Below are 44,193 nucleotides of genomic sequence, written 5' to 3'. Positions count from 1 at the left end.
GCCGCCATGATCGATCCGCTCAACTAAAGATTGTTGGCCATTGCGTTTAATTAATTTGCACGTGCAAAACGGTCGCATTATCCTGACCGCAACTGAACAAGCGCATTTTGTGATTGCACGGGGCGATGGTGGTTCCCCTCCATTGAATCGGTTAGGGTTGTTGGATTATGAACCGCAGGGTTCGCGGTGCCGCCACCGCAGCCATGCTTCCGATGGTAGCCAAGAATGAAATTTTCGACCCGCATTGACACCAACATTCCCGCAAGCGATCTGTTCGACATCGCCGGTGACTTTTCCCGAAGCGAGCGCGCCCTGGTGGCGCGCGGCGTTGCTGTTCGCCGCGTCGATCCTGCGCAGGAACCGGGCACGGGACTGGGCTGGGTCGTCGATTTCAACTGGCGCGGGCAGCGGCGGTCGGTCCGCCTGGATGTGACGCGCTTCGACCGGCCGTCCCACATCACCCTTGAAGGCCATTCCGACCAGTTCGACCTGTCGATCAACATGACGGTTGTGGCGCTGAGCCGCGTCAAGTCACGCCTTCTGTTCGAAACCGAGGTCCGCCCCCGCAGCATGCGCGCGCGGCTTCTGTTGCAGACGGCCAAGCTGGGCAAGTCGCAGCTGGACCGCAAATACGACCAGCGGATCACGGATTTCGTGACCCATCTGCGCGCGGCCTAGGCGGCGCGCAACTGCGCCTCGCGCAGGGGATCGGCGGGATAGACGCCCAGCATGTCCAGCGACGACGTAAAATAGCGCAGCTCCTCAAGCGCGCGCTGCAGGGCCGGATCCTCGGGGTGGCCTTCGACATCGGCATAGAACTGCGTCGCGGTGAAGACGCCGTCCACCATGTAGCTTTCCAGCTTGGTCATGTTGACGCCATTCGTGGCGAAGCCGCCCATGGCCTTGTAGAGCGCGGCGGGAATGTTGCGGACCCGGAAGACGAAGGAGGTCAGCATCCGTTCGGCCCGGCGGCTGTAATCGGGCTCGCGCGCCATGATCAGGAAACGGGTGGTGTTGTTCTGCCGGTCCTCGATCTGGTCGGCCAGCCGTTCCAGGCCGTAGATCTCGCCCGCAAGGGGCGCGGCCAGGGCGGCCAGCGAGGGCTCGCCGCGCAGCGCCACCTCTTTCGCGGAGCCCGCCGTATCGGCGCCGGTGATGGCGCGGATGCCGTGCTTGCGCATGAAGCCCCGGCACTGGCCCAGAAGGACCGTGTGGCTCATCGCCTCGCGCACCTGGGACAGCGGCGTGCCGGGAACGGCCAGCAGGCTGATATGGACGCGCACGAAGGCCTCGTCGATGATGTGCAGGCCGGATTCGGGCAGCAGGTGGTGGATGTCGGCCACCCGGCCATAGGTCGAGTTTTCGACCGGCAGCATGGCCAGATCCGCCTGGTGGCTGCGCACGGCCTCGATCACGTCCTCGAAGGTGTGGCAGGGCAGGGCCTCCATGCCGGGGCGCGCATTGTGGCAGGCCTGGTGGCTGTAGGCGCCGGGTTCGCCCTGGAACGCGATGCGGTTGGTCGTGGTCGTCATGGCCGCTGTCCGAATTTTGAGTGGTCCTGCGGTCAACTATACCTTGATCCTTCAAAGCGAAAGCGGATAGATACCCGACGAATTGACGAGCTTACCAAAGCGGGGATCGCACGCGATGTTCAACACCATGACCGTGACCAAGGCCGCAGGCGCGCTGATCGGCGCGCTGCTGTTTCTGATGCTGGCCAACTGGGCGGCGGGATCGCTGTATCACGTGGGCGCGGCCCATCATGGCGAGGGCGAGGAGGTCGCGCAGGCCTATACCATCCCGGTCGAGGAAGCGGCCGGCGGCGGCGAGGAAGCGGCCGAGGAACAGATCGACTTCGCGGCCCTGCTGGCATCCGCCGATGCCGCCGCGGGCGAAAAGGACTTCGGCAAGTGCAAGGCCTGCCACAAGCTGGACGGCACCGATGGCGTCGGCCCGCACCTGAACGGCGTCGTGGGCCGCGAGGTCGCATCCGTCGCGGGCTTCAGCTATTCGCCCGCCATGGTCGAGCACAAGGCCGATGCGCCGCAGTGGACGCCCGAGGCGCTGCAGGAGTTCCTGGCCAACCCCAAGGGCGTCGTGTCGGGCACCAAGATGTCCTTCGCGGGCCTGAAGGATCCGCAGGACCGCGCCGACATCATCGCCTATCTGCAAAGCCAGCAGTAAGGCCTGCACCGGAACCGACAGGAAGGCGCATCCCCGGATGCGCCTTTTTTCGTGACGGGGCGCGCCGTCTCCTCACGAAATCGCGGCTTGATCGTGTCCCCGGCGCTGCCTAGCGTGCAGCAGACACCATTGCCGGAGTTTGCCGATGCACCGCCTTGCCCTGATCGCCGCCCTGGCCCTTGCCCCGGCATCCGCCGCCCTGTCGCAAGAGGCACCGGCGACTGACGGGGCCGAGAAGATCATCAAGACCCATGCCATCGCCCTGTTCGGCGAACCGGCGCTGCCCGCCGATTTCCCGCACTATCGCTATGTGAACCCCGATGCGCCGAAGGGCGGCGAGATTTCCTTCGGCGCGGTCGGGGGCTTTGACAGCTACAACCCCTTCACCCATCGGGGCCGCGCCATCGCCCTGTCGGTGATCCAGCTTGAACGGCTGATGGACAGCCCGGCGGACGAATTGGGCGTCGATTACTGCCTTCTGTGCGAAACGCTGGAATATCCCGAAAGCAAGGACTGGGTGATCTTCAACCTGCGCCCCGAGGCGAAGTTCAGCGACGGTACGCCGCTGACCGCCCATGACGTGCTGTTCAGCTTCGAAACGCTGCGCGACAAGGGCCTGTCGTCCTTCCGCATGGCGATGCAGCAGATGATCGCCAAGGCCGAGGTTCTGGACGACCACCGCATCAAGTTCACCTTTGCCGAAGGATATCCCCGCCGCGACGTGATTTCGCAGATGGGCAACCAGATCGTCTTCTCGAAAAAGGACTTCGAGGACAACAAGCGCGACCTGGAGCAGAGCACCACGATCCCTTACATCGGATCCGGTCCCTACATGTTCGACCGCGCCGATATGGGCCGCACCATGGTCGTGAAGCGCAACCCCGATTACTGGGGCAAGGATCTGCCGATCAACCGGGGCCGCTTCAACTATGACCGCATCCGGTACGAGATGTTCGGCGACTTCGACAGCGCTTTCGAGGCCTTCAAGGCGGGCGAATACACCTTCCGCAACGAGACATCCTCGATGCACTGGTCCACGCGCTATGACTTTCCGGCGCTGGCTTCCGGCGCGGTGGTGCGCGAAACGCTGCCCGACGGGACCATCGCCACCGGCGACGGCTGGGTCTTCAACCTGCGGCGCCCGAAGTTCCAGGACATCCGCGTGCGCGAGGCGATCGGGCTGATGTTCAACTTCGAATGGACGAACCAGACGCTGCTGTATGGCCTGGAAACGCGGGTCAATTCCTTCTGGGACAACAGCGAATTCCGCGCCGACGGCCCCCCGTCGCCCGAGGAACTCGCGCTGCTGGAACCCGTCGCAGGCGACCTGCCTGCGGGCATCCTGACCGAACCCGCGGTGGTCCAGCCCACGTCCGGCGAACGCCAGCTTGATCGCAAGAACATGCGCCGCGCCGTGGCCCTGCTGGACGAGGCAGGCTGGACCGTCGGTAGCGACGGGATGCGCCGCAACGCCGCCGGAGAGGTTCTGAGCATCGAGATCCTGAACGACGACGTGGGCAACGACCGCATCATCAACCCCTTCGTCCAGAACCTGCGCGCCATCGGCATTGACGCCACAAACCGCCGCGTGGACAATGCCGAGATGCAGCTTCGTACCCGGTCCAAGAACTTCGACATGGTCGAGGACAGCTTGGGCCAGTCCTATGCCATCGGCGGCTATGCCGGCCAGGTCTTCGGGTCCGAGGACAAGGACGACGTGTTCAACCCGATGGGCCTTGCGAACCCCGCCATCGACAAGCTGCTTGAACTGGGCCAGCAGGCGGAAACGCAGGAAGACAACATCGTCGCCATCCACGCGCTTGACCGCGCGCTGCGCAGCCTGCGCTTCTGGGTGCCCAAGTGGTTCAAGGCCGAATACACGCTGGCCTATTACGACATGTATCGCCATCCCGAACAGATGCCGCCCTATGCGCTTGGTACGCTGGATTTCTGGTGGGCCGATACCGCCCGCGAGGCGGAACTGAAGGCCAGCCGCGCGATCCGCTGAGGGTTGATTTCTCGGCAGTCCGGCCCGACAAGGGCGGAACAGAAGAAACGGGCCGCCAAGGCCTGCAAGGGGCAAGGGCAATCCGATGGGCGCCTATATCCTGCGGCGGTTGCTGCTGATCATCCCGACGCTGATCGGGATCATGGTGGTGAACTTCACCTTGACGCAATTCGTACCCGGCGGCCCCATCGAACAGATCGCGGCCCAGGTGCAGGGGTCGGGCGACGCCTTCAGCAACATCTCGGGCGCAGGGGCCGGAGCCGATACCGGCGTGGTCGAGGGCTATGAGGGCGCGCGCGGCCTGCCGCCCGAATTCATCGCCCAGCTTGAAAAGGAATTCGGCTTCGACAAGCCGCCTTTGCAGCGATTCCTGACGATGATGGGCAACTATCTGACCTTCGATTTCGGGACCAGTTGGTTCCGGTCGATCAGTGTCATCGACCTTGTGGTGGAAAAGATGCCGGTGTCGATCACGCTGGGCCTGTGGTCCACGCTGCTGGCCTATTTGATCTCGATCCCGCTGGGCATCCGCAAGGCGGTGCGCGACGGCACACGGTTCGACACATGGACCTCGGGCGTGATCATCATGGCCTATGCGATCCCGGCCTTCCTGTTCGCGGTCCTGCTGATGGTGCTGTTCGCCGGCGGCAGCTATTGGCAGATCTTTCCGCTGCGGGGGCTGACCAGCGACAACTTCGCGGACCTGAGCCTGTGGGGAAAGATCAAGGACTATGCCTGGCACGCGACGCTGCCGGTCGTGGCCTCGACGATTTCCAGCTTTGCCACGCTAACCCTGTTGACCAAGAACAGTTTTCTGGACGAGATCAACAAGCAATATGTGATGACCGCCCGCGCCAAGGGCCTTACCGAGGGGCGCGTCCTTTACGGCCATGTCTTCCGTAACGCCATGCTGATCGTGATCGCGGGCTTTCCGGCGGTGTTCCTGGGGGTGTTCTTCGGCGCATCCATCCTGATCGAGACGGTCTTTTCGCTGGACGGCCTCGGCCGCCTGGGGTTCGAGGCTGCCGTGCAGCGCGACTATCCGGTGATCTTCGGCACGCTTTATGTCTTCGGCCTGCTGAGCCTGGTCGTGGGGATCCTGTCGGACATGATGTATGTCTTCGTCGATCCGCGCATCGACTTTGAATCGAGGGCCGGTTGATGGCGCTGAGCGAACTCAACCGCCGCCGCTGGCGCAATTTCCGCCGCAATGGCCGGGCCTTCTGGTCGCTGGTGATCTTCTCGGTGCTGTTCGTCGTCGCCATGTGCGCCGAGATCGTGGCCAACGACAAGCCGATCGTCGCCAGCTACAAGGGCGAGCTTTATTTCCCCGCCTATCGCTTCTATCCCGAAACGGCCTTCGGCGGCGATTTCGGGACCGAGGCGATCTATACCGACCCCGCCGTGCAATGCCTGATCGTTACCGGCGGCAGTCAAGACTGCTGGGACACGCCCGAGGATCTGATCGCCGCCGTCAAGGCCGGGACCAGCGACATTCCCAAGGAAGACCAGGGCTGGATGATCTGGCCGCCGATCCCTTTCCATTATTCGACCATCAACAATGTCGGCAGCGCCCCGAGTGCGCCGGACGGCACGCATTGGCTGGGCACCGACGATACGGCGCGCGATGTGCTGGCGCGGGTGATCTATGGCTTCCGCATCTCGATCCTGTTCACGCTGATCGTGACGGTGGTGGCGTCCACCGTCGGCATCGCGGCGGGCGCGATCCAGGGATATTTCGGCGGACGCACGGACCTTGTGTTCCAACGGGTGCTGGAGATCTGGGCCTCCACGCCGTCGCTTTACGTCATCATCATCCTGTTCGCCATTCTGGGGCGCAGCTTCTGGCTCTTGGTCTTCGTCACCATCCTGTTCGGCTGGCCCGCGCTTGTGGGGGTGGTCCGGGCGGAATTCCTGCGGGCGCGCAACTTCGAATATGTCCGCGCCGCCCGTGCGCTTGGCGTGGGCGACCGCACCATCATGTTCCGCCACATCCTGCCCAATGCCATGGTCGCCACGCTGACCATGCTGCCCTTTGTCGTGACCGGCACGATCAGCGGACTGGCCGCGCTTGACTATCTGGGCTACGGGCTGCCCGCTTCCGCGCCCTCGCTGGGCGAACTGGCGCTTCAGGCCAAGCAGAACCTGCAGGCGCCCTGGCTGGCCTTCACGGCCTTCTTCACCTTCGCGATCATGCTGTCGCTCCTGGTCTTCATCTTCGAAGGGGTGCGCGACGCCTTCGATCCGCGAAAGACGTTCAAATGACCGACGACCTGCATCCCGTCATTCCCGCCCCCGGCGCAGCCGCCGCCGTGGCCGAGGATAATGGCGCGCAGATGCCGGGGGAAGGGCAGGGCCACCCCGTCCCGTCGCCCGCCAGCGACGCCGTTCTGGCGGTGCGCGACCTTCGCATCAGCTTTCGCCAGGAAGGCCGCATCGTCCCGGCTGTCAAGGGCGTCAGCTTCCATATCGGCAAGGGTGAGACGGTCGCGCTTGTGGGCGAATCCGGTTCGGGAAAGTCGGTCACGGCGCTGTCCACCGTCCAGCTTCTGGGCGAATCCGCCCTGGTCGAAGGCTCGGTCAAATACGAAGGCCGGGAAATGGTCGGCGCCCCCGACCGCGTGCTGCGCGACATCCGGGGCGATGACATCAGCTTCATCTTCCAGGAACCGATGACCTCGCTGAACCCGCTGCACACGCTGGAACGGCAGTTGGGCGAAAGCCTTGCGCTGCACCAGGGGCTGACGGGGGCAAGGGCGCGCGCGCGGATCGTGGACCTGCTGACCCGCGTGGGCATCCGCGACCCGGAAAGCCGGCTGGCCGATTATCCGCACCAGTTGTCCGGCGGGCAGCGCCAGCGGGTGATGATCGCGATGGCGCTGGCGAACGGGCCGGCTCTGCTGATCGCGGACGAACCGACGACGGCGCTGGATGTGACGATCCAGGCGCAGATCTTGGACCTGCTGGCGGAACTCAAGGCGGCCGAGGGCCTGTCGATGCTGTTCATCAGCCACGACCTGGGCATCGTCCGCCGCATTGCCGACCGCGTCTGCGTGATGAAGGATGGCGAGATCGTCGAGCAAGGCCCGGTCGAGGCGATCTTTGCCGATCCCCAGCATGACTACACCCGCAAGCTGCTGGCGGCCGAGCCCACCGGCACCGTCGATCCCGTTCCCGAAGGCGCGGCAACGATGGTCGAGACACAGGATCTGAAGGTCTGGTTTCCGATCCAGCGGGGCCTGCTGCGCAAGACCGTGGGCCATGTGAAGGCCGTGAACGGCGCCACCCTGACCGTGCGCGCGGGCGAGACGCTGGGCATCGTGGGTGAATCCGGATCCGGCAAGACCACGCTGGCCTTGGCGATCATGCGGTTGATCGACAGCGACGGGCCGATCCTGTTCATGGGGCAGGACATCTCGGCCTGGCAGTCGCGGCAGTTGCGGAAACTGCGCCGCGACATGCAGATCGTCTTCCAGGATCCCTTCGGCAGCCTGTCCCCGCGCATGACCGTGGAACAGATCATCGCCGAGGGCCTGACCGTCCACGGCGTCGAAAAGGGCCGCGACCGCCGCCAGATGGTCGCGGACATCATGGCCGAGGTGGGGCTGCGGCCCGAAACGATGCACCGCTATCCCCACGAATTCTCCGGCGGCCAGCGCCAGCGCATCGCCATCGCCCGAGCGATGATCCTGCGCCCGAAGGTTGTCGTCCTGGACGAACCGACAAGCGCCCTGGACATGACGGTGCAGGTGCAGATCGTCCAGCTTCTGCGCGGCTTGCAGCAGAAATACGGGCTGGCCTTCCTGTTCATCAGCCACGACCTGCGCGTGGTCCGCGCCATGTCGCACAAGATCATGGTCATGCGCGCGGGCGAGGTGGTGGAGCAGGGCAGCACCGCCCAGATCTTTGACGACCCGCAGCAGGACTACACGCGCGCGCTGCTGGCGGCGGCGTTCCGCGACCATCACCGATGAAGATCCTGTTCGTCCACCAGAACTTTCCCGGACAGTTCCCGCATCTGGCCCCCGCCTTGGCCGCGCGCGGGCATCAGGTGCTGGCGCTTACGGATGAGAAGAACCAGCGGCCAAGCCCGGTCGCGACCATGCGCTACAAGGCGCCCGATCCGGTCGAAACGAACAGCGCCTTCGGCCGCAGCTATGCGGGACACGCCGAACGCGGCTATCTGGCGGCGCGGGCGGCGCGGGCGCTGCGGGACCGGCACGGCTTCACGCCCGACATCATCATCGGCCATACCGGCTGGGGCGAGACGCTGTTCCTGCAGGAAATCTGGCCCAAGGCGAAGCTTCTGGTCTATGCCGAGCTTCTCTATCGCACGCGCGGCCATGACGTGGGCTTCGACCCCGAGTTCCAGGCCGACACCGACGAAGCCCGGATGATGGCCCTGGCCCGCAGCGCCCATCTGATCCAAGGGATCTTTCAGGCGGACGCGGCGATCTCTCCCACCCGCTACCAGGCCGACAGCTTCCCGCCCGAACTGCGCGCCAGGATCACGGTCATTCATGACGGCATCGACACGGCCCGCGTCTGTCCGAACCCGGCAGCCCACCTGACCCTGCCGGGCGGGCAGGTGCTGCGCGCGGGGGATGAGGTGCTGTCCTATGTCAGTCGCTCGCTGGAACCCTATCGCGGCTTTCACGTCTTCATGCGCGCGCTGCCCGAGGTTCTGGCGGCCCGACCTCAGGCGCAGGTGGTTGTCGTCGGGGCCGAGGGCGTCAGCTATGGCAATGCGCCGAAAGATGGCGGCAGCTGGAAGGCCAGGATGCTCGCCGAACTGGGCGACCGGCTGGATCTGTCGCGCGTCCATTTCCTGGGACGCGTGGCCTATCCCGACTACCTGTCGCTGATCCAGCTAGCCAAGGTCCACTGCTACCTGACCTATCCCTTCGTGCTGTCCTGGTCGCTGACCGAGGCGTTGTCGGCGGGCGGCTATGTCGTGGCCTCCGACACCGAACCCGTGCGCGAGTTGATCCGGGACGGCGAAAACAGCCGGCTGGTGTCCTTCTTCGACGTGCCCGCGCTATCTGCCGCGCTGATCCGGGGGCTGGCGGGCGATCCCGACGCCGACCGGCTGCGGGCCGCGGCGCGCCGGACGATCCTTGACGGCTATGACCTTCACCGCCACAGCCTGCCGCGCCAGATCGCATGGGTGGAAAGCCATGCGCCGATGGGCTAGACCCGCGGTGACAAGGAAAGGCGCATCATGGTCGAGATCCGGCTGACGAATACCCGCACGCGAACCAAGCAGACGTTCCAGCCGCTGGACCCCCGGAACGTGCGTCTCTATCTGTGCGGGCCGACAGTCTATGACCGCGCGCATCTGGGCAATGCCCGCCCCGTGCTGGTCTTCGACGTGCTGGTGCGTCTGCTGCGCCATGTCTATGGCGCGGATCACGTCACCTATGTCCGCAACTTCACCGACGTGGACGACAAGATCAACGCCCGCGCCGCTGCCACCGGCCGCGACATCCGCGAGATCACCGAGGAAACCGTCGCCTGGTATCACGACGACATGGACGCCCTTGGCGCCGACCGCCCCGACCACGAGCCCCGCGCGACCGAATACATCGTGCAGATGGTGGCGATGATCGAGACCCTGATCGCCCGCGGCAACGCCTATGAGGTCGAGGGGCATGTGCTGTTCGACGTGCGCTCCTTCCCCGAATACGGCCGCCTGTCGGGCCGGTCCGTCGATGACATGATCGCCGGCGCGCGGGTCGAGGTCGCGCCCTTCAAGCGCGATCCGATGGATTTCGTGTTGTGGAAACCCTCCGATGCCGATCAACCCGGCTGGGACAGCCCTTGGGGCCGGGGGCGCCCCGGCTGGCATATCGAATGCTCGGCCATGTCGGCCGCGCTGCTGGGGCCAAGCTTCGACATCCACGGCGGCGGCATCGACCTTCAATTCCCGCATCACGAAAACGAGGTCGCGCAAAGCTGCTGCGCGCATCCCGAGGCGTCCTTCGCCAATGTCTGGCTGCATAACGAGATGCTGCAGGTCGAAGGCAAGAAGATGTCCAAGTCGCTTGGCAACTTCTTCACCGTGCGCGACCTGCTGGACCGGCGCATCGCGGGCGAGGTGATCCGCTATGTGCTGCTGTCCACCCATTACCGCAAGCCGATGGACTGGACCCAGGCCAAGGCGGACGAGGCGCGCGACATCCTGTGGCAATGGCGTCTGCTGACCAAGGACGTGGAGCCCGCCGCCGCGCCGCATCCCGAGGTGGTCGAGGCCATCGCCAATGACCTGAACACGCCGGGCGCGATTGCCGTGCTGCACCGGCTGAGGGACGATCCGGCGCTGCTGCTGGCCTCGGCCCGCTTCATCGGGTTGCTGCAGGCGGGCGGTGACGACTGGATGCGGGCCGATTACCAGGCACTGGACAGCCAGTCGGCCTTCAAGGACTTTGACCAGATCCTCGTCGCTTTGCAGGATCGGCTGGCGGATCTTCGGGCGCAGGCGATGGTCTCCAAGGACTTCTCGCGCCTTGACCAGGCAAAGGCCGACCTGACCGGCGCGGGACTGGAGGTGCGCATGTCCAAGGCCGGGATCGAGTTGTTGGTCCGCCCGACCACGGTGCAAAGGGACGTGGCCCGCATTGCCGAGGATCTGCTGGCGTGACGCTGGAGGCCTGCACCGAACTGGTGCGCAGCGGGGATCCCGACCGCTTCGGCGCAGTATTGGTTGCAAGGCCGGAGGATCGTCCTTCACTGATAACGCTTTACGCGCTGAACCTCGAAATCGCCCGCGCGCCCTTCCAGTCGTCCGAGCCGATGCTGGCCGAGATGCGGCTGCAATGGTGGATCGACCGGCTGGCCGAGATGGGGATGGGCAAGCCGCCCCCCCTGCATGATGTTCTGACACCCCTGTGGGAGGTTTGGGGCAAGGACGCGGGCTTCGCCGTTCCCTTGGCCGAGGCTCGCCGCCGCGACTGCGAAAGGGAACCGCTGGCCGGTCCTGACGCGGTGGTGGATTACGTGAACGACACGGCGGGCCAGCTGATGGGACTGGCGGCGGAACGGCTTGGCACCCCTGCCGAGGCGCGGGGCGTGGTCGCCGACCAGGCGCTTGGCGCCGGACTGGCTGCCTGGCTGCGCGCGCTGCCGCGCCTGCAACCCTGGGGGCTTGGCCTGGCTCACGCCCGGCCCGAGGATGCGATTGCCCTGGCCGGGATCGCGCAAGACACGCTGCATCGCGCCGCCCGGTCCCGCCGCCTGCTGCCCAGGCGGGCGACCGGCGCGCTGTATCCCGGCCCGAACGTGCCGCAGTTCCTGAATGGCGTGTTGAAGGGCAACATCAACTGCTTTGCGCAAGTGCCTGATATCACGCCTTTTCAGCGACAGGCATCGCTGGCTTGGCTGGCCTTGACGGGGCGGTGGTGGCGCTAGGACCGGGCGGATGCGATACGCATAAACCCTCTTTTCACCCTTTCCCTGATATGAAAGGAATTGAGGCCAAGGCGCAGCGGGAAGGATCGAATGGCTAGAGGCGGGTTGGATGCACAGGCGAGGCAGGGCTATGCCCTGATCGCGCCGCCGTTCCTGTATGCGCTGCTGATCCTGGCCGCGCCCCTTCTGACCATCCTGACCTACAGCTTCCTGACCGACGGCTATCTGGAGGTCGTGCGCGACTTCACCTGGGCCAACTATGTCCAGGTCTGGACCGATCCCATCGTGCGCACGGTCATGCTGCGGTCGCTGATGGTTTCGGCCCTGGTGACGCTGGTCACGGTGCTTCTCGCCTTTCCGGTGGCCTATTACGTCAGCTTCATGGTCCGCCCGGAAAAGAAGTCCTTATGGCTGTTCCTCATCACCATTCCCTTCTGGACCAGTTATCTGATCCGGGTGTTCCTGTGGAAGGTGATCCTGGGCTATAACGGCGTCATAAACTCGACCCTGACCGGGCTTGGCATCATCGACCAGCCGCTGAGCTTCATCCTCTACAACGTCAATTCCATCGTGATCACGCTGGCCCATGCCTATGCGCCCTTCGCCATCCTGCCGATCTTCGTGGCCCTGGAAAAGATCGACCGTTCCCTGCTGGAAGCCGGGCGCGATCTGGGCGAAAGCCGCGCCATGACCTTCTGGCGGGTGACGCTGCCCCTGGCGATGCCCGGCGTGCTGGCGGCGGTGCTGATCGTCTTCATCCCGACCATCGGCGATTACGTCACACCCGAACTGATCGGCGGCGGCAAGATCCCGATGATCGCCAACCTGATCCAGGTGCAGATGCTGGCGCTGGACAACCGCCCGCTGGGATCGGCTCTGGCGGTCACGGCCATGGCGATTGTGGCCTTGGTCAGCGTGGCCTTTCTGCTCATCAACCGCCGCTTCCTCAAGGTGCGGTCATGAGCGGGAAGGGGCGCGGCCTGCAGGCCTATGCGCTGCTCTATCTGCTGTTTCTCTATGCGCCGATCATCCTGCTGCCGCTGTTCGCCTTCAATTCCGGCACGATCATCGCCTTCCCGTTGCAGGGCTTCACGACCAACTGGTTCGCGCAGATGTGGGCCAATGCCACGCTGCGCACGGCGCTGACCAATTCGCTGATCGTCGCGGTTTCGGCCTCGATCCTGGCGACATGCCTCGGCATCTTCGCCGCCCGCGCCTCCACACGGTTCGAGTTTCCGGGAAAGGGCGGCATGATGGGCTTCATCCTGCTGCCCATGGTGCTGCCCGAAATCATCATCGCGATGTCGCTGCTGGTGGTGCTGCTGGGCGCCGGCGTGCAACTGTCGATCCTCACCGTGATCCTGGGCCATGTGCTGATCTGCATGCCCTATGCCATCGCGATCCTGTCCACGGCCTTCTCGTCGCTCGACAAGTCGCTGGAGGAAGCGGCCTATGATTTGGGCGAGACGCGGTGGAGCGCGTTTCGACTGGTCACCCTGCCGCTGGTCATGCCGGGCATCATCAGTTCGCTGCTGATCTCCTTCACGATCAGCTTGGACGAGTTCATCATCGCCTTCTTCCTGGCGGGCAACCAGCCCACGCTGCCCACCTATATCTTCAGCCAGCTTCGCTTTCCCAAGCAGATCCCCATGATCATGGCGCTTGGCACCGTCCTTGTGGCGCTGTCCATCGTGCTGCTGACACTGGGCGAATACTTCCGCCGCCGCGGCAATGCCCGCATGGGCGGCAATCCGACCGGAGGGTTCCTGTGACCGACGACCGCAAGCCGATGATCGAATGTCGCGGCGTCCACAAGCATTACGGCGATTACCACGCGCTGCGCGGCATCGACCTGACGATCCGGGCGGGCGAGTTCTTCTCGCTTCTGGGGCCGTCGGGCTGCGGCAAGACCACGCTTCTTCGCACGATTGCCGGCTTCGAGGATATCTCCGAAGGCGCCATCCTGATAGACCAGAAGCGCATGGACGAGGTGCCGGCTAACAAGCGCCCTACCAACATGGTGTTCCAATCCTATGCCATCTTCCCGCATCTGACGGTCGCGCAAAACGTGGCCTTCGGGCTGCGCCGCGATCCGCGAAGCAAGGCGGAAAAGGCGGCCCTGGTCGAGGAAGCTTTGGCCATGGTTGGGTTGCGCGGATACGGCAACCGCGCCGCGCACGCGCTGTCGGGCGGGCAGCGCCAGCGGGTGGCGCTTGCCCGCGCGCTGATCCTGAAGCCCAAGGTGCTGCTGCTGGACGAGCCCCTGTCCGCGCTTGACCGCAAGATGCGCGAACAGATGCAGGTCGAACTGATCAAGCTGCAGCGCCAGGTCGGCATCACCTTCGTCCTGGTGACGCATGACCAGGAGGAAGCCTTGGTCATGTCCGACCGCATCGCCGTGATGTTCGAGGGTGAGATTGCCCAGCTTGACGGCCCCGAGGCGCTTTATGCCCGGCCCGCCAACCGCCGCGTGGCGGATTTCATCGGCGTGATGAACTTCCTGCCCGCGCGGATCCTGGGCGAAAGCGACGGCACGGTGACGGTCGAGGCTCCGGGCCTTGGCGTGGTCGATCTGCCCGCCCGTCAGGTCAGCCGCGCGAACCCGGACGACGAGGGCCCGACCATCGGCTTCCGGCCCGAGACCATGACCCTGGTCGGCCCGAACCAGACCCATACCCAGCCGCGCGAAACGAACGCCACCATCGACGAGGTCGTCTATTACGGCGACATGACCTATTACGATCTGCGGCTGGACGGTGCGGCGGCCCTGGACGGCAAGGCGCGGCCCGTGCGGATTTCCATGCGCAACGTCTTTGGCCGTGACGTGCAGGAGGTGGGAACGCGGACCCGGCTGGCCTGGTCGCCGGGATCGCTGGTGCTGTTCCGGTAAAGCGAGTTCAGATCCGCGACTCGGCTATCGTCTAACTGGCGAAGGCCATTGTCTTTGCCACGCGCTGCGGGTGCCACAAATGCCGCCGGGCCTCAAAAGGCCTTGCCAGCGCCCGACCCGCCCCCAGGCGGGCGCTTACACGCCCCCTCGGGTCGGACGCTGGCCTCTCGGGGTGGGGATCGCACCGTCTCTGGTGGCAACGTCCCACGCGGGTAGGGAAACGCAGTGCGTTTCCTTGTCCCGCCCGTGCCGCCGCTTGGAAGGGGTGCTTGCAGAACCCGTGCCGCTTGCCTAGAACGCGCCCTGACTTGAGCAAAAGGGGCGCGTCATGGGCTTTCGCATGGGAATTGTCGGCTTGCCGAACGTGGGCAAATCGACGCTGTTCAACGCGCTGACAAAGACCGCCGCCGCGCAGGCCGCGAACTTTCCCTTCTGCACCATCGAGCCGAACGTGGGCGACGTCGCCGTCCCCGATCCGCGGCTTGACACGCTGGCCCAGATCGCGGGCAGCAAGCAGATCATCCCGACGCGCATCACCTTCGTGGACATCGCGGGACTTGTGAAAGGCGCCAGCAAGGGCGAGGGCCTGGGGAACCAGTTCCTGGCCAATATCCGCGAGGTGGACGCCATCGCCCATGTCCTGCGCTGCTTCGAGGATGGCGATGTCACCCATGTCGAGGGCCGCGTCGATCCCATCGCCGATGCCGAGACCATCGAGACCGAGTTGATGATCGCCGACCTGGAATCGGTCGAACGCCGCCTTGCCAATATCGCCCGCAAGCTGAAGGGCGGCGACAAGGAGGCCGTGGCCCAGGAAAAGCTGCTGAAGGCCGCGCAGGCCGCGCTTGAATCCGGCAAGCCTGCACGCACCGTGCAGGTGGCGGACGAAGACCGGAAAGCCTGGGCCATGCTGCAACTGCTGACCGCCAAGCCGGTTCTGTTCGTCTGCAATGTCGAGGAGGACAAGGCCGCGACCGGCAACGCGCAGTCCGACCGCGTGGCCGAGATGGCGCACGCGCAGGGCGCCGGCCATGTGGTGATTTCCGCCAGGATCGAGGAGGAGATCAGTCAGCTTCCGCCCGAGGAGGCCACGATGTTCCTGGAGGAGATGGGCCTGCACGAGGCGGGCCTCGACCGCCTGATCCGCGAGGGCTACAAGCTGCTGGGCCTGGACACCTATTTCACCGTCGGTCCCAAGGAGGCCCGCGCCTGGACCATCCACAGGGGCACGCTGGCCCCGCAGGCGGCGGGCGTGATCCACGGCGATTTCGAGCGCGGCTTCATCCGGGCCGAAACCATCGCCTATGACGACTACGTCACCTACAAGGGCGAGGCGGGCGCACGCGAAGCGGGCAAGTTCCGGGTCGAAGGAAAGACCTACGAGGTGAAGGACGGCGATGTCCTGCACTTCCTGTTCAACGCCTGACGGCTCAGGTCATCCACAGATACAATCCTGCGGCGGCGATCAGCCCCGCAACCAGGGTGGCGCCCCAACCGCGCCACCAGGGGGTCTTTTCCAGCGGATCGACCGACAGCGGCGCCACACCATGCCCCAGGCTTTCGCGGATCCGCTGGCGGGCACGGGCAGGGGCCATCACCGGGGTCAGGTCGTCCATCAGCACGGCCAGCCGTTCCTGCCAGTCACGCAGCCGTTGCGCGAAGGCAGGGTCGGCGGAAAGCCGCGCCGCGTCGCCCTTCGAATCGGTCAGGCCCAGCGCCAGTTCGGCGGCCAGGGCATCGTCCGGTCCGTCGAATTCCGCCGCCATTCCGGCCAACCCTTCATGCAGCCGCTGCCGGGCAGTCTCGACGGACAGGCCCGTGCGCTGCGCGAACCCGGCTGCGTCCAGACCCTGCAGATAGGCATGGCGCACCGCCGCGACCGGATCGGACGGCGCCCTGGTCAGGACGGTATCGACCGGCGGGGCCGGCGCTTCGCCATGGCGCAGCCTGCCGATGGCAAGGTCGCGCGCCGTGATGAAAAGCCAGGCTTTCGGCGACAGCCCACTGTCGGCAAAGCCCTTGGCGGTCTTCCAGATCTGGATATAGACCTGCTCCAGCACCTCCTCGGCCTCGCGGCGGTCCCTCAGCACGGACAGGCAGATGGCGTTCAACTGGGCCGAGGTCGCCTGGTACAGCCCATCGAAGGCAAGGCGATCACCCTGCGCGACCCGTGCGATCAGGTTCTGCAGATGCGTGGAGCGGGTATCCGGCAACGGCAATCCTCTCTCGGTTGCAGGGGCCAACTTAGCAGCCAGCCATGTCCCGTCAACGCAAGCCCGCTTGCACGCGGCGGACTTATGCGCAATCAAGGCGGACGATGCGAGGAAAGGGCCGGACGATGCTGGACATGAACGCCAAACCGACTGAGGAGATCGACCTGCGAGAGGCGTTCGGTCTGGACAGCGACATGAAGGTCAAGGGTTTCGCCGAACGGTCGGACCGCGTGCCGGAAATCGACACGACCTACAAGTTCGATCCCGACACGACCATGGCGATTCTGGCGGGATTCGCCTATAACCGCCGGGTGATGATCCAGGGCTATCACGGCACCGGGAAATCGACGCATATCGAACAGGTGGCGGCGCGGCTGAACTGGCCCTGCGTGCGCGTGAACCTGGACAGCCATGTCAGCCGGATCGACCTGATCGGCAAGGACGCGATCAAGCTGGTGGACGGCAAGCAGGTCACGGTCTTCCACGAAGGCATCCTGCCCTGGGCCCTGCGCAACCCGACTGCCATCGTCTTTGACGAATATGATGCGGGCCGCGCCGACGTGATGTTCGTGATCCAGCGCGTGCTGGAAACCGACGGCAAGCTGACTTTGCTGGACCAGAACGAGGTCATCACCCCGAACCCCTATTTCCGACTGTTCGCGACGGCCAACACCGTGGGCCTGGGCGACACGACGGGCCTGTATCACGGCACCCAGCAGATCAACCAGGGCCAGATGGACCGCTGGTCGCTGGTCAGCACGCTGAACTATCTGTCCCACGATGCCGAGGCCGCGATCGTGCTGGCCAAGAACCCGACCTACAACACCGAGAAGGGCCGCAAGATCATCGGCCAGATGGTGACGCTGGCCGACCTGACGCGCACGGCCTTCATGCAGGGGGATCTGTCTACCGTCATGTCGCCGCGCACGGTGATCGCCTGGGCGCAGAACGCCCGCATCTTCGGCAACAATATCGGCTATGCCTTCCGGCTGACCTTCCTGAACAAATGCGACGAGCTGGAGCGCCAGACCGTGGCCGAGTTCTATCAGCGCCTGTTCGACGAGGAGCTGCCGGAAAGCGCAGCCTCGAAGGCCAAGTAGGGGGGCGGGCCGGATGGCCCGCCGCAGGGATCAGACCTCTTCCGCGACCGGATAGTCGATGTAACCCGCAGGCCCGCTGCCATAGAAGGTAGAACGGTCCTGTTCGTTCAGGTCCAGCCCTTCGCGGAAGCGGCGGGGCAGGTCGGGCGTGGCGATGAAGTCCTTGCCGAAGGCCGCCGCATCGGCGGGGCCCGTGCGGATCAGGTCTTCGGCGCTGTCGCGGGTCAGCGCCTCGTTGGCGATCACGATGCCGCCGAATGCCGCCTTGATGTCGTCCAGCAGGCTGTCATCGGCCAGCCGTTCGCGCAGGCAGATGAAGGCAAGGCCCCGGTCGCGCATCCGGCGCGCGACATGCGTGAACAGCGCGCGGGGATCGCTGTCGCCCATGTCGTGATCGTCGCCGCGCGGCGACAGATGCAGGCCCACACAATCCGCGCCCCAGACGCCGATGACGGCATCCGCGATTTCTTCCAGGAACCGCGCGCGGTTTTCGATGGATCCGCCATAACGGTCGGTGCGGCGGTTCGTCTTGTCCTGCAGGAACTGGTCGATCAGATAGCCGTTGGCGCCATGGATTTCGACCCCGTCGAAGCCCGCGCGTTTGGCGTTCTCGGCGGCCTTGCGATAGGCTTGGACGATGCCAGGGATTTCCTCGGTTTCAAGGGCGCGGGGCGTCTCGTATTCCTTCTTCGGGCGCACCAGGCTAACGGTGCCTGCGGGCTTGATCGCGCTTGGGGCGACCGGCAGGTTGCCGTCCAGGAACATCGGGTCGGAAATGCGGCCCACATGCCACAGTTGCAGCATGATCAGCCCGCCCGCGTCATGGACGGCCTTTGTCACCAGCTTCCAGCCCTCGACCTGCGCGTCGTTCCAGATGCCCGGCGTGTCGGCATAACCCACGCCCATCGGCGTCACGCTGGTCGCTTCCGACAGGATCAGCCCGGCGCCGGCGCGCTGCGCGTAATATTCGGCCATCATCGTGTTCGGCACACGCTCGGCCCCGGCGCGGGAACGGGTCAGGGGCGCCATGACGATGCGGTTCTTCAGGGTCAGGGGTCCAATCTGAAGGGGGTCGAAAAGGGTCGGCATCAATCGTCCTTTCATTCTTGCATTCCCTGCACCTGTGCATGGGGGCCAGCGCTGTCAACAGGCAGCGCGCGCATGACGGACTTGGCCTGCGCGCCGCGCCCGGCTAGAACCGCCTTCCGTTTTCGGAGGATCCCATGGACACAGCCGCCCGCATCGCCCGCATCATTGCAGCCGAGATCAACGCCACTCCCGCCCAGGTCACGGCGGCGGCCGAATTGCTGGACGGCGGGGCCACGGTGCCCTTCGTCGCGCGCTATCGGAAAGAGGTGACGGGCGGGTTGGACGACACGCAGTTGCGGACGCTGGCCGACCGGCTGGCTTACCTGCGCGACATGGAGGCGCGGCGGGCGGCGATCCTGAATTCGATCAAGGACCAGGGCAAGCTGACCGACGACCTGGCCCGCGCCATCGCCGGGGCCGAGACCAAGGCCGCGCTTGAGGACATCTATCTGCCCTTCAAGCCCAAGCGGCGCACCAAAGCGATGATCGCCCGCGAGAACGGGCTGGAGCCGCTGCTGCGTGCGATCCAAGGGGACCGCGCGGCGGATCCGTCCAAGCAGGCAGCAGGGTTCATCACGGAGGCTGTGCCGGACACGAAAGCTGCCCTTGATGGCGCGCGTGACATCCTGGTCGAGGAGCTTTCGGAAAACGCCACGCTGCTGGGAGCCTTGCGCGATTTCATGCGGGCGGAGGCCTTCATCGCCGCCAAGCTGATCGCGGGCAAGGAAACTGCCGGGGCCAAGTTCAGCGACTATTTCGACCATCGGGAAAAGTGGTCCGCCATTCCCGCGCACCGCGCGCTTGCCATCCTGCGCGCCGCGAAGGAAGAGATCGTGACCATCGACATCTCGCCCGACCCGGACACCGGCGCGCAGCGGGCCGAAGGGATCGTGGTCCGTGCCATCGGCACCTTGGGCAACGGTCCGGGCGATCAATGGCTGCGGCAGGTCGCGGGCTGGACATGGCGGGTGCGCCTGTCGAACACGATGTATATCGACCTGCTGACCGAATTGCGAAAGCGCGCCCATGACGAAGCGATCCGCGTCTTTGGCCGCAACCTGAAGGATCTGCTGCTGGCGGCGCCCGCAGGCGCGCGGGTGACGCTGGGCATCGACCCCGGCATCCGTACCGGCTGCAAGATCGCGGTGGTCGATTCGACCGGCAAGCTGCTGGACACGGCCACGATCTATCCATTCCAGCCCAAGAACGACCTGCGCGGGGCCGAGGCGACGCTGCTGGCGCTGATTGCGAAGCACGGCGCGGACCTGATCGCCATCGGCAACGGCACCGCCAGCCGCGAAACCGAACGGCTGGTGGCGGATGTGCTGAAGCGCCTGCCCAAGCGCGCGAAGGCCCCGACCAAGGTGATCGTGTCCGAAGCCGGGGCCTCGGTCTATTCGGCGTCCGAACTGGCCGCGAAGGAGTTTCCGCAGCTTGACGTGTCGCTGCGTGGCGCGGTGTCCATCGCCCGCCGCGTGCAGGATCCGTTGGCGGAACTGGTCAAGGTGCCGCCCGAGTCGATTGGCGTGGGCCAGTACCAGCATGACGTGGACCAGCGGCAACTGGCGAAGACGCTGGAGGCCGTGGTCGAGGATGCCGTGAACGCAGTCGGCGTGGACCTGAACACCGCCTCGGCCCCGTTGTTGGCCCATGTCGCGGGGCTTGGGCCGTCGCTCGCGCAGAACATCGTGGCCTGGCGCGACGAGAACGGCGCCTTCCCGTCGCGTGCGGCGCTGAAGAAGGTCGCGGGCCTCGGCCCCCGCGCCTTTGAGCAATGTGCGGGCTTCCTGCGCATCCGCGACGGCAAGGAACCGCTGGACGCCTCGGCCGTCCACCCCGAGGCCTACGGGGTCGCCCGCAAGATCGTTGCCGCCTGCGGGCGCGACATCCGCGCGATCATGGGCGACGGCGCCGCGCTGAAGGGCATCCGGGCCGAACAGTTCGTGGACGATCATTTCGGCCTGCCCACCATCCGCGACATCCTGTCGGAACTGGAAAAGCCTGGCCGCGACCCGCGCCCCAGTTTCGTCACCGCCAGCTTTGCGGATGGGGTCGAGGAGATCACCGACCTGAAGCCCGGCATGACTCTGGAGGGCACCGTCACCAATGTCGCGGCTTTCGGCGCCTTCGTGGACATTGGCGTCCATCAGGACGGACTGGTCCATGTCAGCCAGCTTGCCAACCGCTTCGTCAAGGATCCGAACGAAGTGGTGAAGGTCGGCGACGTGGTTCGTGTCCGCGTGACCGAGGTGGACGTGCCCCGCAAGCGAATCGGCCTGACCATGCGCACCGATGCCGAGGCCGCGAAATCCGCCCCGAAAGCGCAGGCCAAGCCGGGGCCGCGAATGGCTACGGCTTCCCCGAAATCCGGCGGGCAGGGCGGTTTCGGCGCAGCCCTGGCCGAAGCGATGCGGAAGAAATAGGCCTTTCCACCGGAGGCCGATCCGCACCGCGACCGTTCCCGAGGCCGGGGGATCGGCACCTGCAGCGCCGGATGTTGACCGGTTCTGCGTTCCGGCGCAGGCTTGACGGGAATACGATCTGCACCGTATAGCGTAAATGAACGGTTGTTCAATAAAGGGGAAGGGCGCGCATGTTCACACGCGGGATGGAGTTCGACCTGGGCGAGGATGTGAACGCCCTGCGCGACATGGTGCATCGCTGGGCGCAGGACCGCGTCAAGCCCATCGCCGCCGATGTTGACCGCACCAACGCCTTCCCGAACGAATTGTGGACCGAGATGGGCGATCTGGGCCTTCTGGGTATCACCGTCCCCGAACAGTGGGGCGGCGCGGGCATGGGCTATCTGGCCCATGTCGTCGCGACCGAGGAGATCGCGCGGGCATCTGCCAGCGTCAGCCTGTCATACGGCGCGCATTCGAACCTTTGCGTGAACCAGATCAAGCTGAACGGCACCGACGAACAGCGCGCGAAATACCTGCCAGACCTGTGTTCCGGCAAGGCCGTTGGCGCCCTTGCCATGTCCGAGGAAGGCGCAGGCAGCGACGTGGTCGGCATGAAGCTGCGGGCGGAAAAGAAGAACGACCGCTATGTCCTGAACGGCAACAAGTACTGGATCACCAACGCGCCCGACGCGCAGACTTTGGTCGTCTATGCCAAGACCGACCCGGATGCGGGCAGCAAGGGCATCACCGCCTTCATCGTCGAGCGCGGCATGGCCGGTTTCTCGACCTCTCCGCATTTCGACAAGCTGGGGATGCGCGGGTCCAACACGGGCGAACTGATCTTCGAGAATTGCGAAATCCCGTTCGAGAATGTCCTGGGCGAGGAAGGCCGGGGCGTCCGCGTCCTGATGTCGGGGCTGGACTATGAACGGCTGGTCCTGTCGGGCATCGGCACCGGCATCATGGCCGCTTGCCTGGACGAGGTGATGCCCTATGTCCGCGACCGCAAGCAGTTCGGCCAGCCGATCGGGTCGTTCCAGTTGATGCAGGGCAAGATCGCCGACATGTATGTCGCGCTGAACACCGCCCGCGCCTATGTCTATGAGGTGGCAAAAGCCTGCGACGCGGGCAAGGTCACGCGGCAGGATGCGGCGGGCGCGGTGCTTTACGCCAGCGAACAGGCGATGGTGCAGGCCCATCAGGCCGTTCAGGCGCTTGGCGGGGCGGGTTTCCTGAACGACAGCGTGGTCAGCCGCCTGTTCCGCGACGCCAAGCTGATGGAGATCGGCGCGGGCACCAGCGAAATCCGCCGGATGCTGATCGGCCGCGAGTTGATGAGCCTGATGTGATGCGGGGGCTTGTCGCGGCGCTGCTGCTGGCCAGCCCGGCTTTGGCGCAGGATCCCCCCATGCCGCCCTTCGATGCGTCGCTGGTCGATGCCTGCCTTGCGGATGCCGCGCAGAAGGCGCCGGATCGGCGCGACCTGGATTACGTCGCCTGCATCGGTGCCGCCTCGGGGCCCTGCATCGAATCCCCCGGCGGCTATAGCACCTATGCCATGTCCTGGTGCCTGGGCCAGGAATTCGATGTCTGGGACAGGAAGCTGAACGACAGCTATGCCCGCGTCCTGGCGTCGGCCAAGGCCGCCGATGCCGAGATGGCGGAACTGGGATCGGCGGCCGAAAAGCAGGAACCCCTGCTGCGGCAGATGCAGCGCGACTGGATCGCCTTCCGTGACGCGGCCTGCGCCTATGAACGCAGCCGCTGGGGCGGCGGCACCGGGGGCGGGCCGGCCAGCGTCGATTGCAGCCTGCAACTGACGGCGCATCAATACCTGCGCCTGCGCGCCTGGGAACCGCAGGATGAATAACGGGTGCCTCTGGTCCGTCGCGCTGGCGCTTCCGGTCGCGGCGTGGTTCGCCGTTCCGGCGCTGGCGGGCGACAGTTCCGGGCTTGATCCCGCGCTGATCGACCAATGCCTGGCCGATGCCGGGTCCGATGGCGCGCGGCTGGATTGCGCGGGGGTCGGGCAGGAAAGCTGCCTCGCCTATGCCGAGGCGGAGCATGGCGAGATTGCGCTGGTGGACCGCCGGTTGAACTGCCTGGATGCGGAGTGGCAGGCCTGGGAAACCAAGCTGACCGAAACCTATGACGCGCTGAAGGCGACCGAGGAGGCGCGCGGCGCCGACCGCGCCGAAGCCCTGGTGGCGATGGAGCGCGACTGGATCGCCTTTCGCGACGCGCGCTGCGCCTATGACAGGATCACCAATGGCGGCGGGACCGGAGGCGCGCTAGCGGAACCGACCTGCAAGCTGAACGAGACCGCCCGGCAGGTCATCCTGCTGATGGCCTATCAGCGGGACCGGACGTGAGGGGCGGCCCGATCCCGGTGCGGCGCGGGCGCACCCCTGCAGGGATGCGCCAGCGACCGTCAGAACTTCATCACATAGCTGACGCCTGCGACGACCGGGTCGATCTCGACCTGGCCGATGTCGGCGCCGTTCAGGGTCACGTCGGCGTCGATGTCGATCCAGCGCAGGTCCGCGCGCAGGGCCGAGCGGTCGTTGATCCAGTAGTCGGTCCCCAGATGCGCGGCCAGGCCCCAGCTGTTCTTGACGCGCAGGTCATTGCCCGCCAGCGAGCCCTTGGCTTCGTCGTCATAAAAGCCGGTGAAGTTCACGCCTACGCCCACAAAGGGCTTCAATTGCGGCGTGGCGTCGAAATGGTATTGCAGCGACACGACCGGGGGCAGGTGCTTGACGGTGCCGATCTCGGTCCCGTTCGACTTGATCGAATGCTTGAAGGGCAGGGCGCCCAGAAGCTCGACCCCGATATTGTCGCGGATGAAATATTCGACGGTGATCTGCGGGCGGGTGTTGTCGCCGATGCTGACCGGAACGGTGCCGCCAGCCAGCGCGCCGTTGTCCGACTTGGGATTCACATTGGCGATGCCCAGACCGACGGTCAGGTCGCCCGCCTGCTGCGCGGCCACCGGGGAAACGACAGCCAAGGCGGCTGCGGCGGCAAGGCACAGGGTTTTCATCATGAAGCTCCTTCAAAGATTGCAAGGCGCGGCATGAACCCGGCAGGCGGCGAAAAACATGATCTGGATCAAACCGCTGTGACGAAAACCTCGGCTGCGGCATTGCGCCGCGCCCCCACTTGGGACCGCTGCCCATGCAATTGAAGTCCGCTGCCCTGTCCACATCCGACACCTTCCGCACCAACCGCGAGGCGCATCTGGCGCTGATCCAGGTCGCGCGCGATGCCGCCCTTGCCGCAGCCGCCGGAGGAGGCACCAAGGCGATGGAGCGTCACACCAGCCGCGGCAAGATGCCCCCGCGCGAACGGGTGGCGAACCTGCTGGACCCCGGCAGTCCGTTCCTGGAAATCGGCGCGACGGCGGCGCATGGCATGTATGACGGCGCGGCCCCCGGCGCGGGCGTGATCGCGGGCATCGGGCGCGTGCATGGCCAGGACGTGATGGTGGTGGCCAACGACGCGACGGTGAAGGGCGGCACCTATTACCCGATGTCGGTCAAGAAGCACCTGCGCGCCCAGGAAATCGCCGAACAGTGCCATCTGCCCTGCGTCTACCTGGTGGATTCGGGCGGCGCGAACCTGCCCAACCAGGACGAGGTCTTTCCCGACCGCGACCATTTCGGGCGCATCTTCTTCAACCAGGCGCAGATGAGCGCGAAGGGCATCCCGCAGATCGCCGTGGTGATGGGATCCTGCACCGCCGGCGGCGCCTATGTCCCCGCCATGTCCGACGTGACCATCATCGTGCGCAACCAGGGCACGATCTTCCTGGCCGGTCCCCCCTTGGTAAAGGCCGCGACCGGAGAGGTCGTGACGGCCGAGGATCTGGGCGGCGGCGATGTCCACACCCGCCTGTCCGGCGTGGCCGACTATCTGGCGGAAGACGACGCCCATGCCCTTGCCATGGCGCGTCGTGCCATCGCCAACCTGAACCGCCGGATGCCCGATACGGTCGTCTGGCAGTCCCCCGAACCCCCCGCCCATGACCCCGAGGAGATCCTGGGCGTCGTTCCCGCCGACCTGCGCACCCCCTACGACATCCGCGAGGTGATCGCCCGCGTCGTTGACGGCAGCCGCTTCGACGAGTTCAAGGCCCGCTTCGGCGAGACGCTGGTCACGGGCTTCGCCCATGTCGAGGGTTGCCCCATAGGCATCGTCGCCAACAATGGCGTCCTATTCTCCGAGGCCGCGCAGAAAGGCGCGCATTTCATCGAACTCTGTTCGCAGCGGTCGATCCCGCTGGTCTTCCTGCAAAACATCACCGGCTTCATGGTCGGCCGCAAATACGAAAACGAAGGCATCGCCCGCCACGGCGCCAAGATGGTGACGGCGGTGGCGACGACCAACGTCCCCAAGATCACCATGTTGGTCGGCGGATCGTTCGGCGCGGGCAACTATGGCATGGCGGGCCGCGCCTATTCGCCGCGCTTCCTCTGGACCTGGCCCAACAGCCGCATCAGCGTCATGGGCGGCGAACAGGCGGCGGGAGTCCTTGCCACCGTCCGTCGCGACGGGATCGAACGCACGGGCGGCACCTGGACGCCCGAGGAGGAGGCCGAGTTCAAGCGCCCCACCATCGAGATGTTCGACCGGCAAAGCCACCCGCTCTACGCCTCGGCCCGGCTCTGGGACGACGGCATCATCGACCCGCGCAAGACCCGCGACGTGCTGGCCCTGTCGCTGCGCGCCAGCCTGAACGCGCCCGTCGAGCCCACGCGCTTCGGCGTCTTCAGGATGTAGGCCGATGCGTCGTTCATCTTCTGTGTCCAAATATCCCGCGGGGGTCCGGGGGCGCGAAGCCCCCGGCTTGGCCCGCCACACGCAGGTGCCGCCATGTTCCAGAAAATCCTGATCGCGAACCGGGGCGAGATCGCCTGCCGCGTCATCGACACCGCCCGCAAGCTGGGCGTGCGCACCGTGGCCGTGTTTTCCGACGCCGACCGCGCCGCCCGCCATGTCGCCATGGCCGACGAGGCGGTCCATATTGGCGGACCGGCGCCCAAGGACAGCTACCTGCGCGGCGACGCGATCATCCGGGCGGCGCTGGATACCGGCGCGCAGGCGATCCATCCGGGCTATGGCTTCCTGTCCGAAAACCCCGATTTCGTCGATGCGGTCACGGCGGCGGGGCTGGTCTTCATCGGGCCGTCCGCCAGCGCCATCCGCAAGATGGGCCTGAAGGACGCCGCCAAGGCGCTGATGGCGGAGGCGGGCGTGCCGGTCGTTCCCGGCTATCACGGTGAAAACCAGGATCCCTCGCATCTGGAGGCGCAAGCGGGCCAAGTCGGCTATCCGGTTCTCATCAAGGCCGTGGCGGGCGGCGGCGGCAAGGGGATGCGCCTTGTCGAACGCCCGCAGGACTTCGCGACGGCCCTGCAATCCGCGCAGGGCGAGGCTGCGACCGCTTTCGGCAACCCCGCCGTGCTGATCGAGAAATACATCCAGCAGCCCCGCCATATCGAGGTGCAGGTCTTCGGCGACGGCACCCGCGCTGTGCATCTGTTCGAACGCGACTGTTCACTGCAACGCCGCCACCAGAAGGTGATCGAGGAAGCCCCGGCCCCCGGCATGACACCCGAGATGCGTCAGGCCATGGGCAATGCGGCGGTCCGGGCCACCGAGGCCATCGGCTATGCCGGGGCGGGCACGATCGAATTCATCGTGGACGGCAGCCAGGGCCTGCGGCCGGACGGCTTCTGGTTCATGGAGATGAACACCCGGTTGCAGGTCGAGCATCCCGTGACCGAGGCGATCACCGGCGTCGATCTGGTCGAATGGCAGTTGCGGGTGGCTTCGGGCGAACCCCTTCCTGCGCGTCAGGAGGATCTGACCATCCGCGGCCATGCCTTCGAGGCGCGACTTTACGCCGAGGATGTCCCCGCTGGCTTCCTGCCGGCCACCGGTCGCTTGGCGCATCTGCGCTTTCCCGATGGCGCGCGGATCGAAACCGGCGTCCGGCAGGGCGACACGATCAGCCCCTGGTACGACCCGATGATCGCCAAGGTCGTGACCTGGGGCCCAACGCGCGCCATCGCCTTGCGCGCTCTGGAGGCGGCCTTGGTGGATACCGAGGTCGCGGGATCGGTCACGAACCTGGACTTCCTGATCGCCCTGACCCGGCACGACGGGTTTCGCGCGGGGGAGGTCGATACGGGCCTGATCGCCCGCGACCTGGACGCGCTTGTCGCGGCATCCGAAGCCCAGCCTGCGGCCCGCGCCTTGGCGGTGTTCGGCCTGGCAGGTTTGGCCGACCCGCAGGTCAAGGGCGGCATGACCCTGTGGCAGCCCCTGCGGCGCACGATCCACTGGCAGGACGGGCAAGCCGTGCTGGAGGTGCTCGGTCCCGGCGCCGCCCGCGTCACGCTGGACGGCCAGCCGCACGAGGTCCGCTGGCAGGGCGACCGCTGGTGGGTGGACGGCAGTCTCTGCCGTCACCGCATCACTGCCCATGACAGCGGCGTCAGCGTCTTCGGCGCGGGCAGCCTGCATCTGGTGCCGCTCGATCCACTGGACCGGCAGGCGGACGCTGGGGCAGGGGCGGCACTGACGCTGTCACCCATGCCGGGGCTGGTGAAGTCGGTTCATGTCGCCGCTGGCCAGACGGTCAAGGCGGGCGATCGGCTGGCCGTGCTGGAGGCGATGAAGATGGAGCACAGCCTGACCGCCGCCCGTGATGGGGTGGTGGCCGAAGTGCTGGCCCAGGCGGGCGACCAGGTCGAGGCCGGCGCCCCCCTGATCCGGCTGGAGGACGAGGATGCCTGATCCCGCCCCCACCGATGCCTCGCCCCCTGCCCAGGGCGGCCCCGTCAAGGACGGTGGCGAGGAGATCATCCTCTGGCATGTCCCCCTGTCGCGGTCGATGCGCATCCTGTGGCTGCTGAACGAGCTTGAGCTGCCCTTCGCCCTGCGCGTCATGGACCTGCGCAGCAAGGACATGCGCGCCGCCGAATACGAGGCCATCCACCCGGTCGGGCGCGCCCCCGCGCTGCAGATCGACGGCAACGTGATCCACGAATCCGGGGCCATGGTCGAATACCTGTGCGAAACGCGCGGACCCCATCTGTGGCGCGCGCCGGGCGAGGATGGTCGCCTGGGCTGGCTCGACTGGCTGCATTTCGCGGAAACCATCGGCCAGCACATCGCCAACCTGACGCAAAGTCACCTGATGCTGCGCGATCCTGCCACGCGCTCGCTGACCGTAATGAAGCTGGAAACCGCGCGGCTGGGCCGTGCGCTGCGGCTGGTCGAACAGACGGTTCAGGGGCAGGACTGGCTGATGGCCAGCGGCTTTTCGGGCGTGGATTGCGCCGTCGGCTGGTCGGTCTGGACGGCGGGCCGCTTTGTCCGCCTGACGCCCGCGTTGCAGGCTTATGCCGACCGCTGCACCGCGCGTCCCGCTTTTCAACGCGCGCTGCCGCAAGAAGGCGAGCCGCAGCTTTACGAACGCGATTTCTATGAGCTTCCCGATGCCTGAGACGGTTGAAATCTTCGAAATGGGCCCGCGCGACGGGTTGCAGAACGAAAAGCGCCTGATCCCGGCGGCGGATAAGATCGCCCTGGTGGATCTGCTGTCGCAAGCGGGTTTCCGGCGCATCGAAGTGACCAGTTTTGTCAGTCCGAAATGGGTGCCGCAGATGGGGGACGCCGCGCAGGTCATGGCGGGCATCCGGCGCGCGCCCGGCATCAGCTATGCCGTTCTGACGCCCAACATGAAGGGCTATGAGGGCGCGAAGGCCGCGCAGGCCAGCGAGATCGCGATCTTCGCCAGTGCCTCGGAAGGCTTCAGCCGCGCCAACCTTAACGCGACCATCGCCGAAAGCCTGGAACGGGCAGCGCCTGTCGCGCAGGCTGCGCAGGCAGACGGCATTCCGGTTCGCGGCTATGTCAGCGTGGTGACGGACTGCCCCTTCGACGGCCCGACCTCGCCCGCCAATGTCGCCCGCGTGGCGGCGGCGCTGCGCGACATGGGTTGCTATGAAATCAGCCTGGGCGACACCATCGGGCAGGGACGTCCCGAGACCATCGACGCCATGCTGGCGGCGGTGCTGGAGGAACTGCCCGCCGACCGGCTGGCCGGGCATTACCACGACACGGCGGGTCGGGCGCTTCAGAATATCGACGCCAGTCTTGCGCGCGGCCTGCGGGTCTTTGACGCGGCGGTCGGCGGTCTGGGCGGCTGCCCCTATGCGCCGGGCGCGGCGGGCAACGTGGCCACGGAAAAGGTCGCCGCGCATCTGGCGGCGCAGGGATTCGCGCATGGCCTGGACATGGCGGTGATCGAGCAGGCCGCCGCCTTCGCACGCAGCCTGAGGGGAGCGACTCATGTTTGAAACGATCCGCATCGACACCGACCCGCGCGGCGTGGCGACCCTGTGGCTGGCCCGTCCCGACAAGCACAACGCCTTGTCCCAGCGGATGATGGAGGAGTTGACCCAGGCCGCCGCCCGGCTTGGCGCCGACCCCGCCGTGCGCGTGGTCGTTCTGGCGGGCGAGGGCGCAAGCTTCTGCGCAGGCGGCGACCTGGGCTGGATGCGCGCGCAGATGGATGCCGATGCGGAAACGCGCCGCGCCGGAGCGCGAACCCTTGCCGGAATGTTGTCCGCGTTGAACCTGCTGCCGAAACCGCTGATCGCGCGTGTCCATGGCAACGCCTTCGGCGGCGGCGTGGGCATGATGGCCGTGGCCGACATCGCCATCGCCGCCGACACGGCGCGCTTCGGGTTGACCGAGGTGAAGCTGGGCCTGATCCCCGCCACCATCGGTCCCTATGTTCTGGCGCGGATGGGCGAGGACAAGGCGCGCCGCGTCTTCTTCTCGGCCCGCCTGTTCGGCGCGGATGAGGCGGTGACACTGAACCTTGCCGCGCGCGCCGTCGCCTCCGACGCATTGGACGCGGCGGTCGAATCCGAGGTCGCGCCCTTCCTGCTGGCCGCCCCCGGCGCCGTCGCCGCCGCCAAGGCGCAATGCCGCGCCCTTGGCCCGCGCATAGACCAGACGGTGATCGAGGACAGCATCGACCGCCTTGTCGCCGTCTGGGAAGGATCCGAGGCGCCTGAAGGCATCGCCGCCTTTTTCGACAAGCGCAAGCCGCGCTGGCAGGTCTAACCGGCTTCCGCTATCCACGGCGCAGGATAGCAGGGACGGCAGGCATGGAAGTCAGGATATTGGATCCGCGTATTCGCGACTGGGGATTGCCCGCCTATCAGACGGCGGGATCGGCGGCGGTCGATCTGTTCGCCTGCATCGACGCGCCGCTTGCCATCGCGCCACAGGCCCCGGCGGTGCTGATCAGCGCCGGAATCGCGCTGTCCTTCGACGATTTTTCCTTTGCCGGGCTGGTGCTGCCCCGGTCGGGGCAGGGCCACAAGCGCGGCCTGGTGCTGGGCAATTCGACCGGGCTGATCGACCCTGATTACACGGGTGAAATCCTGATCAGCACCTGGAACCGCAACCCCGCGGGCTCTCCGCCAATCATCATCCAACCGGGCGAGCGGATCGCGCAAATGATCTTCGTGCCGGTTCTGCGGCCCCGCTTTGCCGTGGTGGAAGCCTTCAGTCGGGAAACGGCGCGGGCTGCGGGCGGCTTCGGCTCGACCGGGGCGTGAGGCGATGACGGGGCTGTGGCTGCTGATCGGGATTGCGGTGGCGGGATGGGTCTTCGGGCTGCCCCGTCGCGTGACGCTGGCAGTTCTGGCCCTGATCTGGGCCGCCATCGTTCTTGCGCATCTGGTCGCACCCGGCATCGGGGCGACGCTTGGCGGATCGGCGCGCGGCTGGCTGGTGGCGGGCGGATTGGCGGCACTGGTGCTGGCCTATCGCGCGGCGCTGGGGCGGCTTCGCGCGCGGGCGATGCCGGTCGAAGCGCCCGCCCTTCCGCAGACGGGGATGTCCGACGCCGAACTGGACCGCTATGCCCGCCATTTGGTCCTGCGAGAGATCGGCGGCCCCGGCCAGATGCGCCTGCGCGACGCGCGCGTGCTGGTGGTCGGCGCGGGCGGGTTGGGGGCGCCGGTCTGCCTTTACCTGGCGGCGGCGGGCGTGGGGCGCATCACGGTCGCGGATGATGATCGCGTCAGCCTGTCGAACCTGCAACGACAGGTGATCTTTCGCGGCGACAATCGCGGGGAACTCAAGGCCGAAGCTGCAGGCAATGCGATGCGCGCGCTGAACCCGCATGTCACTGTCACGGCCCTGCCGCGCCGCATCACCGAGGCTGACGCCGATCTGGTCGCGCAGCACGATCTTGTCCTTGACGGCACCGACAGCTTTGCCGTCCGGCAGGCGGTCAACCTCGCCTGCGTCGCGGCCCGCGTCCCGTTGATCGCCGGGGCGATTGCGCAATGGGAAGGGCAGGTCACGATGTACGATCCCGCGCGGGGCGGGCCGTGCCTCGCCTGCCTGTTCCCCACGGCCCCGGCACCGGGCCTTGCGCCGCCTTGTGCCGAGGCAGGCGTGATCGGCCCCTTGCCCGGCGTCGTCGGCAGCCTGATGGCGCTTGAGGCGATCAAGCACCTGACCGGCGCGGGGCAGGGATTGCGCGGGCGGATGCTGATTTTCGACGGGCTTTACGGCGAAAGCCGTATGATCGGCACGGCACGGCGCCCGGATTGCCCGGTCTGCGGATCGGGTCTGGAAGGCGGCGCGCCCGCCCCTTAGGTTCATGGCAACAAGGAGGCGCCATGAACTCTGACCTGACCCGCTGGACCGGCCCCGAGGGGCTGCCCCGCTTCGACCTGATCGCCGACACTGATTTCGCCCCCGCCTTCGACCGCGAACTGGCCGCCGCCGAGGCCGCGATGGAGGCGATCGCGGCCAATCCCGACGCGCCGACCTTCGCCAACACGGTCGCCGCGATGGAAACAGCCGAGGATGGGCTGAACCGCGTGTTGTCGATCTTCTACACGCTGGCCAGCACCGATTCGAACCCCGCGCGAGAGGCGCTGCAACGCGACTTCGCCCCCCGGCTTGCGGCCTATAACAGCAAGACAGGCATGGACCCGCGCCTTTATGCCCGCGTGAAGGCGGTTATGGCCATGGCAGGCGACCTGCCGCCCGAAGACCGCCGTATTACCGAACTGGCCTTGCGTGGGCTGACCCGATCAGGTGCCGGGCTGAAGGGCGCGGCGCGCGACCGCATGGCCGAGATCCGCGCCCGCATGGCCGTGCTGACCACACAGTTTTCGCAGAACGTGCTGGCGGACGAACGCGATTACGTCCTGCAAATCCCCGATGACCGGCTGGCGGGCCTGCCCGACTGGCTGCTGCAATCCATGCGCGCGGCGGCAGTGGCGCGGGGGACAGGGGGGCAGGTCGTCACCCTGTCCCGGTCGCTGATCGTGCCCTTCCTGGAATATGCCAGCGACCGCGCGCTGCGCGAGGTGGCTTTCCGCGCTTGGACCGCACGGGGCACCGGGCAGGGTGCCGGGGGCGAGGGGACGGACAACCTGCCGCTGGTCACGGAAATCCTGGCCCTGCGGAACGAACGCGCGCGCCTGCTGGGCTATGCCGACTTCGCCGCCTTCAAGCTGGAGCCCGAGATGGCGGGCAGCGCCGACCGCGTGGCCGACCTGCTGGGGCAGGTCTGGCAGCCTGCCCGCCAGCGCGCCGCCAGCGACGGGGCCAAGCTGGCCGCCATGCTGCGCGAGGACGGCGTGAACGGCGCCCTGGAACCCTGGGACTGGCGGTTCTATGCGGAACGCCTGCGGCGGCAGGAGCATGACTTCGACGCGGATCAGGTAAAGCCCTACCTGACGTTGGACGCGATGCTGGCGGCCATGATGGATGTGGCGCACCGCCTGTTCCGGTTGGAGTTCCAGCCCTTCGATGAGCCCCTGTGGTCGCCCGATGCCCGCGCCTGGCGGATCACGCGGGACGGGCAACTGATGGCGATCTTCGTGGGCGATTACTTCGCGCGGCCCTCGAAACGGTCGGGCGCCTGGTGTTCGTCCCTGCAGGTCCAGCACAAGATCGCCGCAGGCCAGCGGCCCATCGTAGTGAATGTCTGCAACTTTACTCCACCCGAACAGCCCGGCGCGCCCGCCTTCCTGTCCTGGGACGATGCGCGCACGCTGTTCCACGAATTCGGCCATGCGACGCATCACATCCTGTCGGACGTGACCTGGCCCTCGATCTCGGGCACGGCGGTCGCACAGGATTTCGTGGAGCTGCCCAGCCAGCTTTACGAACACTGGCTTGAACAGCCCGCCGTTCTGGATGCCCATGCGCGGCATTACCAGACGGGTCAGCCGCTGCCTGCCGATCTGCGCGACCGGCTGCTGGCGGCAGGCAAGGCGGATGCGGGGTTCTCGACGACCGAATACCTGGAAAGCGCGCTTGTCGATCTGGCCTTCCACCGGGGCGATCCGCCCGCCGATCCCATGGCCGAACAGGCGCAGGTGCTGGCGGGTCTGGACGCGCCAGCGGCCATCCCCATGCGCCATGCCACGCCGCATTTCAGCCATGTCTTCAGCGGAGACAGCTATGCCAGCGGCTATTACAGCTACATGTGGTCCGAGGTGATGGACGCCGACGCCTTCGCCGCCTTCGAGGAGACGGGCGACATCTTCGACCCGGCCACCGCGCGGCGGCTGGAGGAGACGATCCTGTCGCGCGGTGGATCCGCCCCGGCGGACCAGTTGTGGCTGGCCTTCAGGCAGCGGATGCCGGGGGTGGATGCGTTGCTGCGAGGGCGGGGGCTGGCGTAAAAGGCTTTACAACACCCGACTGGCGAAGGCCATCGCCTTCGCCACGTGATGGCCTATCCACCCGTGCCGCCGGGTTTCAAAAGCCCGCCCCGCCCCTAGGCGGGCGCTTCTCGCCCACCGGGTCGGGCGTCGGCCTACGGGGTTCAGGGTGGCGACGTTTCTGGCGGAACCAGCTCACGCCGGCGGGGAAACGCATGCGTTTCCTTGTCCCGCCGGGTTTCTCTCAGTCCCGCACCTCATCGGGATCCACGCCCCAGATCGCGGATTTCGGCACCCAGCCCCGCTGGCCGCCGCCCGACACGCGGCACCAGCCGGGGTTGCATTCGCCCAGGCGGACGATGGCGCCCATTTCGGCGCGTGCCACGATGTCGGCGTCCTGGTGCGGACGGCTCCGCAACTCGACCATGTCCTGCGTCACCAGAGCGGTGCGCACGCCCGACAGGAGGGCATAGTGGATCCAGCCCCCGGCGCCGTCCTTGTCCTCGACCCGGCGCCAGTGCCCGAATTCGGCGACCACGCGCAGCGGCATCCCGGCGTGGCGGAACACCCAGTCGATGCGGTGCGACAGGCTGGGGCCGCGCCGCGCGTTGCCTTCCGATCCCTTCAGGCTGACATAGCGCGGCACCGGAAGGTTGGTGACGGGACCACGCGCCACTCCGGCGCCTTCGTCCTGCACACGGACGATCCGGGCGTCCGCCGATTGCGGCACGCCGTCCGCCTGCGCCAGAGCCAGCCCCACCGATGCCGCCACAATCGCTGCCCCGCCACCCAATAGCGTCCGTATCCGCATGTTCCGTCCGTTCCTGCCGACCACTCTTGGCGATCCGTTCTGCCCCTTTTGCCGGGGCCGCAAGGCGCCCCGATGGGGTCTTGTGCCTGCCCCATATCGCGGGCAGTTTGCCAAAATCGGCGTCCTTTTGAAAGGCCGCCCCGACATGACATCGAGAAAGTGAGGCCATCATGCACAGCCCTCAACCCTCGCGCCAGAAACTGCGCGTCGCCGTGACGCGCCGCCTGCCCGAGGCGGTCGAGACGCGCATGAAGGAACTGTTCGACGTGGTGCTGCGCGATGACGACGCCCGGATGTCGCGCGACGATCTGGCGGCCGCGATGCGCGGGGTGGATGTGCTGGTGCCCACCGTGACCGACCATATCGACGCCAACATGCTGGCCCAGGCGGGCGAGCGGCTGAAGCTGATCGCCAATTACGGCGCGGGGGTGGACCACATCGACGTTCATTCCGCCCGGCAGCGCGGCATCCTGGTCACCAACACCCCCGGCGTCGTGACCGAGGACACGGCCGACATGGTCATGGCCCTGATCCTGGGCGTCACCCGCCGCATCCCCGAAGGCATGGCGGAAATGCAGGCGGGCCGCTGGGGCGGCTGGGCGCCCACCGCGCATCTGGGCGGCCGCGTCGGCGGGCGCCGCCTGGGCATCCTGGGCATGGGCCGGATCGGACAGGCGGTGGCGCGGCGGGCCAATGTCTTCGGGATGCAGGTCCATTACCACAACCGCAAGCGCTTGCGCCCCGAGATCGAGCAGGAATTGCAGGCGACCTATTGGGAAAGCCTGGACCAGATGCTGGCGCGGATGGACATCATCAGCGTGAACGCGCCGCATACGCCATCCACCTTCCATCTGCTGAACGCGCGGCGGCTGAAGCTGCTGAAGCCCACGGCGGTGGTGGTCAACACCTCGCGCGGCGAGGTGATCGACGAAAACGCCCTGACCCGGATGCTGCGCGCGGGGGAAATCGCAGGCGCGGGCCTTGACGTGTTCGAGCATGGGCACGAGATCAACCCCCGCCTGCGCGAATTGCCAAACGTGGTCCTGCTGCCGCATATGGGTAGCGCCACGGTCGAGGGCCGTGCTGAGATGGGCGAAAAGGTCATCATCAACATCAAGACCTTCGCTGACGGGCATCGGCCGCCGGACTTGGTCGTGCCGTCGATGCTGTAAGGCGGGGGCGCTGCCCCCGTCCCCGTGCCGGGGACTCCCCCCGGGATATTCTTGCACAGAAGATGAGGCGGAACATGGCCCGCACGGCCCTTGTGGGAAGCCAGGCACGGTGGGCGGTGTCGGCGCTGTTCTTTGCAAACGGCCTTGTGGTCGGAAGCTGGGCGCCGAAGCTGCCCGCCATGATGGCGCGGCTGGGGATCGGCGAATCCGTGGCCGGGCTGCTTGTCCTGGCGCTTGGGATTGGATCGGTCTGCCTGATGCCGGTGTTCGGCGGTCTTGTCGCGCGGCGCGGGTCGGCCCATGCGGTCAAGCTGGCGGCCGCCCTGTTCACGCCCAGCCTGATCTGGATCTCGCTTGCCCCCACTGCCTGGGCCGCCGCCATGACGGTGCTGGCCTTCGGCGGCTTGATCGGGGGCATGGACGTGGCGATGAACGCCAATGCGATCGCGGTGGAACGCGCCCGGCGGCGGGCCATCATGTCGTCCTGCCACGGCTTCTGGTCCCTTGGCGGACTGACCGGGGCCGGACTGGGGGGAATGGCGATCCAGACCCTGGGCGAGCTGACCCATGCGGTCATCGTGACGCTGGCCGTCGCTATTGTCCTGACCCTGGCGTTCCCCCACCTGCTGCACGACAATCCGGCGGGGGAACACAGGCACCAGCCGCTGCGCCTGCCGCGCACGCCGCTCCCCTATCTGATCGGGGTGATGGCGCTGGCCTGCATGATCCCGGAAGGGGCGATCCTGGACTGGGCGGCGGTCTATCTGCAGCGGGAAATGGGAGCCTCGCTGGCGGTGGCGGGATGGGGCTTTGCCGCCTGCGCGGGCACGATGGCCGTCATGCGCTTTCTGGGAGACGGGATCAGGGGGCGCTTTGGTGCCGTCAGGACGCTGTGCACCAGTGCGCTGATCGCCATGGCGGGGCTGGCGCTGGCGGCGCTGGCGCCCGTGCCCTGGGCTGCCATCGCGGGCTTCGGTCTGGCGGGCATCGGCATTGCCAACATGGTGCCGATCGCCTTTTCGGCGGCGGGCAACGTGCCGGGACTGGCGCATGGCATCGGGCTGTCGGTCGTCACCACCATGGGCTATTCCGGGATCCTGCTGGCGCCCGGCAGCATCGGCTTCCTGGCGGAACATGCCAGCTTTTCCGTCATCTATCTGGGCCTGTCGCTGCTGTTGCTGGTGCCGCTGACGCTGTCGCGCCTGGCGCGGACCGCCGATTTCACCGAGGCAGGCTAGGCTTCACCGATAGACGTTCTCATCGCCGGGAAAGCTCCGCTCGCGCACCGCTGCCGCATAGGCCACGATGGCCTGATCCGCCTGCGCGCCTAGGTCGGCGAACCGGCGCACGAAGCGCGGCACGCGGTCGCTCAGGCCCAGCATGTCGTCGAGGACCAGGATCTGCCCGTCGCAGCGGGCGGATGCGCCGATGCCGATTGTGGGCACCGGCACGGCCTCGGTGATGCGGTCGGCCAAGGGTTCGACCACGCCTTCGACCACGATGGCGAAGGCGCCCGCCTGCGCGACATCGGCGGCATCCTGGATATGCTGCGGCCAACTGGCCGGATCGCGTCCCTGCGTCTTGAAACCGCCGAGGGTATGCGTGGTTTGCGGCAGCAGCCCCACATGGCCCATCACCGGGATGCCGCGTTCGGTCAGGAACCGGACGGTGGGGGCCATGCGGCTGCCGCCTTCCAGCTTCACCGCACCGCAGCCCGTCTCTCCCATGATACGCGCGGCGTTTCGGAAGGCCTGCTGGGGGCTTTCCTCGTAGCTGCCGAAGGGCATGTCGACCACCACCATGGCCCGGCGGCTGCCCCGGACCACCGCCTGGCCGTGCAGGATCATCATCTCCATCGTCACCCCCACGGTCGAGGGCAAGCCGTGGATCACCATGCCCAAGCTGTCGCCGACCAGGATCAGGTCGGCATGGACATCGACGACGGCCGCCATCGGCGCGGTATAGGCGGTCAGCGCGACGACGGGCATGGCGCCCTTGCGGGACGCGAGTTCTGGCGCGGTGACGCGCTTGATGCGGGTTTCAACGGACATGGGGGGCGCCTTTCGGAAGGGCGACACGCTGGTCGATCAGCAGCACCTCGCCAAAGCGGACGGCCAGCAGGATCACCACGGGCGCCTGGATGGTGGCGATGCGCGACAGGGTGGCGGCGTCGCGGATGTCGATGGAACGGATCTGGGCCAGGGGTTCCGCCCCGATGATGCGGCGCAGCTCGGCGCGGACGGCGGACAGGCCCGCGCCATCGGCCACCATCTGCGCGGCCCGGTCCAAAGCGCGGTTCAGCACCGGCGCGGCGGCGCGTTCGGCGGGCGACAGGCGGCGGTTGCGCGACGACATGGCAAGCCCGTCGGATTCGCGTACGGTGGGGACGGGCAGGATCTCGACCGGCACGTCCAGGTCCGCGACCATCTGCCGGATCACGGCAAGCTGCTGGTAGTCTTTTTCCCTAAAGGCCGCAGCGTCGGGCTGCACGATGTTGAAAAGTTTTGTCACGACCGTCGCCACACCCCGGAAATGGCCGGGACGCAAGCGGCCCATCAGCATCCGCGACAGGTCTGTCACCTCGACCACCGTCTGCGCGCCGGGGCGGTAGATCTCGGCAACCGAGGGCAGGAACACCGCGTCGCAACCCGCCTGTTCCAGCAGGGCGATGTCGTTTTCCTCATCCCGTGGATAGGTCGCCAGATCCTCGTTCGGACCGAATTGCGTGGGGTTCACGAAGATCGACGTGACCACGCGCCCGCCGCCCTGCGCGTCCAGCCAGGCGCGGGCATGGGCTACCAGCGACAGGTGCCCGTCATGCAGCGCGCCCATCGTCGGCACCAAGGCCACGCGGCCCGCCTGCCCACGCCAGTTGCGCATCGCCCCCTTGTCGCGGCAGATCTGCATCCCGTCCCCCCTTTGGTGGCGCGCACCCTAATGGACGGTGACGGATTCGCACAAGTGCTGCGTTGCAGCATGTCGTTTTTGGCCATTATAGGTCGGGCCTATCGGAACGGCGGGCGGCGTCCGTGGCAGTAACGACCCAACAACACACCAAGGAGTCGCGCGAATGAAGTCGCATGTGAAGGTTCTTGTCGTCGGAGGCGGCGCGGTCGGCTGCGGCATCGCGCTCCATCTGGCCCGCGCCGGGTGGGAGGTGATGCTGGTCGAGCGCGACGAGCTGACGGCCGGATCCACCTGGCACGCGGCAGGCCTGCTGCCGCTGTTCAACATGGGCTATGCGACGACCCATATTCACGACTATTCGGTCAAGCTTTATGCGGAACTGGAAGCGCAGACCGGGCTGAACGCGGGCTTCACCCGCTGCGGCAACCTGCGCATGGCGCAGACCCAAGGTCGGATGGACGAATACATGCTGTATTCCGCCACCGCCGAGACGGTCGGGATCGAGCATGAGTTCCTGACGCCGCAGCAGATCAAGGACCGCTGGCCGCTGGTGCGCACCGAGGATCTGAAGGGCGCGCTGTTCCACCCGACCGACGGCTATATCAACCCCGCCGACGTGACGCAGGCCATGGCCAAGGGCGCGCGCATGGCCGGCGCCACCATCGAGCGCAAGATTCAGGTCAACGGCTACAAATGGACCGGGTCCGAATGGATCGTCACCTGCGAGAAGCTGGTGGAAAAGGGCGGCAACCTCGTCGGATCGGGCGAAACCTTCGAGATCCGGGCCGAGCATGTCGTGACCGCCACCGGCAACCACGCGCAGCGCACCGCGCGCCTGCTGGGCATCAAGATCCCTGCGATCCCGGTCGAGCACCAGTATATCGTCACCGAGCCCGATCCGGCCCTGGTGAAGTGGCGCGCCGAGGGCAACCCCGAGCACCCTGTCCTGCGGGATGCCGACGCGAAATGGTATGTGCGCGAGGAACGCGGCGGCTGGATCCTTGGGCCGTATGAGCGCAACGCCCCGGCGCGGTTCCTGTATGACGTGCCCGAATCCTTCCGCGCCGACCTGTTCCCGCTGGATCTGGAACGGATCGAGGAAGAATACATGTCGATGATCCACCGTCTGCCGACCTCGGAAACCGTGGGGCTGAAGGACGACTACAACGGCCCGATCTGCTATACGCCCGACGGCAATCCGCTGGTCGGCCCCGCGCCCGGGTTGCGCAACATGTGGCTGGCCGAAGGCTTCAGCTTCGGGATCACGGCGGCGGGCGGCGTCGGCCATTACCTGACCCAGATGATGGTCGAGGGCGAGGCCGAGATCGACATGGCATCGCTGGATCCGCGCCGCTATGGCGGCTGGATGACGACCGAATACGCGGCTCGCAAGAACGAGGAAGCCTATGAACACGTCTTCATCCTGCACCACCCGGATGAGGAACGCGAAGCCTGCCGCCCGCTGCGCACCTCGCCCGCCTATGACCGGCAGAAGGCGCGCGGCGCGCAGTTCGGTCATGTAAATGGCTGGGAGCGTCCAAACTACTACGGTCCGCAGAACTTCGACGACCACGCATCGCGCAGCTTCCGCCGGGGCGGCTGGTGGCAATATGCCAAGGCCGAGGCCGAGGCGATCCGCAATGCGGCGGGCCTGATCGACGCGACCGCCTTTGCCAAGCACATGGTCAAGGGGCCGGGTGCGACGGCCTTCCTCGACTGGCTGACCACCAACAAGCTGCCCAAGGTCGGCCGCATCAACCTGACCTATGCGCTGACCGAGGCGGGCACGACGCGGACCGAATACACCATCGTCCGCCTGGCCGAGGACAGCTATTACCTTGTGTCGGCAGGAGCCTGGGCGGCCTATGACGGCGATCACCTGGTCAAGTCGGCCGAGGACTTCATGGCTGCGGGCGGCGAATACGTCAGCATCCAGGATGTGACGACGCAGTGGGGCGTCTTTGCCCTGGCGGGTCCGGCGTCCCGCGACATCCTGGCCAAGCTGATCCGCGACGCGCAGCCGGAAACCGCGCTGTCGAACAAGCGCTTCCCCTGGCTGTCGGCGAAACAGATCGAGCTGGGCATGGTGCCTGTCAACGCCATCCGCGTCGCCTATACGGGCGAGCTTGGCTGGGAACTGCACCACCCGATCGAGATGCAGAACCACCTGTTCGACCAGTTGATGGAGGCGGGCGAGCCGCTGGGCATGACGCTGGTGGGCGCACGGGCGCAGAACTGGCTGCGGCAGGAAAAATCCTATCGCGCCTTCGGGACGGAACTGGGCCGCGACGCGACCCCGCTGGAGGCCGGGCTGGACCGCTTCGTGGACCTGTCCAAGGACTTCCGTGGCAAGGCCGCGATGGAGGCCAAGGGCATCCGGTCGATGTGCGTCACGCTGCTGATCGACGGGCCGCAGGACGCCGATCCTTGGGGGCGCGAGGGGATCTTCCTCGACGGCGCGAGGGTCGGGCGCCTGACCTCGGGCGGCTATTCGGTGGCCTTCGGCAAGCAGATCGGCATGGGCTATGTCCGCCCCGACCTGGCGGCGCCCGGCACGAAGCTGAAGGTCCGCATGTTCCGCGAGTTGTGGGACGCCGAAGTGACCGAGGACAGCCCCTACGACCCCACAAACGCCCGCATCCGCGTGGACGGCTGAACGATAGCCTGCGCCTGCCGGTCAGCCGACCAGCAGGCGCAGGGCGTCTTCATATGTCGAAAGCTGGACCGGCGATCCGGGTGGATAGGCGCTGTCCATGTTCAGCGCCGCATAGCCATGGGTCAGGGCCCAGACTGCGGTGAGAAGCGGGACCGCCGGGCGGTCCGTCACAAGGGCCGCGCAGAGATCCTTCAGCAGGAAATAGCTGGCCAAGACGCTCTTGTGCAGGTCAGGATCCTGCGTGGGCAGTTGGTCGAACATCAGCCGGAACAGCGCCCTGCGCGATTCTGCAAAGCGGATATAGGCCAGGTTCACCGTCAGCAGCACCTGGAAGGGGTCGGTGCCTTGGGGAAGACTGTCGCGGGCCGCGGCCAGATCACCCAGAAAGGTCTGGAAACCATGTGTCGCGATGGCGACCTTCAACCCCGGCAGGCCGCCGAAATGATGGGCGGGGGCGGCATGGGACACGCCCGCGCGTGCGGCAATCCGGCGCAGCGTAAGACCTTCGGCACCTTCCTCGTCCAGAAGGGACAGGCCGGCCTGGATCAAGAGTTGGGGCAATTCGCCACGGGTCGGCATCTTACCCTCTTACCTTCTTGCCCCCAACTTGACAGTGTAAAGACAATGTTGAATGGTCGGGCGTCCCGGTATGTTAATGGCATGCGTGTGAGGAAGACAAGCACGCCTTCACTGTTTGCGTAGTTGGTTCTGGGTCGCTCGTCCAAGACTCTGGTCTGGATCTTGTTCATCGTCTTGTTTTTGCACGTAGCAGGCCAGAGTCCGCTGGGACGTATATGTCACGACCATTGCAGAACATGCAACTGCATAACATGCTGTCCCTGCTTCCTGAATTTCGCGCAGTGCCAAAACAAAAAGGCCGGACCCGAAGGTCCGGCCTTTTTGTTTTTGGAGCGGGCGATGAGATTCGAACTCACGACCCTAACCTTGGCAAGGTTATGCTCTACCCCTGAGCTACGCCCGCATCCTGTTCCCTCGGGCGCTTCGTCTTACTGTCTCGCCTTCGGTGAGCGGTGATTTATGGGACTGCGGCGGGGGGTGCAAGAGGAAAAATCATCTTTGTGACGAAATTTTTGCGGGCGTTGACAGAGGCCTGCAAGGCACGTGAACCTGCGGGCCATAAGCAGGGGAAAAACCCATGGCCGCAGCCGAGCAGTTATCAGACTTCGTGCGCGATGCCCTGGCAGCGGGGCATGAGGGCACGCGCATCCGTGCCGCGCTGCAACAGGCCGGCTGGACGGCACCGGAAATCGAGGGCGCGATGTCAGCCTGGCAGGACGGGGGCGGCCTGCCGCCGGTGCCGCGTCCGCGCCCCTATGTCTCGGCGCGCGAGGCGATGCTTTACGCGCTGCTGATGATCGCCCTGGTGCTGGTCTGCTTCCATGTCCTGAGCCTTGGGTTCCAGGTCATCGACCGGGCCATCCCCGACCTTGCCGAAAGCGCCGCGCCCGACCGCTGGTCCATGCGCTTTTCCATCGCCGCCATCCTGGCCTTCCTGCCGCTGTTCGTGGTGCTGGACCACCGCATGGCCCGACGCATGGGGCAGGGCGATCAGCGGCGGCGGTCGCAGGCGCGGCGCGTCTTTGCCTCGGTTACGATCCTTGCCGCCGCCCTGGTGCTGCTGGGCGATGTCGTGTCGGTCGTCTATGCCTTCCTGTCGGGCGACCTGACGCCCCGGCTGGCGGCGAAATGCGCCCTGGTTGCCGTGACAGGTCTGCTGGTCGCCGGTTGCTATCGCGAGGATCTGGATGGCTAGGCCCTGGCCCGTCTGGGCGCTGACGGCGCTGTCACTGGCGGTTCTGGTCGCGGGCATTGTCGCGACCGGCGGACCGGCGCAGGGCAGGGCGGAAAAGCGCGACGGCACACGTCAGCGCGACCTGTCCGAAATCCAGTCGCTGCTGTTCTGCAAGGCGCAGCAGGCGGGCCGAGTGGGCACCGACCCGACGCCCACCGAAGCCTGCCCGATGACGCCGCGCCTGGCCGACCCCTTTACCGGCGGCCCCTACCGGATCGAACTGGTCGCGCCCGACAGCGTCCGCCTTTGCGCCGGGTTCGAGACGCAGCCGGACTTGCCCGACCTGGGCCGCGACGAATCGGGCTGCACCGTTCAGCGGATTGTGGTCGGGCAGCCCGGCTAAAGCATTTTCAGCAAAAGCGGATCCCGGTTTTGCGTCCGAAAATGCGCAAAAACAAAAGCCTACAGCATTTCGGCAAGTCAGGGGATTGCCGAAATGCTGTAGGACCGCCTATTCCGCCGCCCGGACCCGCGCAGGCCGCAGCATCGGTGCCAGATAGCGGCCCGTATGGCTTTGGGGAACCTTCGCCACGTCCTCGGGCGTGCCGGTCGCGACAATGCGCCCGCCGCCGTCGCCGCCTTCGGGGCCGATGTCGATGATCCAGTCGGCGGTCTTGATGACATCCAGGTTGTGTTCGATCACCACCACCGTATTGCCCTGGTCCACCAGCCGGTGCAGCACCTCCAGCAGCTTGCGCACATCCTCGAAATGCAGGCCGGTGGTTGGTTCATCCAGGATGTACAGCGTCTTGCCGGTGGACTGGCGCGACAGTTCCTTGGCAAGCTTGACGCGCTGCGCCTCGCCCCCCGACA

Annotated in this window: 40 protein-coding genes and 1 tRNA gene (1 of these 41 running past the window's edge); 31 read left to right on the top strand and 10 right to left on the bottom strand. The window is 66.5% G+C overall.

Annotation, left to right across the window (positions count from 1 at the left end; translation table 11 throughout):
* Positions 1-225: 225 nt before the first annotated feature.
* Complete coding sequence (locus tag AAIL68_RS09935) at positions 226-678, top strand: hypothetical protein (RefSeq protein ID WP_347139619.1); 453 nt, start codon at positions 226-228, stop codon at positions 676-678.
* On the opposite strand, the gene AAIL68_RS09930 is transcribed toward AAIL68_RS09935, so the two are convergent.
* A complete protein-coding gene (locus AAIL68_RS09930) occupies positions 675-1,532 on the bottom strand; it encodes a prephenate dehydratase (protein ID WP_347139618.1) in 858 nt (285 codons plus the stop codon). The genes AAIL68_RS09935 and AAIL68_RS09930 overlap by 4 nt on opposite strands.
* 115 nt (positions 1,533-1,647) lie before the next feature.
* Between AAIL68_RS09930 and AAIL68_RS09925 the strand changes: the two genes are divergently transcribed.
* From AAIL68_RS09925 to ychF, 12 genes are all read left to right on the top strand, one after another.
* On the top strand, positions 1,648-2,184 hold the full coding sequence (locus AAIL68_RS09925; RefSeq protein ID WP_347139617.1) for a cytochrome c family protein: 537 nt from the start codon (positions 1,648-1,650) through the stop codon (positions 2,182-2,184).
* Between the two features lie 145 nt (positions 2,185-2,329).
* On the top strand, positions 2,330-4,192 hold the full coding sequence (locus AAIL68_RS09920) for an extracellular solute-binding protein (protein ID WP_347139616.1): 1,863 nt from the start codon (positions 2,330-2,332) through the stop codon (positions 4,190-4,192).
* 85 nt (positions 4,193-4,277) lie between these two features.
* Positions 4,278-5,354 (top strand): microcin C ABC transporter permease YejB, encoded by a 1,077-nt coding sequence (locus tag AAIL68_RS09915; RefSeq protein WP_347139615.1) that lies wholly within the window; start codon positions 4,278-4,280, stop codon positions 5,352-5,354.
* Positions 5,354-6,457: an ABC transporter permease gene (locus tag AAIL68_RS09910; protein ID WP_347139614.1), complete on the top strand. Its 1,104-nt coding sequence runs from the start codon at positions 5,354-5,356 to the stop codon at positions 6,455-6,457. Before AAIL68_RS09915 ends, AAIL68_RS09910 begins: the two co-directional genes overlap by 1 nt.
* 71 nt (positions 6,458-6,528) lie before the next feature.
* Positions 6,529-8,166, top strand: coding sequence for an ABC transporter ATP-binding protein (locus AAIL68_RS09905; protein WP_347139624.1), 1,638 nt, complete (start codon positions 6,529-6,531; stop codon positions 8,164-8,166).
* Positions 8,163-9,386, top strand: a complete 1,224-nt coding sequence (locus AAIL68_RS09900) for a glycosyltransferase (protein WP_347139613.1) — start codon at positions 8,163-8,165, stop codon at positions 9,384-9,386. The genes AAIL68_RS09905 and AAIL68_RS09900 overlap by 4 nt, the downstream gene beginning before the upstream one ends.
* A 27-nt stretch (positions 9,387-9,413) precedes the next feature.
* Positions 9,414-10,832: a cysteine--tRNA ligase gene (gene cysS, locus AAIL68_RS09895; RefSeq protein ID WP_347139612.1), complete on the top strand. Its 1,419-nt coding sequence runs from the start codon at positions 9,414-9,416 to the stop codon at positions 10,830-10,832.
* Positions 10,829-11,599, top strand: coding sequence for a squalene/phytoene synthase family protein (locus AAIL68_RS09890; protein ID WP_347139611.1), 771 nt, complete (start codon positions 10,829-10,831; stop codon positions 11,597-11,599). Before cysS ends, AAIL68_RS09890 begins: the two co-directional genes overlap by 4 nt.
* A 90-nt stretch (positions 11,600-11,689) precedes the next feature.
* Entirely contained in the window at positions 11,690-12,562 is an 873-nt protein-coding gene (locus AAIL68_RS09885; protein ID WP_347139610.1) for an ABC transporter permease, read from the top strand.
* Complete coding sequence (locus tag AAIL68_RS09880; RefSeq protein WP_347139609.1) at positions 12,559-13,371, top strand: ABC transporter permease; 813 nt, start codon at positions 12,559-12,561, stop codon at positions 13,369-13,371. Before AAIL68_RS09885 ends, AAIL68_RS09880 begins: the two co-directional genes overlap by 4 nt.
* The gene (locus AAIL68_RS09875) at positions 13,368-14,489 is read left to right on the top strand and encodes an ABC transporter ATP-binding protein (RefSeq protein ID WP_347139608.1); all 1,122 of its coding nucleotides are present in this window, start codon (positions 13,368-13,370) and stop codon (positions 14,487-14,489) included. The genes AAIL68_RS09880 and AAIL68_RS09875 overlap by 4 nt, the downstream gene beginning before the upstream one ends.
* Before the next feature lie 328 nt (positions 14,490-14,817).
* Positions 14,818-15,915, top strand: coding sequence for a redox-regulated ATPase YchF (gene ychF / locus AAIL68_RS09870; protein WP_347139607.1), 1,098 nt, complete (start codon positions 14,818-14,820; stop codon positions 15,913-15,915).
* A 4-nt stretch (positions 15,916-15,919) separates the two neighbouring features.
* Here the strand turns inward: ychF and AAIL68_RS09865 are convergent, their stop codons facing one another.
* A complete protein-coding gene (locus tag AAIL68_RS09865) occupies positions 15,920-16,702 on the bottom strand; it encodes a sigma factor (protein ID WP_347139606.1) in 783 nt (260 codons plus the stop codon).
* Positions 16,703-16,827: 125 nt separating this feature from the next.
* Between AAIL68_RS09865 and cobS the strand changes: the two genes are divergently transcribed.
* Positions 16,828-17,802, top strand: coding sequence for a cobaltochelatase subunit CobS (gene cobS, locus AAIL68_RS09860; protein ID WP_347139605.1), 975 nt, complete (start codon positions 16,828-16,830; stop codon positions 17,800-17,802).
* Positions 17,803-17,832: 30 nt separating this feature from the next.
* On the opposite strand, the gene AAIL68_RS09855 is transcribed toward cobS, so the two are convergent.
* The gene (locus AAIL68_RS09855) at positions 17,833-18,891 is read right to left on the bottom strand and encodes an alkene reductase (RefSeq protein WP_347139604.1); all 1,059 of its coding nucleotides are present in this window, start codon (positions 18,889-18,891) and stop codon (positions 17,833-17,835) included.
* 134 nt (positions 18,892-19,025) lie between these two features.
* On the opposite strand from AAIL68_RS09855, the gene AAIL68_RS09850 reads away from it, so the two are divergent.
* The 4 genes from AAIL68_RS09850 to AAIL68_RS09835 all read left to right on the top strand — a co-directional run bounded on the left by AAIL68_RS09850 (position 19,026) and on the right by AAIL68_RS09835 (position 23,668).
* Complete coding sequence (locus AAIL68_RS09850; protein ID WP_347139603.1) at positions 19,026-21,314, top strand: Tex family protein; 2,289 nt, start codon at positions 19,026-19,028, stop codon at positions 21,312-21,314.
* A 170-nt stretch (positions 21,315-21,484) separates the two neighbouring features.
* The gene (locus AAIL68_RS09845; protein WP_347139602.1) at positions 21,485-22,645 is read left to right on the top strand and encodes an isovaleryl-CoA dehydrogenase; all 1,161 of its coding nucleotides are present in this window, start codon (positions 21,485-21,487) and stop codon (positions 22,643-22,645) included.
* Positions 22,645-23,166, top strand: a complete 522-nt coding sequence (locus AAIL68_RS09840) for a lysozyme inhibitor LprI family protein (RefSeq protein WP_347139601.1) — start codon at positions 22,645-22,647, stop codon at positions 23,164-23,166. The genes AAIL68_RS09845 and AAIL68_RS09840 overlap by 1 nt, the downstream gene beginning before the upstream one ends.
* A complete protein-coding gene (locus AAIL68_RS09835; protein ID WP_347139600.1) occupies positions 23,159-23,668 on the top strand; it encodes a lysozyme inhibitor LprI family protein in 510 nt (169 codons plus the stop codon). Before AAIL68_RS09840 ends, AAIL68_RS09835 begins: the two co-directional genes overlap by 8 nt.
* A 59-nt stretch (positions 23,669-23,727) precedes the next feature.
* Here the strand turns inward: AAIL68_RS09835 and AAIL68_RS09830 are convergent, their stop codons facing one another.
* On the bottom strand, positions 23,728-24,342 hold the full coding sequence (locus tag AAIL68_RS09830; protein ID WP_347139599.1) for an OmpW family outer membrane protein: 615 nt from the start codon (positions 24,340-24,342) through the stop codon (positions 23,728-23,730).
* 131 nt (positions 24,343-24,473) lie between these two features.
* Between AAIL68_RS09830 and AAIL68_RS09825 the strand changes: the two genes are divergently transcribed.
* The 8 genes from AAIL68_RS09825 (at position 24,474) to AAIL68_RS09790 (ending at position 34,042) form a co-directional block, all read left to right on the top strand.
* A complete protein-coding gene (locus AAIL68_RS09825; protein ID WP_347139598.1) occupies positions 24,474-26,078 on the top strand; it encodes a carboxyl transferase domain-containing protein in 1,605 nt (534 codons plus the stop codon).
* A 93-nt stretch (positions 26,079-26,171) separates the two neighbouring features.
* A complete protein-coding gene (locus AAIL68_RS09820) occupies positions 26,172-28,100 on the top strand; it encodes an acetyl/propionyl/methylcrotonyl-CoA carboxylase subunit alpha (protein ID WP_347139597.1) in 1,929 nt (642 codons plus the stop codon).
* Positions 28,093-28,812 (top strand): glutathione S-transferase, encoded by a 720-nt coding sequence (locus AAIL68_RS09815; RefSeq protein ID WP_347139596.1) that lies wholly within the window; start codon positions 28,093-28,095, stop codon positions 28,810-28,812. Before AAIL68_RS09820 ends, AAIL68_RS09815 begins: the two co-directional genes overlap by 8 nt.
* Positions 28,805-29,668 (top strand): hydroxymethylglutaryl-CoA lyase, encoded by an 864-nt coding sequence (locus tag AAIL68_RS09810; RefSeq protein ID WP_347139595.1) that lies wholly within the window; start codon positions 28,805-28,807, stop codon positions 29,666-29,668. Before AAIL68_RS09815 ends, AAIL68_RS09810 begins: the two co-directional genes overlap by 8 nt.
* Entirely contained in the window at positions 29,661-30,443 is a 783-nt protein-coding gene (locus AAIL68_RS09805) for a crotonase/enoyl-CoA hydratase family protein (protein WP_347139594.1), read from the top strand. The genes AAIL68_RS09810 and AAIL68_RS09805 overlap by 8 nt, the downstream gene beginning before the upstream one ends.
* Positions 30,444-30,487: 44 nt before the next feature.
* Positions 30,488-30,943, top strand: a complete 456-nt coding sequence (gene dut, locus AAIL68_RS09800) for a dUTP diphosphatase (RefSeq protein ID WP_347139593.1) — start codon at positions 30,488-30,490, stop codon at positions 30,941-30,943.
* 4 nt (positions 30,944-30,947) lie between these two features.
* Positions 30,948-31,994 carry a molybdopterin-synthase adenylyltransferase MoeB gene (moeB, locus tag AAIL68_RS09795; RefSeq protein WP_347139592.1) on the top strand — a complete coding sequence of 349 codons (1,047 nt, stop codon included), beginning with the start codon at positions 30,948-30,950 and terminating at the stop codon, positions 31,992-31,994.
* Between the two features lie 23 nt (positions 31,995-32,017).
* Positions 32,018-34,042, top strand: a complete 2,025-nt coding sequence (locus tag AAIL68_RS09790; protein WP_347139591.1) for a M3 family metallopeptidase — start codon at positions 32,018-32,020, stop codon at positions 34,040-34,042.
* Between the two features lie 223 nt (positions 34,043-34,265).
* Here the strand turns inward: AAIL68_RS09790 and AAIL68_RS09785 are convergent, their stop codons facing one another.
* Positions 34,266-34,832, bottom strand: a complete 567-nt coding sequence (locus AAIL68_RS09785) for an SH3 domain-containing protein (protein ID WP_347139590.1) — start codon at positions 34,830-34,832, stop codon at positions 34,266-34,268.
* 170 nt (positions 34,833-35,002) lie between these two features.
* Between AAIL68_RS09785 and AAIL68_RS09780 the strand changes: the two genes are divergently transcribed.
* Both AAIL68_RS09780 and AAIL68_RS09775 read left to right on the top strand, forming a co-directional pair.
* Positions 35,003-36,004, top strand: a complete 1,002-nt coding sequence (locus AAIL68_RS09780) for a D-glycerate dehydrogenase (protein ID WP_347139589.1) — start codon at positions 35,003-35,005, stop codon at positions 36,002-36,004.
* Between the two features lie 62 nt (positions 36,005-36,066).
* Complete coding sequence (locus tag AAIL68_RS09775) at positions 36,067-37,242, top strand: MFS transporter (protein WP_347139588.1); 1,176 nt, start codon at positions 36,067-36,069, stop codon at positions 37,240-37,242.
* Positions 37,243-37,245: 3 nt separating this feature from the next.
* On the opposite strand, the gene panB is transcribed toward AAIL68_RS09775, so the two are convergent.
* Together panB and panC are read right to left on the bottom strand one after the other, a co-directional pair.
* Positions 37,246-38,055 carry a 3-methyl-2-oxobutanoate hydroxymethyltransferase gene (panB, locus tag AAIL68_RS09770; RefSeq protein WP_347139587.1) on the bottom strand — a complete coding sequence of 270 codons (810 nt, stop codon included), beginning with the start codon at positions 38,053-38,055 and terminating at the stop codon, positions 37,246-37,248.
* Positions 38,045-38,911 carry a pantoate--beta-alanine ligase gene (panC, locus tag AAIL68_RS09765; RefSeq protein ID WP_347139586.1) on the bottom strand — a complete coding sequence of 289 codons (867 nt, stop codon included), beginning with the start codon at positions 38,909-38,911 and terminating at the stop codon, positions 38,045-38,047. The genes panB and panC overlap by 11 nt, the downstream gene beginning before the upstream one ends.
* Before the next feature lie 163 nt (positions 38,912-39,074).
* Between panC and AAIL68_RS09760 the strand changes: the two genes are divergently transcribed.
* The gene (locus AAIL68_RS09760) at positions 39,075-41,567 is read left to right on the top strand and encodes an FAD-dependent oxidoreductase (RefSeq protein ID WP_347139585.1); all 2,493 of its coding nucleotides are present in this window, start codon (positions 39,075-39,077) and stop codon (positions 41,565-41,567) included.
* Between the two features lie 21 nt (positions 41,568-41,588).
* Here AAIL68_RS09760 and AAIL68_RS09755 read toward each other — a convergent pair whose 3' ends face one another.
* On the bottom strand, positions 41,589-42,146 hold the full coding sequence (locus AAIL68_RS09755; protein ID WP_347139584.1) for a TetR/AcrR family transcriptional regulator: 558 nt from the start codon (positions 42,144-42,146) through the stop codon (positions 41,589-41,591).
* A 328-nt stretch (positions 42,147-42,474) separates the two neighbouring features.
* Positions 42,475-42,549 (bottom strand) — tRNA-Gly (locus AAIL68_RS09750).
* A 174-nt stretch (positions 42,550-42,723) separates the two neighbouring features.
* Between AAIL68_RS09750 and AAIL68_RS09745 the strand changes: the two genes are divergently transcribed.
* A complete protein-coding gene (locus AAIL68_RS09745) occupies positions 42,724-43,341 on the top strand; it encodes a DUF5671 domain-containing protein (RefSeq protein ID WP_347139583.1) in 618 nt (205 codons plus the stop codon).
* Positions 43,334-43,723, top strand: coding sequence for a hypothetical protein (locus AAIL68_RS09740; RefSeq protein WP_347139582.1), 390 nt, complete (start codon positions 43,334-43,336; stop codon positions 43,721-43,723). Before AAIL68_RS09745 ends, AAIL68_RS09740 begins: the two co-directional genes overlap by 8 nt.
* A gap of 108 nt (positions 43,724-43,831) precedes the next feature.
* Here the strand turns inward: AAIL68_RS09740 and uvrA are convergent, their stop codons facing one another.
* Positions 43,832-44,193, bottom strand: the 3' portion of a protein-coding gene (gene uvrA / locus AAIL68_RS09735; RefSeq protein WP_347139581.1) for an excinuclease ABC subunit UvrA. 2,491 nt of this gene lie beyond the right edge of the window; the window shows 362 of its 2,853 coding nt (coding positions 2,492-2,853); its start codon lies off the right edge, out of view; its stop codon occupies positions 43,832-43,834.

Origin of the sequence: Paracoccus sp. SSK6 (assembly GCF_039770665.1) — a bacterium.
In the GTDB taxonomy this organism is placed as follows: Bacteria; Pseudomonadota; Alphaproteobacteria; order Rhodobacterales; family Rhodobacteraceae; genus Paracoccus.
Note: the sequence above shows the minus strand (reverse complement) of the source record. Positions and strands in the feature narration are given on the sequence as shown.

Excerpts from the sequence above, each read along its gene's own strand:
- ychF (WP_347139607.1), top strand. The coding sequence starts at position 14,818 with ATGGGCTTTCGCATGGGAATTGTCGGCTTGCCGAACGTGGGCAAATCG.
- AAIL68_RS09930 (WP_347139618.1), bottom strand. The coding sequence starts at position 1,532 with ATGACGACCACGACCAACCGCATCGCGTTCCAGGGCGAACCCGGCGCC.
- panB (WP_347139587.1), bottom strand. The coding sequence starts at position 38,055 with ATGTCCGTTGAAACCCGCATCAAGCGCGTCACCGCGCCAGAACTCGCG.
- cobS (WP_347139605.1), top strand. The coding sequence starts at position 16,828 with ATGCTGGACATGAACGCCAAACCGACTGAGGAGATCGACCTGCGAGAG.
- AAIL68_RS09805 (WP_347139594.1), top strand. The coding sequence starts at position 29,661 with ATGTTTGAAACGATCCGCATCGACACCGACCCGCGCGGCGTGGCGACC.
- AAIL68_RS09810 (WP_347139595.1), top strand. The coding sequence starts at position 28,805 with ATGCCTGAGACGGTTGAAATCTTCGAAATGGGCCCGCGCGACGGGTTG.
- AAIL68_RS09925 (WP_347139617.1), top strand. The coding sequence starts at position 1,648 with ATGTTCAACACCATGACCGTGACCAAGGCCGCAGGCGCGCTGATCGGC.
- AAIL68_RS09815 (WP_347139596.1), top strand. The coding sequence starts at position 28,093 with ATGCCTGATCCCGCCCCCACCGATGCCTCGCCCCCTGCCCAGGGCGGC.
- AAIL68_RS09840 (WP_347139601.1), top strand. The coding sequence starts at position 22,645 with ATGCGGGGGCTTGTCGCGGCGCTGCTGCTGGCCAGCCCGGCTTTGGCG.
- AAIL68_RS09935 (WP_347139619.1), top strand. The coding sequence starts at position 226 with ATGAAATTTTCGACCCGCATTGACACCAACATTCCCGCAAGCGATCTG.
- AAIL68_RS09755 (WP_347139584.1), bottom strand. The coding sequence starts at position 42,146 with ATGCCGACCCGTGGCGAATTGCCCCAACTCTTGATCCAGGCCGGCCTG.
- AAIL68_RS09900 (WP_347139613.1), top strand. The coding sequence starts at position 8,163 with ATGAAGATCCTGTTCGTCCACCAGAACTTTCCCGGACAGTTCCCGCAT.
- moeB (WP_347139592.1), top strand. The coding sequence starts at position 30,948 with ATGACGGGGCTGTGGCTGCTGATCGGGATTGCGGTGGCGGGATGGGTC.
- dut (WP_347139593.1), top strand. The coding sequence starts at position 30,488 with ATGGAAGTCAGGATATTGGATCCGCGTATTCGCGACTGGGGATTGCCC.
- AAIL68_RS09825 (WP_347139598.1), top strand. The coding sequence starts at position 24,474 with ATGCAATTGAAGTCCGCTGCCCTGTCCACATCCGACACCTTCCGCACC.
- AAIL68_RS09920 (WP_347139616.1), top strand. The coding sequence starts at position 2,330 with ATGCACCGCCTTGCCCTGATCGCCGCCCTGGCCCTTGCCCCGGCATCC.
- AAIL68_RS09780 (WP_347139589.1), top strand. The coding sequence starts at position 35,003 with ATGCACAGCCCTCAACCCTCGCGCCAGAAACTGCGCGTCGCCGTGACG.
- AAIL68_RS09820 (WP_347139597.1), top strand. The coding sequence starts at position 26,172 with ATGTTCCAGAAAATCCTGATCGCGAACCGGGGCGAGATCGCCTGCCGC.
- AAIL68_RS09880 (WP_347139609.1), top strand. The coding sequence starts at position 12,559 with ATGAGCGGGAAGGGGCGCGGCCTGCAGGCCTATGCGCTGCTCTATCTG.
- AAIL68_RS09745 (WP_347139583.1), top strand. The coding sequence starts at position 42,724 with ATGGCCGCAGCCGAGCAGTTATCAGACTTCGTGCGCGATGCCCTGGCA.
- AAIL68_RS09775 (WP_347139588.1), top strand. The coding sequence starts at position 36,067 with ATGAGGCGGAACATGGCCCGCACGGCCCTTGTGGGAAGCCAGGCACGG.
- panC (WP_347139586.1), bottom strand. The coding sequence starts at position 38,911 with ATGCAGATCTGCCGCGACAAGGGGGCGATGCGCAACTGGCGTGGGCAG.
- AAIL68_RS09785 (WP_347139590.1), bottom strand. The coding sequence starts at position 34,832 with ATGCGGATACGGACGCTATTGGGTGGCGGGGCAGCGATTGTGGCGGCA.
- AAIL68_RS09845 (WP_347139602.1), top strand. The coding sequence starts at position 21,485 with ATGTTCACACGCGGGATGGAGTTCGACCTGGGCGAGGATGTGAACGCC.
- AAIL68_RS09905 (WP_347139624.1), top strand. The coding sequence starts at position 6,529 with ATGCCGGGGGAAGGGCAGGGCCACCCCGTCCCGTCGCCCGCCAGCGAC.
- AAIL68_RS09910 (WP_347139614.1), top strand. The coding sequence starts at position 5,354 with ATGGCGCTGAGCGAACTCAACCGCCGCCGCTGGCGCAATTTCCGCCGC.
- AAIL68_RS09740 (WP_347139582.1), top strand. The coding sequence starts at position 43,334 with ATGGCTAGGCCCTGGCCCGTCTGGGCGCTGACGGCGCTGTCACTGGCG.
- AAIL68_RS09855 (WP_347139604.1), bottom strand. The coding sequence starts at position 18,891 with ATGCCGACCCTTTTCGACCCCCTTCAGATTGGACCCCTGACCCTGAAG.
- AAIL68_RS09830 (WP_347139599.1), bottom strand. The coding sequence starts at position 24,342 with ATGATGAAAACCCTGTGCCTTGCCGCCGCAGCCGCCTTGGCTGTCGTT.
- AAIL68_RS09760 (WP_347139585.1), top strand. The coding sequence starts at position 39,075 with ATGAAGTCGCATGTGAAGGTTCTTGTCGTCGGAGGCGGCGCGGTCGGC.
- cysS (WP_347139612.1), top strand. The coding sequence starts at position 9,414 with ATGGTCGAGATCCGGCTGACGAATACCCGCACGCGAACCAAGCAGACG.
- AAIL68_RS09885 (WP_347139610.1), top strand. The coding sequence starts at position 11,690 with ATGGCTAGAGGCGGGTTGGATGCACAGGCGAGGCAGGGCTATGCCCTG.
- AAIL68_RS09835 (WP_347139600.1), top strand. The coding sequence starts at position 23,159 with ATGAATAACGGGTGCCTCTGGTCCGTCGCGCTGGCGCTTCCGGTCGCG.
- AAIL68_RS09915 (WP_347139615.1), top strand. The coding sequence starts at position 4,278 with ATGGGCGCCTATATCCTGCGGCGGTTGCTGCTGATCATCCCGACGCTG.
- AAIL68_RS09790 (WP_347139591.1), top strand. The coding sequence starts at position 32,018 with ATGAACTCTGACCTGACCCGCTGGACCGGCCCCGAGGGGCTGCCCCGC.
- AAIL68_RS09850 (WP_347139603.1), top strand. The coding sequence starts at position 19,026 with ATGGACACAGCCGCCCGCATCGCCCGCATCATTGCAGCCGAGATCAAC.